Genomic DNA, 57,671 nt, shown 5'->3' with positions numbered 1-57,671 from the left:
CTCGATGACGTGGTAGTTGTCGTGGAAGCCCTGCGAGAACTGCATGATCCGCCGCTCCATCGTGATCCCGAGGAGGGTGTTGGCTGCGTTCACGATCATCACGTCGGCGACCTGATCCGGGTCCACCTCGTCCACCACCATCTCCGCACTCGAGAACGACTGATTCCCGTCCACGGTGACGACCGGGAGCGGGTACTTGCTGACCGTCCGGAACTCCGTCGGGAAGAACTCGCCGCCGCCCGAGACGCGGGGGCCGACGTGGACGACGCGGACGGGGAACGTCGAGCCCTCGGGGCCGGTCACGTTCTGCGCCCCGATCCACAGCGCCTTCGCCGCCTGCATGTCGGTGAAGCGATAGATCCCGGGCCAGCGCCAGCCGTCCTGCTGATCACGGACGAACCCGCATTCCTCGCACTCGCTGCCGATCTCGGAGTACCAGTTGTGGAAGGAGCCGGCCGAGAGCCACTTGTTCTGGAACTGGGCGCGGGCGTCGGGGGCGGCGCCCCAGAGCAGCACGGCGCAGAGAAGGACGCCGAAGGCGCGCTGCAGCGTGATGGGGACGGTCATAGGGCGTGGGGCACGGTGGGCAACGGGAGTAGGCATACGGCGGCTACAGTTTCAGGCGGATGCCGAAGAACACGTCCCGCGGGCCCAGGAACGTGAGGAAATTCTGGTTGGGCATATCGATGTACGCCTTGTCGTCGAGCACGCGGTTGACGAAGCTCTGGTCGGCCGGGGCGAAGGCGCCGTCCTGATACGTGAGGTACGTGCCCGTGCTCGCCTCGAAATAGAGCGCGTTCGCGGGCATGTCGGTCGTCAGGCTGATGCAGTCCTCGGCACGGACCTCGCACCGCATGGTCGGGACGTAAGCCACGTCGTCGGGGCGGACCGTACCGTAGTTGTCGTCGCCCACGATGTTGGGGTAGTCGTCCGACTCAGGGAGGTGGAGCGAGGCGAGATACGCATCGCGGTCCACGCCGTCGACGAACCCGGCTGCGGAGAACTGCCGCCGGTTCGTCAGATTGAAGATGTCCGCGAAGAAGGTCAGTTCGCGTCCGCGGAGGTCGAACGTGCGGGCGAAGCGGAGGTCCAGCCGCCACGGGTCCTTGACGTCGACGTTGTTGAGGACGCCGGGCCTGGTGCCGCCGCCGGCCCACGTCACGTCCCCCCCGTCCCGCCACTGCCCGACCATGCTCACGCGCCAGCCGGCGAGCGGGCGGAATCCGCTGTAGCGCGGGCCGAAGTCGTCGGGCGTGAAGAAGTCGAGGTTGAGGCGGGCGAAGGGCCGAGGTACCGGGCGGTTCTGCGCGTCGCGACGCGCCGCATTGTCGTTCTCGCGCGTCGTCTGTTCCGTCGTGTTCTCGTCGATCGTGTCGAAACCGAAGTACCCGTCGGAGTCCACCATGTAGGTGTAGTTGAAGAAGCCCTGCACCCAGCGCCCCCGGTCCCGCTTGACCGTGAACTCGAACCCGCGCGTGTCGGCGTAGCCGGTGGGCTCGCTCAGGAAGTACCTAGCCCGACCGTCCCGGCTGATGTACTCGACGCGCTGCGGCTCGAACGTGACGTCCTTGTAGTAGCCGGCGACGCGCACGAGGAACTGCTCGAAGAACGACTGCTCGTAGCCGAGCTCGTAAGCGACCGTCTTCGGCAGCGGGTTGTTCGGGTTCGGGACCGAGCTGATCCGCCCGCTCTCGGTTTCGTAGCCGAAGAGGAAGACGTTCGTCGGCTGCGGGAGCGAGCGGAAGTGGCCGTAGTTCACGAAGAGCTTGCTCACGGCCGTCACCGGGAACGACACGCCGAGGCGCGGGCTGAGCGTGACGATCCGCTTCGTCGGCTCCTGGGTGAGGAGGGTGTCGAGCCCGTCGATCGGGTTGCCCGCCTGCCCGCCGAACGCCGGATCGAACTGGCTGAAGTCGTAGAAATCGCCGCCGGCGTGGAAGTACTCCCCGCGCAGGCCGAGATTCGCGACCATCCCCTTGAACGTCAGCTTCCCCTGGCCGTAGAGCGCGCCGCGCGCCGGCGTCCGCTGCCACGCGAAGTTGGCGTTGGCCGAAGGCAGGAACTCGTCGAACCGGCCGTAGCGGATGTCCTGGTCGGTGATGTTGTATTCGAGCCCCGTCTTCACCTCGAAGGCCGGGGTGATCTGGCTCGTGAGGTCGAGTTGGAGGTTGTACGTCGTCACCTCGCTCGTGTCGCGCCCGTTGCTGAAGCCGACGCTCGTCCGCAGGTCCCCGATGGAGATGGCCTGTGTGCGCGGATCGAAGCCGAAGGGCGCTTCGTCGAACCCGACGCCGCCGAAGAACACGACGTCCGTGGTGTCGCGAGCGCGGCCGAGGAACGTCTCGTAGTTGAAGCCCAACCGGTTCAGCTTCGCCTGGTAGAACGTCGAGTTGTTGACGGCGTGCGTGAAGGTGAGCCCGACCTGGTTGTACTGGACGTTCGTGGGGTTCCAGTAGTCCGTCGCGAAGATGCGCGCGTCGATGAAGCCGACGCCCGACCCCGTCACTGGGCTGAGTTGGTCCGCGACGCCGCTCGCGGACTGGAAGATTCCGGTGCCGCCGGAGCGGCTCGCTGTGGTCCCTTCCTGATTGCCGAGACGCCCTTCGACGCTCAGCTTCATGCCGGAGGCGACGTTCGAGGTCACCTTGAGGTGCCCGGTCCGCTCCACGAAGCTGTCGGTGTTGAGCGGGATCAGGTACTGGTCGTTGGTCTGGCGGTACGATCCGTAAAAGCGGAGCCCGCCGAGTTGCTGGCTGATGCCGGGGACCGGCCCGCCGAGGCCGATGTCCACGTCGTAGTCCGGCTCCGTGATTTCGAGCGACTTCCGGTGCTGGTAGAGGAACGCTTGCTGGGCCGCCTCGGGCGTGAGGTCGTTCGTCGGATCGGGGTCGGAGAGCAACCCTTCGGCGAAGGCGATCCAGCCTTCGAAGCGGGGGTACTGCGCCTGCGTCGCGGCGTCCCACGCGTCGGTCCCGACGAAGGCCACCTCCGGGTCGACGTAGGGGCGGACCCAGTACGAGTCGAGGTCATTCGCGAGCGGGCCGAAGTTCTTCTGCGCCGCCGGGCTGTAGCGGAGGATCGCCGTCGCCTCGTAGCGGTCCTCGCGCCCCTCCTTCGTGACGACGTTGACGACGCCGGAGCGGACGTTGCCGTACTCGGCGTTGAACCCGCCCGTCTGCACCTGGATCTCTTCGACGGCCGAGACGGGCGTCTGCGTGAGCGGGCTGTTGTCGCGCTCGTTGCGGAGGAGGAAGCCGTTGACCATGAACGAGAGCTGGCTCGCCGGGCTGCCGCGCACGACGAACCCGTCTTGGATGCCCGGTTGCAGCGTGACGATCGACTCGATCGTCGGGGCGGGCAGGCTCTGGAGCTCGGCCGCGCTCACGTTGAGACGGCTGTTCGAGACGTCGGGCTGGACGACGGGCCGCTCGGCGCGGACGACGACTTCGTCGAGCCCGAGGGCTTCGTCCTGCAGGGCCACGTCGATCGTCGTCGTCTCCTCGATGTTGACGTCGACGTCCTCGACGATCTGCGTCGCGTAGCCGAGGAACGAGAAGCGGAGGGCGTACTGGCCGGGCCCGACGTTGAGAATGCTGTAGAAGCCGTCGCCGTCGGTCATCGCGCCGCGCGTGGTGCCGTCGATGACGACGTTTACGCCCGGAAGCGCTTCGCCCGACGCGGCATCGGTGACCTGGCCGGAGATCTTCCCGCTCTGCGCCCAGGCGGCCGGGGCGGTGAGGAGGAGGAGCAGGAATACGCGGAGTGTAGCAGTCTGCATAGGGATCCCCTCGCCGGGAGGAGTTGGTGGGCGGGTCATCACACGATACGCGCGGGGCCGAGACGCGGCGCGCGGTACACCTCCGGTCCCGAGCGGCTGGTCCCGACCGGGAATGTAGAAGGCGCCACGAACTATTGCAAAGGGTTTTTGCAGGCACGCCCCTTTCTATCCGCCCGGCCCCGTCGCTACGTCTTTAATAATCTACCCTCTCTAAAACCACTTCCTCGGGTAGCGGACGAAGGTTGTACGTCGACGCCATCGCCCGGCCGTACGCCCCCGCCGTCGCGACGAGCACGACGTCGCCTTCGGCGGTTACGGGCAGGCGGCGGGCGTGGCCGAGCACGTCGCCGCTCTCGCAGATCGGCCCGACGACTTCGGCCGTCCACGCCGGCTCCGCGTCGAGCCGCGAGAGGTTGACGATCTCGTGGTACGCCCCGTAGAGCGTCGGGCGGACGAGCGCGTTCATCCCTGCGTCGACGCCGACAAACCGGACGCCGGCCTTCTCTTTGAGCTGCGTGACGCGGGCGAGCAGCACGCCCGCCTCGGCGACGAGGAAGCGGCCGGGCTCCAGCCACAGCGCGAGGCCGGGGTGCGCCGCCTTGAACGCGGCGAGCGGTTCCGCCGCCGCCGCTACGTCGAAGACGGGCTCGGTGGGGAGCGTCGGCACGCCGAGCCCGCCGCCGAGGTCGAGCACGCGGACGTCGGGGAAGAGCGGGAGGTAGCCGGCGAGGGCGTCGGCGGTCTCGGCCCACGTCGCGGTGTCGGTGATGCCGCTGCCGAGGTGGGCGTGGAGCCCGACCACACGGAGCCCGAGGTCGGCGGCGCGCGCGGCGACCGCCTCCACCCCGTCGCCGCCGACGCCGAACTTCGAGCGCGTCCCCGCCGTGCGGACGTGGGCGTGGTGCCCTCGCCCCTCGCCGGGGTCCACGCGGACGAAGGCGGTGCGCCCGGCGAACACGTCCGGCCACGCGTCGAGCACGAAGGCGTTGTCGACGGTGACGGTCACGCCGAGGGCGAAGGCCCGCTCGTACTCGGCGCGCGGCGCGAAGTTGGGCGTGAACAGCACGCGCTCCGGGGCGTGGTCGGGGAAGAGGTCGAACACGCGCTCGACTTCGGCGAGGGATACGCACTCGAAGGCGACGCCCGCGTCCCGCAGCACGCGGAGCACGCCCGGATGCGGGTTCGCTTTGAGCGCGTAGAGCACGCGGTCGACGGGCTCCAGCGCGAGGAGCGTCCGCGCCGCCGACCGCATCGTCGCGGCGTCGTAGGCGTAGCGCGGCGTCCCGCGCTCCGCGAGCGCCAGCAGATCGCCCCGCCGCTCCCGCCACCAGACCCCGCGCCCCGGCACCTGCTCGCTCCGCCCCATCACGTCGCCGAGCGTCGGGCCGAAGACGGCGCCTTCGCTGACGGCTCCGAAGAGGGCGGCGTGGAGTTCGCGCGTGACCCGCTCCGCCTGCCCCGCGTCGACGACGACCGCGAGCCCGCCGTCCGACCGACCGACGAGGTGGACCGGGTGCCCATCGAGCACGTCTACGGCGGCGGCGACGTCGGGGAGCCCGGCGTCGAGCCTCCGCCCCACGAGCCGAACCGTAGCGCAGCCGTCCCGCACCACGACCTCGCCGAGGGCGCCGAGGTCCGCCAACAATGCTCCAGCGACCTCGCCATACGCGCCGGCGTCGCAGACGAGGGCGATGTGCGCGCCCGCCTGCACGCTGAGCGTTGCGGCTAGTCCGTGGCGCGCGAACGCGGCGAACACCTCCGCGAGGAATCGGGCCGACGGCGCGTGCTCCGGCGCTGCGACCGTCACGAGTGTCGTCTCCGGCTGCATGATGAGGGCGAGGACGCCGACCCCGACATCGGGCGCTGCGTGGGATACCGTCGTGCCCTCCGCTTCGGGACGGGCCGTCGAGCGGAAGCGAATCGGGAGGCGGGCCGCGCGGGCCGTCGAGAGCGCAGCGGGCGCGAGGTCGGACACGCCGGCAACAGCGAGGGCGAGGGCGTCGGCGTAGCCGAGGTGCCGAAGGAGCCGGGCAGACGGGACGAGGTCGGGATCGGCCGTGCAGAGGCCGGGCAGCGCGCCCCACACCTCCAGCCGCGCCGCGTCGAGCCGTGCGGCGAGCATCGCCGCGACGCTACCGTCCCCTTCGTCCGCGGTCCCCTCGCCGCCGATAACGTGGACGGCGGCATCCGTCCCCTTCCATCGCTCGATATCGAACGCCGCTCCAGCCCCGTGCCAGACGACCGCTTCGCCGAGCGCCTGCTCTAGCGCTCGCGCCTCCTCCTCTCCTGTCTGCATGGACCGCGCGGGGGAGGCGAGGCAGACGACTCCGTGCCCTTCGGCCCGCGCAGCTCGGACGGCTTCGGCCCGAACGTACAGATCATCGGCGTTGTGCTCTCGGAAGAGGAGGACGACCCACGAGGACGGGTGAGAACGCATCACAGGCGAGAGAGTGAGAGGACGGAGGCGGGTTCGACGCGGCGCACCGAAGGTAGGCAGGACGCCGACGCGGTGGACGACGAATCGGGCTTCCGAAATGAGCCGGCCGCATGCGATCTTGCGGAAACGCTACCCCCTCCCCCCGATGCGCCTCCTCGCCCTACTCGCCGCTCTGCTCGCTGCCTCGGCCGCTCCCCTCGCCCAATCCAAGCCCGTCGCCGACGCCGCGCTGCAGGCGGCCGTCGAACGCATGATCGACGGCTTCGACGGCACGGTCGGCGTCTACGTTCGCCACCTCCCGTCGGGCCGGACCGCGGCGGTCCGCGCCGACACCCTCTTCCCCACCGCGAGCATGGTCAAGGTGCCCATCCTCGTCGCCGTCTTCGACGGGATCGAGCGGAGCGCGCTGTCCTACGGCGACGACCTCGTCTTCCGCGATTCGCTCCGCTACAGCGAGGACGACCTCTTCGGCGAGCTTCGCGACGGGGCCACGGTCCCGCTCCACCAAGCCGTCGAGCTCATGCTCTCGGCGAGCGACAACACGGCGAGCCTCTGGCTGCAAACGCTCGCCGGCGGCGGCGAAGCCATCAACGCCTGGCTCGCCGCGCACGGCTTCGAGGGCACGCGCGTCAACAGCCGCACGCCGGGTCGTCGCCCCGACTGGGAGCGCTACGGCTGGGGCCAGACGACGCCGCGCGAGATCGCCGAGCTCGTCCGCCGCATCGTCGAAGGTGAGGCCGTGAGCCCCGCCGCCGACGAGGAGATGCACCGGCTCCTGACGCGGACGTTCTACGACGACGAGGCCGTGTCTGCCCTCCCGCCGAGCGTGCAGGCGGCGACGAAGCAGGGCGCCGTCTCGCAGTCCCGCAGCGAGGTGGTCTACGTCCACGCGCCCAGCGGGCCCTACGTGTTCTCCGTTATCACGAAGGACCAGAGCGACGAGCGCTACGAGCCTAAAAACGCGGGGTACGAACTCATCCGCCGCCTCTCGCGGCTCTTTTGGGAGACGTTCGAGCCCACTGCGACGTGGGCGCCGGCGCCGGGCGGCGAGCGCTTCCGCCTCTGAAACTGGCAACGCGCCGGGCATGCGATAGTCGACCGGCGTTATCCTGTGATCGCTCCCCGTCGGCACGGTGTTCAACGTTCCCAGGCTTTCGGCCTAATCCTTGACGACGGGAGGGGCAGCGGTCCGGGGCAGGGTCACGTCGACTCTGGAGGCGACCGCGCGTCCTACTCTACGCGGCATGAATGCAGACGGCAAAACGTCGACACCTGGGCGAGTCCTGTGGGCTCCGTCGAGCGATTCGCCCCGCCCCGCGGATCGGCCGCCCCCCGAACCGGGGCAGGTGACGCGGCGCCCGCCCGCCTTCGCCCCACCCCCCGTGCCGATCCCTCCCCGGAACGAGGTGGGGTTTTTTCGAGCATACGGGCCACTTTTCTACTTCGCCCTGCTCGTCTCCATTCCGGTGCTGGGCGCGCTCCTCCTCCTCACCTCGACGTCCGATCCGGCGTTCGTGCCCCTGAGCGATGACGAACGGGCTTCGCTGATGAGCGGCGCGCCCGCGCCCACCGCCTCGCTCGCGCCCGCCGCGTTGGAGGTACGGTCGGAACCGGGCGACGCGCTCGTTTACGTCGATGGAGCCTTCGAGGGCATCACTCCGTACCGGACCGAGACGATGGCGTCGGGGTGGCACGCGCTCGTCCTTCGCAAGCAGGGCTACGCGATCGGCGATACCCTCGTCTATGTGCAAGCCGGCGAGGCAACATCGCTGGCCTTCGCCCTCGCCCCCCTCGCTGTCGCCACCCCGACCAACACCGCCCCGACCGATACTGCTCCGAGCGACGCGGAGCGCATGCCTGAAACGGAACCCGACCCGCTGACCGGTACGGCGCAGATCGACACGGCGCCCGCCGGGGCCGAGGTCTACGTCGACGGTGCCCTCGCGGGGCGCTCCCCGCTGCAGCTCCGCGACCTCGAACCCGGCGCGCACGACGTCACGCTGGCTCTCGCGGGCCACGCCTCCCACACGCTACGCGTCGTCGTGGCTCCCGGCGGGCACGCCACCGCACGCGCCGACCTCGTCCCCCTCACCGGCACGCTCCGCGTCGTCGTCCGCCCGTGGGGGTCCGTCTACGTCGACGGCGTCCTCCACGCGCGCGACTCCGACCTCCGCCACGACCTCGTCGTCCCGGTCGGATCGCACCTCGTCCGGGCCGTCCACCCCGTGCTCGGCACGCAGGAATGGCGCGTGGAGGTCGAGGCCGACGGGCACACCGACGTCGAGTTCGACCTGAACTGATCCGATGACGCGGCTCCATACGCTTTCGCCTCACGCTGCCATGCGCACGCTCGCTTCCGCCTTCGCCGTCGGCCTCGCTCTCGTCCTCTCCGTCGCGGGCGTCATGGCGCAGCCGGAGCCGGACTGCGCTGTGCTCCTCTCACGCGCGCAGGATCACTACACGAGCCAGCGTTTCGATGACGCCGAGCAGGCCGTCCGCGCCTGTCTCGAACGCCCGGCCGTGGGCGACCCCGACGCGCTCGGAGCGTACCGGCTGCTGGCCCTCATCCACCTCCGCCAGGACGATCTCGCCGAGGCCAAGCGGGCCGTGATCCGGCTGCTCGGCGTCTCGTTCGACTACCGCCCCGACCCCGTCCTCGACCCGCCCACGTATGTCGCGCTCGTCGAGACGATCCGCGACCAGCTGCGCGTGGCCGACGTGCCACCGCCCCGCGACGCCACCGAAGCGCCGATGGCGGAGGCCCCGGCACTCCCCACGCAGCGCGCGTCAGCGAAGGAGGCTTACGTCGGTGTATCGCTGGGTGCGGGGAGCTACAGCGGCGAGCGCGGGGTCGACGGGGGATCGCTCGTCGAGGAGTTCCGGCTGAACGGCGGCTTCTCGTTCGCCCTCGACGGGAGCTACGCCTTCCACCGATCGCTCGCGGCCGTTGCCTCGTACCGCGCCGTCCGCCTCCCCCTCCTCCTGACGAACGACGTCCGCCCCGAGGACGTGCAGGTCCGCCCCGACGGGTCGAGCGCGTGGGTGCACGTGCTGGCCCTGATGGCGCGGGCGCGTATCGGGCGGGAGATGTCGGTCACACCGTACGTGCAGGCCGGCGCGAGCGGCTTCTTCAGCCGCCTCAACAGCGAAATGCGGGTGGGCGTCGGCCCTCAGGTGGGGGTCGGCCTCGACGTCACGCTCACGCCGGACCTCGTCGGCTTCGCCGAGGTGAACCTCGCCGCCTCGTTCCCCGGCGACGCCGTGGACCGCGTGAGTACGAGCGGCTCCAGCGACCTGCTCACGTTCCTGGGAGCGGGCCTGCGCTATCGCGTCCCGCTCCCGTAGCCTCAACCGCTGGCTACACGCTGACGGGATGCCCGGCCGCCGCGCGTTCGTGAACGGATCGGACAAGGGCGACGACGCGTGCCCGCTCCTCCTCCGTGAGCGAGGAGCCCGACGGGAGGCACAGCCCCCGCTCGAACAGGCGGTCGGCGACGGCCCCGCCGACGGCTTCGTACTCGGCATAGATCGGCTGCCGGTGCATCGGTTTCCACACGGGCCGCGCCTCGACGTTCTCGTCCTCCAGCGCGAGCCGGATGTGTTCGCGGTCTGCACCGAACGCGTCGGGGTCGATCGTGAGGCACGTGAGCCACCGCGTCGCGCGGCCCCAGTCCGCCTCCGGCATGAACGCGACGCCCGGCAGATCGCCGAGGTGCTTTTGGTAATAGGCAAAGTGATCGCGCCGGGCGTCCACGCGGTCGTCGAGCACGCGGAGCTGGCCGCGGCCGATGCCCGCGAGCACGTTCGAGAGCCGGTAGTTGAAGCCGACCTCGGAGTGCTCGTAGTGCGGGGCTGCGTCGCGCGCCTGCGTCGCCAGCTTGCGGGCGTGCGCGGCGAGGTCGGCATCGCCGGTGACGAGCATTCCGCCGCCGGAGGTCGTGATAATCTTGTTACCGTTGAACGAGAAAATCCCGCTCTGGCCGAAGGTCCCCGGCGCGCGGCCCTTGTACGTGGCGCCCAATGCCTCGGCCGCGTCCTCGATGAGCGTGACGCCGTAGCGCTCGCACAGCGCCACGAGCGGGTCGAGGTCGGCCGTCTGCCCGTAGAGGTGGACGGCGACGAGCGCGGTGGGCCGCGTCCCGGCCTGGTCGCGCGCGCGCAGCACGTCCTCGACGAGGTTCGGGTCGAGGTTCCACGACGCCGTCTCGCTGTCGATGAACGTCGGCCGACCGCCCTGGTAGAGGATGGGGTTCACGCTCGCGCAGAACGTCAGCGTCGAGACCAACACCTCATCGCCCTGCCCGACGCCCGCGAGGAGGAGGGCGAGGTGGAGCGCCGCCGTGCCCGACGAGAGCGCGACGGCGTGCTCGGCCCCGACGTGGGCCGCGAACTCGCGCTCGAACGCGTCGACGTGCGGCCCGATCGGGGCGACCCAGTTGGTAGCGAAAGCTTCGTGGACGAAGCGGAGCTCGTCCTCGCCGAGGTGCGGCGGAGAGAGATAAATACGTTCAGGCATAGCAGCGGATACAGTTCAGAAAGAGAGCGGGCAGGCGGGCACACCAACCGCGGTCACACCGGAGGGAAGGTCGCGGGTCACGACGCCGCCTGCCCCAACGGTCGTCCAGGCACCGACGCGCACGCCTGGCAGCGCCGCGCTCGCGATGCCCATGAATGCGCCCTCCTCCAGGGTCACGCCGCCGGCGAGGCGGACGCCCGGAGCGAGGTGGACGTAGTCGCCGAGTTCGTTGTCGTGATCGGCCGAAGCGCCGGTGTTGATAATCGTGTGCGCGCCGAGGCGCGCGTCGGGCTGCACGACAGCGCCGGCAAACACCACCGCGCCCTCGCCCAGCCGGACCGATTCGTGGACGACGGCGTGCGGGTGGACGACCGTCGCCCACCGGACGTCGGGGAGGGACTCGGCGATCCGCTTCCGCGTCGCGTTGTGCCCCACAGCAATAACAGCATCGTGCTCGCCGCCGGTCGCGCGCTCGACCGATCCGATGACGGGGACTCCGAGCAACGTCGAGCCATGCTTCGCCGCGTCGTCGTCGAGCACGCCCGCCACGGCAACGCCCGCCGCGCGGAGCGTCGCGATTACGACTTTGGCGTGGCCTCCGCCCCCGATTACGAGCACACTCATCGGGTGGAGCCCCCAGCCGGGACGTCGTCCCCCATGAACTCCGGCATCGTCGCGTGCTGCCCGGCGCTGATCCCCTCGCGGATGAACACCTTGCGGACGGTCTGCGCTAAGATCCAGAGGTCGAGCCGGAACGAAACGCGCTCCACGTACTCGATGTCGAGGGCGAACTTCTCCTCCCACCCCAGCGCGTTGCGGCCGCTCACCTGGGCGAGCCCTGTGATGCCGGGCCGGACGTCGTGGCGCCGAGCCTGCGCGGGCGTGTACCGGTCGAGGTAGCGCATGAGAAGCGGGCGCGGGCCGACGAGGCTCATCTCGCCCCGGAGCACGTTCCCCAGTTCGGGGAGTTCGTCGAGGCTGGCAGCGCGCAGGAACCGGCCGAACGACGTGAGACGCTCGGCGTCGGGCAGCAGGTGTCCGTCGGCGTCCCGTTCGTCTGTCATCGTGCGGAACTTGACCATCTCGAAGGGTTGCCCGCCGAGGCCGGGCCGCGTCTGCCGGAAGAGCACGGGGCTGCCGAGCCGCCACCGGATCGCGACGGCCAGCCCGACCAGCACGGGGGCGAGCACGACGAGCCCGACCCCTGCGGCCGCGCGGTCGAAGAGCGGCTTGCCCCAGCGTCGGTAAGCGGTAGAGGGGGACATGGTTGCGTGTTCACTCATAGGAAAGTGGCGGAGCTGGCCGGCCGATAAACATCACGCCGGCACCCGGGGTTCGGGCACCACCGCAGTACGCCCACGCTCACGCAGGCTATTCACGTATTCGGCGTAGAGCGCCTGCCAGATCCGCTCGGGGGCGAACGCCTCCCGCACGTGCTCCTGCGCCCGCCGGCCGTGACGTGCCCTCAACGCCGGATCCACGAGGTAGGCACGCAACGCCTCGGCCAGCCGCTCGGAGTCGCCCACGGGGACGAAGACGCCCGTCTGCCCGTCCACGACGACATCGACCGTGCCCGTCGCCCGTGCGCCGACGGTGGGCACGCCCGCGGCGGCCGCTTCGAGCGGGACGTTCGGCAACCCCTCTCGGTGCGAGGGAAAGGCCAGCACCTCCACGAGGTGGAAGTAGGGCGCGGTGTCCGGCACGAAGCCGGCCAGCACGATCGCGGGGTGGGAACGGATCCGCTCGGCCGTAGCCTCCGGCACCGGGTCCCCCGCCTCGAAGTCGCCGACGAGGAGGAGGCGCGCGTCGGGCACCGACACCCGAACGCGGTCGAAGGCGTCGACGAGTTCGACGAGCCCTTTGTCTCTCGTGAACCGGCCTACGAACCCGATCACCGGGGCGTCATCGGGTAGTCCCAGCTCGCGACGGAGCAGGCCGACCCTCGCGGGATCGACCTCGGCGAAGCGCGCCACATCCACCCCGTTGGACGAACCCGCCCCGAGCACGGCCACCTTGGCCCTCGGCGCGAGGCCGAGCTCGACGTAGCGGTCCGCCAGGCTCCGCCCGACCCCGAAGACGCGGTGGGCGCAGGCGGAGGCGATGCGCTCCATCGTAGCGAGCAGGAGGCGCTTGCCCCCCGTCTCCGTTTCCAGGCGGAGGCCGCGCTGCACGTAGATGCGCACGGGGACGCGGGCCGCCCAGGCGGCGAGCATCCCGAGCAGTCCGGCCTTCGGCGTACTCGCGTTCACGATGTCGGGCCGCCAGGCCCGCATCTCCCGATACAGGGCGACGAGCGCCTTGAGGTCCTGCAAGGGATCGATCTCACGCACGATCGGGACGGCGCCGGTCTCCACGCCTTCGCGCTCGGCGACGCGGTCGAGGTCGGACGGAGAGGATGCGAGTACGCGGACGTCGAACCCCGCCTCCCGCATCCAGGCGAGTTGCCCTTTGAGGAGGTGGACGGCGCTCATCCCGTGGGTAACGATATAGAGAAGGCGCGGGGTGCACATTCCTAGTTGCCCTCCCCCAAGTTTGAACAAGCCCGGAGAGGCAAAGGCACTGATTGTATTTCAATAATCTCACTTAGGATATACTCCCTCCCTGCCCTATCAATTAACTCCGTGTTTCTACGGGCACGAACCAGATCCATCTTCCCAAGCGTGCTGAGTAGCCAGACCCCCACACTTTTAGCACTATTTCGACTGAGCGCCCAGACTCTGTCTAGTACCCCGAACGTTTCGTTCGCGTCACGGATTATCGTCCCCCTGCCTATACGGTAGCTCAGGAGCAATTTTTCAATGGTAACGTTTCCATCCTCACGATAGAAATACAGTGGTTCCGTGATGAACCTGACATTCAAATCTCTCTTGGCGAAGGCACGCACCCAGAGGTTTGCGTCTTCTGACTTGGGCAGACTTTCGTCGTACGGGTTCCGTAGAAACCATTTTCGACGGCCTAGTACGGCGGCATGCACGATGCCAGATTTACCGCCCAGGAGCCGGTATGGCACGATCTGGTGCCCGTCAGGAACGCACCGAAATCCGACGGGCTCACCGTCGTCACGCAACGAGCATACACCGGTCGTAACTAGATCCGCCTGAGAGTCGGACAGGAGAACATGTAACTGCTTCTCCAGCCGATCTCGGGCCATCAGATCATCCGCATCCATCCGCGCCAGGTAATCAAAGCGAGCAAGGTGCGCGATCTCGTTGAGACGAGCGGCGAGGCGCTTGTTCTGGCCGTCCGAGTACACACGGACGCGCGGATCGTCAATGGAACGGGCTATTTCCAGCGAGCGATCGGTCGAGCCATCGTCCAGCAGGATGAGTTCCCAGTTCTTGTGGGTCTGCGCGAAGACAGACTTGATAGCATCGAGCAGGTAGTTCTCGGCGTTGTAGAATGGGATGCCGATTGACACCGCTGGAAGTTCTCTGACCGTCTTCACTTTGCTAGTACTCAACACGTAGAATGTCTTGATTCGTTTTGTAGGGCGCAAGGTCGCTAAATGTCCTCGTAGTCATCACAAAGAATGACATCATAAATACGATAAACATGAAGCCAAAAAAAGCGCGTTCTGAAGAACCTCTTACATTACGAAATATCATCGGCCAAAGCAGGATGGAAACGGGACTAAAATACAAATGAAATCGGAGGAGGCCAGAAGGATTGACGTCAGTCACGACCGCTGCTACCACCGGGACGAGACCGATCAGGTAGATATTGAACAACAAGGCATACTCTTCTTTAAAATTCCCTATCCGGTTCCTTAGCAAGAAGAAACCTATCCCCTGACTAACCAGAAACGACGCGAGGACTGCTCCGCCCCCTTTCCCCTTCTGAGCATACGAAGCGTATTTATCGCTCACCAATTCCGTTGCCAACTCTACAAAAGCCTCAAGGAGTACGATCAAGCCCAGTGTCGCTCCTGCCACAAGGAACAGCCTGGTAATGTCTAGGCGAGGCGAAATGAGATAGTATAAAGGCAGGGCAACGAGCGCAGTGTGGTGGAAAAGCGTAGCCATACCTACGATGAGCAGATAAGGAAGCACTCGTCGCTCTAGCAGGTAGGGCAACGCCGCGAAGCAGAGCGCGGCAGCGATCCCCTGCCGGGCGCCATTAAAGAAGAAGGTGTAGACGCCTAGACACACGAAGACGAAAATGGCAGTCTCATAACGCTGCACTGTCTTCCGGATAGTAGCCAAGTAACACCCGACCACAATCACAGCGATCAGAGTTAGCAGCACGGCGTATGAATCCGTTAGCTCTCTGATGGACCACGTCAAGAATGTGTACCCTACTTCTGTAGTACGTGTGATCGATGCGGCAACATCTGCCCTCAGGAATTGCCGCACATAAGTACCCGTATCGGTTCCGACACTTACATCCCGTAGCCCCGCGAACCCCACCAGAATGAGTCCCACAGTGCCTAGACTGATCCCGCGCAGCAACCTGTTGTTAGCGATACGACCCAGATAGGCTATCACCACGACGGCCAGCAGGACGAGGAGGTAAGGGATCATGAGTTTGCGTACATACAGGCGAGCCGGCGAGCGCCAGCGGCGGCGGAAAAGCCGTGCTCATTAAGAATTACCTCTCTAGCAACGGGGTCGAGGATCGGTTTGGAAACCGTTTTTACGATCCGGTCCGCCCATTGTGCTGGAGACACAGCTAAGTCGACGAACTCGACGAGTCCTAAACCCAGGTCTACCTCAGGAGATATTGACTTCGACACGACGGCCGGGAGCCCTGAGGCTTGGGACTCGACTAGAACGACTGGAAAACCCTCATGCAGCGAGGGCATCAACATCACATCGGCAGCCCCCATGAGTGCCGCGATATCCTCCCTGACTCCAAGCAGCCTGACATGATGCCCCAGGCCTCGCTCTCGGATCTCGCCTTCGACGCTCTCCTGCTGCTCCCCACTCCCTACGAACAGCATCTGAAAGTCCTGCCTTGCTTCCCGCAATGCGTCCGCGATGCGTAGGGAGAAGGCGTGGTTCTTGACAGATTGCAAGCGGCCGACCTGGATGATCGCCAAACAGCCCGGGTCGATCCCGAGCCCCTGCCGAACAGTAGAGCCTGACTCCTCGAGGAAGGCCCGAACGTCGATCGCGTTGGGGATGATCGTGACTTCTGATCGACCCGGAAATAGGTAGGATGCCGCTGCGCGCCCACACGCGACGTAGTCGGTAGGCACTCTGTTCAACAGGCGCCTAGAGAACACCTGGTACCTCCTCCCTACCGTCGACTGGCTGTTCGCATCGGCGGTGTTATGGGAATGCGCGATCCGAACCGGGACCCCTGCGAGTTGAGCAGCGAGCAGGTGAAGGCCGGTGCTGAACAGGGTGTGGGAATGCACAATGCGCCATTCGCCCCTACGCAACAAGCGCCAGAGACCTATAAACCGCGTTAGTGCGTTGCGACCGGGTATTCGGATGATTCTCCCACCCAACGCCTCGATCTCTTCGTCGTAGTCGCACCGGTCGCTCGTGAACGTAGCGAAGTCGAACTGGTAGCGACTCCGGTCGATGGACCGATACAGGTTCATCACCATCGTCTCGGCTCCCGCCCTGTCCATCCGGCCGACGATATGGAGTATCCGTTGAACCGCCATTACGCTATCACTCCAAGCTCGACATCCAAGAGTTCCTCTGAAGCATTGACCCGAGGCGTAGCTACGACATCCAGAGCTGCTGCTCTGTATTGGGAAAGGACCGTGGGGTTATTCATCAGCGAGATGATCTCTTGGTACAAGGCCTCAGCACTGATGGCGACGACGGATCCCGTCACACGATGACTGATCTGCTCTAGCGCCGCCTCGAAGGAAGTAGTTATGATGGGCTTCCCTAGCGCCCTAGCCTCTTGGATGGTCGAGCAACGTCCTTCGATCCTGGAAGTTTGTACGTAGATATCGCACGCTGCCATGTAGCCATACGGGTTGGCCTGCGGCCCAAGGAGCTTCACTTCCGCATCAAGACCCTGTTCTCTGATGCTGCTCCGAACGGCCGCTGTATAATCGAGATCATAATCGGGGCCGATGACCCACCACGTGAAACGGATCCCATCGCGCTTGAGGTGGGCAGCCGCTCCCACCAAGAGGTCGATCCCTTTCTCGTAGGACAGCCGCGCGACCGTGCACAGGGTGAACGAACCACTCCGGGCTGGCACCTCGATCTGTGCGAGGCGCCGGATACGCTCGGCGTCGATGATGTTGTGCCGCACTCTCACCTTGGATTTCAGGGTGGGAAACCGCTCGACTAGGGCTTCCATACCGCTCGCTGACACGCAGTTGATCACATCGAAACGCTCGTACGTCCGCTCCATCCCGCTCAGGCCGTGAGCGCCATACAGCGCGGGATGGGTGTGGCACCACATGATCCTCTTGCCCGCCACGACGCGGTCCGCGACGTACTGATTGCTGAAGCTGTCGAGCATGGCGTAGCCAACCGCGACATCATACTCGCCGGGCAAGGCTTCGACGCGGCTGGCCAGATACCGCATGCGTTTCCCAACATCGCCGCTAATCCGCGCGGTCGCCCAGTTCGCCACATTGCGAGCCGCTGCACCCCAGCGCCCTTGCCTCAGTAGCGTGGGAATAGCCCTCTTGAGGCCGGCGTAGGGGACGAGATCCCTGAAGGAGATCAGCTTAACGTGCTCTGGAACCATATCCTCCCCTTCACCCGAGGAATTGAGCAAGACGAGGGTGAGGTCATCGCGCGAGTAGTCGACATGCCGCAGCAAGTCGAGCAAACTGGTTGACACCCCCCCGATGGGGCGGATCCATTCAGCTACGATGACGACTTTTCTCATGTGCGACCCGACGCCCGAGGCATCCCGTTTGGTTCAACTCTGAAGGAGGGACTATCTGCCATTTCCTACAATCAACCCAACGCTACGTGCGTGGAGGACAGAGCGGAATCTCGCCTCTTATCGACGGCGCGCCTTGCTGGAGAAACCAGCCGTACCGTCTTGCGCATCGCCCGGATCGAGCCCAGCGCCAGCGGGCGGGGCAACGTGACGAGCAGCAGCAGCAGAGCCGTTTTCGCATCCAAGTCTGCTTTCTGCCGAAAGCCCGAGGTAGCCTGCAGGTGTTCCCGTATCTCGCTCAACGCCTCGCTCAGCAATTCGTCCGCGATGTTGTTCGCGATGAACCAGATGCTCCTGTAGACCTTGGCGGCCAATTGTCCGGCTGCTCCTGGCGCGCGCCCACCCCTTTCGAGGGCTTCGGCGATCATCCGCTGGGTGGCGAACTGGTCGAACAGCTTCGTCCCGCCCGAGCCCGTAATCGAAGTGCCACGCTGCCTGTAGTGGTAGAAAGGCTCCTTCAGGTGGAAGACCCGCTCCGCGTGGAGACCCAGTTCCCAGTGGAAGGGTCCATCTTCGTAGTAGTGGCCCACCGGAAAGCGGAGGCTACGCTCCTGGACCAGCGGGGCCCTGATGAACTTGAGCCAGGCGAACTGGGGTAACGCGAAGAAGCTCGCATCGCGAGCAGGGATCTCGCTGAGTGAAGCCCCGGCGTGCGCCCTCTGCCGGTGGACCTGGCTCCCATCTCGAAATGGAGCGAAGTCAAAAAGCACCAGATCCGCGTCGTTGTCCAGCGCGCACTCGACACACGATTCCACCAGATCTGGCTCGACGAAGTCGTCGGAATCTATGAACAGCAGGTAGTCTCCCCGGGCCGCCTCGATGCCCGTGTTGCGTGCAGCGGAAAGCCCGGCGTTCTGCGCATGCCGTAGGAGGCGCACGCGCCCGTCGACGGCATGCTTCTCAAGCGCCCGCAACGAGTCGTCGGTGGAGCAATCTTCCACGAGGAGGATCTCGAGGTTACGGTACGTCTGGCCCTTCACCGATTCCAAGCACGCATCGATGTACCCCTCTACATTGTAGACGGGAACGATGACCGAGACCAGGGGCTGCGTACGAGTTGTCATGGCCGTGTGAGGGCTTTCTGGAGTTCCGCGTAGTGGCTCACGTCCACCGGAGCCGCATTCGTCTCGGCCGGCGCTGAGGCAAGCAGGTTCTCCAGCCTCTCTTCTACAGACGCGAGTTGATCGGGACGCACAAGCTGGACGAGGGGATTGTCGCTGAGCCAGTCCTCATAAGTCTGCCGGATCTTGTGGTTCGAGTTCGGCAGCACCAGGCACGGTGTGCCTGCAACTACGGCCATGATCATACCGTGCAGGCGGTCGGTCACTACGAGTCGGGCCGAGCGGAACTGGTCAACTTTGTCCCGCAGCAGTCCACGGCAATGGTCCTCCCTCAGTCCGGAGCCGCCGGCGTGCGTATCCGTGATCTTCACCTCCAGGCCCGTACGCGCCAGGGCCGCGCCTAGCGCCTGGCGTTGTTCTTCGGTGACGGCTCGCTCTCGGTCCCCCCGCATGCAGAGCAGGATGCCGTCTCTGGGCGTGACGGCGTCCGCACCGAGGTCAGTGGCGGTCGCGCTGAGAACTACGTCCGGCGCGTATCCCACCCGGACCGAATCGTGTGCGGAGAACAGGTCACGCAGCTTATCCCGGCTGACCGCTTCGCGGGCGAAGACGTGCAGATCGCCGTGACCGGAGTAAATGTCCACGATCCGCTCGATGGCCTTCGCCGACTCCGGCGAGTCCTCCCAGTCGAGGGTTTGCGGGAAGCAGACGATCCGATTCCGGGGAAAGCTGCGGATTACCAGCTGGCGCAGCGCCTCGATCTCCGGATAGAGCGATCCCATGTTGCCGCCCCCGACGATGGTGACAAGGTCAGAGGGAGTGATTTGCTTCTTGATCGAGCGGAGGAGGGAGCGCGTCTTGCTGATCGGCACTACGACCACGTTGTATTGCCCTGCATGACTCTTCAAGAAGTGCTCTTGCGCCGCGGTAATGGCTATGTCGCCGATGTTGCCATAGTCAGCCGCGAGAAAAAGGAAAGCCCTCCTATCCCCCGACAGATCGAGGTCTTCCCTGACTACGATTGACCGGACCCGCTGTTTGAGCTTAAGTGGCACCCAGCCTTTAATAGAATCAATCATAGATCTCAAGGTGAGTTGCATTCGACTTCCTTAAATCCAAGACTCCATGCCCCACCTGAACGGTGCCGTAAAAAGCCTAGCATTACTTCGTGTTTATACAGGAGAGCCAATCCACCACAGGCACCTCATCTTCGAAGTAGGAACGCCATCCTTCAAACTCGGTGTGACCGGAGACGAAGATGAAATCCATTCCGAACTGCTTTGCTACTTCGAAGTCGTAGCGGCTGTCGCCCAGATAGACTGCCTCTCTCCCGAGCGGACGGGTGTGACCAATCTCCGTAAAGACCTCGCCCTTGGTACGAGGACTGCCATAGATTGCATCGAAGTAACTGGATAGGCCTCGCACCTGCAGTACATGCCGAACCTCTTCCTCCAAGCCTCCGGAGATCACGGCTCGGTATGTGCCCTCGGGCAGTCGGTCCAGGAACTCACGAAGGCCGGGCGTTTCGGGACAAACGAGGAGCCGCTCTTTAACGAGGCGCCCGTATTCTCGGATGCCCGCTTCGATCTCTTCCTCCGCGCCGCATCGGTCGAGAAGTTCTTCGTAGAGGTATCTGACTTTCACGAAGCGCGACACCCCACCTTGCTGACGGTGATGCGTCACTAGCGCGTCCGCTACGTCCTCACCGAATGGTAGCGCCAGAGCGTGGAAGGCTTCGGTCTTGACCGCGTTGGAGTCTAGCAGGACGCCGTCGCAGTCGAACAGCCAGGTCGAGTACGGACCAATCGTCATACGAGACCCCGTTCTTTCATCGCCCGCTCTACCACAACCACATCGCTGGGCACGTCTACGGCGAGCGAGCCGCCTGCCACCTTCACCATCTGGATGCCGACCCCAATTTCCAGGAATCGCAAGATCTCAATGTCCTCACTCCGCTCCAGCACAGACTTTCGTCCGAACGTTGCAAAGGCACACAGTTCGTATCGTGTGAAGGCGTAGATGCAGACCTGCTTCCAATACGCCTCTGGAGCATTGCGCTCGTCCTTAAACCCCGGCACCGCACGCCGCGACATGTAGAGCATTCGGCCCTCCTCGTTCGCTACGACTTTCGGGATGTTGACGTTGTGCGGATCCTCGTCGGGACCGAGTTGCGTCATCGCATTGGCGACCAGATTCGGCATCCGTCTCTTCGTCTCGATCACCTGTCTAATACTAGCAGGATTAAGCATCGGCTCGTCGCCCTGCACATTCACGTAGAGGTCAGCTTCTACCTGCTCGGTCGCCTCCGCGAGCCGGTCCGTGCCTGTGAGCGCATCCGACGAGGTCATGAGTGCCTGGTAGCCGAACTCCTCAACGACCGACCGGATGCGTGCGTCGTCCGTCAGAACGTAAGTGTGCTCCTGACCGACTGCCTCCGCCGTGAGACGAGCCACGTGCGCAACCATCGGTACCCCCAGTAAGGGCACGAGCGGCTTAGCGGGAAAGCGGCTTGACGCGTAGCGAGCCGGAATAAAAGCAACCGATCTCACTATTCCCCCCCCACTATCTTATGAGTTACAGCGAACGGAACGACATCTACTCCCATCACCGCCGCGCTTTTATACCAGCTACCAAGTTGCCCTTCGGTAAAGCTCCGAGGCCCTATCGTTACACATTCTAAAGAATCGCCATATAGAATCTTGAAGTTCACGACTGCAGCAGATGATATGCCTACAATACGCTTAGGCACTCCCCTATCCATAGGAAGAAGTTCCAGAGGAGCGGCGGGTCTTTGAATGCTTATACCTAAAGCAGAAACTGCTTCTAGAGTCTCCTCCTCTTCGGCAGGGTGGGGAAAGTAATGAGTAACGCCGTACCTAGCCACGGCAAGCGATACGATGGCAACATAATCTTCCAGACTTAACTGACGGCCTACCCCTCGCGGCTGACCCACAAACCACGACTGATCTGTCGCGCCCACCCCTTTTATCAACTCTCTCGTCACTGTATAGTTATTTTTGTGCCATATCTTTTCTGGCTCTATGTCATATGCTGTAAACCACAGGAGGTTCGTATGCCTCCGCGAAACTGATAGAGTAGTTACCCCTTCATCTACGGCGACAATCTCCATACTTGGCAATAGCCTAGCAAATCTTTGCTGAAACCTTCCCGGCCATAGAGTGGGAGCGACGATGTCAGTTCCTAATAGTACCCTAGGTTCAATGAGAAGGGCCTGTGCTGCCCAGATCCAGTTCTCCAACCTATAGACTGGCCCTCTTATAATACGAGGTGTAATTTCTGACCATCTCACCCTATCAATCCATTTCACTTTACATTTTGGGTGGTATACATCCATCACCCGTTTCATCTCCTCCTTCCTCTCTTTAAGGGGAGCCAAAATAATTAACCCCTTATTCCGAACTTTGAGATGTTCAAAAAACTCAATAATATTTAGGGCAGCCAACCCACTTTGGGCTATAGCTACGGCTCTATATCGACCCATACACTGTTGATTTGCAATACACTAAGCACATAAAAAAACCACTGGACATACGGAGCTTCAGACCATAGCGTATACACTAGTATTGGCAAGAGGATACTTTGTCGGGGTGAGTGAAACGGGGTCGAAGTTCATACTCGACTTTCTGAACACCTGTAATACCCACTCCATCTCTGCGTTACGGGGGTCTCCCGCCGGATATCCGTCGAATCCGGCCAGCAGAATGCGCGAGGCACGTCCAGATAAGCTCATCGCGAACGCGTAGGGTACCACGAGCGAGGTTGGTAACGTGCAGAAGGTCTCGGCATAGGAAAGCGTTCCCTCCTCAACCGTCATCCCATAGTCGAGCAGCTCCTTATTTCTCAGCCCAGCACGGACGTGCTCTGGTAGCATCGAAGCTGGGGTTACGAGTGGCTGCGGGAGCCGAGCGTGCGTGGGGCCGTCTGCTAGGAGCCGTACCGGGTGGCACGCTGCTCGCACGTCGATCAACTCCGCATCGATGCTGCTCTGCGTGTTGAGCGCTACAACAACTGGCCGCGCAGTACGGACGAATGTCTCGATTGCGAGTCGGTGCTTTTCCACACCGGGACCGGTTCCGAGGATCAGCACCTCACGCCCCTCCATCAGGTCGCGAGGCCGCCACGTCCCCCGTGGCTCACCCCGATAGAACTGACGAGAGTTCTCGAGCATGTCCACGCTGAACTTCTTTCCACCCTCTGCACTCAAGTGATCGATGACGGCCTGAAGATCCGCTGCCCCGTACCGGCTGTCGTCTAACATCTGCTGAATGTATGTAGGATGAATGCCGTACTTGCCCGCGAGGTAGTAGTACGCGTTTGTGCCCCAGCCGTACTCTTGTTGCATCGGGCGGAACACCCGGTCGATCAGGTTGAGCAGCGGTGTGATGTTACCCGCCCGGCCGCGGTAGGGGGCGAGTTCGAGCGCAAGGTATTCCGTCTTCGCGTTGCCCGGCCCGCGTCCCATTCCTGTCACCGTCCCGTCGATCCACGTGACGCCTTCTTGGATCGCGCGCATCGAATTGGCGAGCGCGTTCCCCATGTTGTCGTGCGTGTGAATGCCGAGCGCTCCCGTCCAGTGCGTCCTGAGCCGCTGGATGATGTGCGCAGTCCGGTCCGGATTGAGCCCCCCGAGACTGTCCGCGAAGTAGAGCACTTCCACGGCGCTCCCCTCGGCCAGAGCGGCGACCGCCTCGATCTCCTCATCCGTCCGGTCCGCAATCTGCATCAGGTTGATCCCGACGATGTATCCCCGGTCCTTAAGCCAGCGCCCCGCGTCCAGCGCCTGCTCGAACTCATGGATGTGGCACGCGAGCCGCACAAGCATCACCGGGGACTCCCCGGCGGAATCGAACAGCCGCTCTAGTGCCGCCTCAATCCCACCCGAATAGTTGACCACGTCGCTCGCGTTCAGCATCACCCCGAGCCTGAGACCGTCCGGCACCTGCAATTCATTGATGTAGCTATCGGTGGTGTACGCGAGGGCGCCCTTAAACCCGTCTGTGCTAGTAAAGCGGAATCCCAGTTCCACGTAGTCCACTTCCAGCGCAGTCATGGCTTGGAGGTATGACTCGACGAGGTCGCGGTCGAAGTCCCACGCGTTGTAATACCCGCCGTCGCGGAGAGTGCAGTCGAGCAGCTTTACATGCATGCGAGCGTGTGTAGCTAGATAGATCAAAAGCCTGTCGGCAGGTAGCGAAACGGGGTTCAGGCCGAGCCGACAGTAGAAAGATTCGCCATCGAACGAAACGCTGAACTGCTTAGCGCCAGGTCTTCATACGTGCCCTGATCCCGGACCTGGCCTTGGTCAAGCAGGTAGATGCGGTCACAGTCCGCGACTGTGCTGAGACGGTGCGCGATGAGGACGATGGTCTTCCGTCCTCCTAGCTCCCGCATCGCCTCCATCACCGCATTCTCCGTGGCACCGTCGAGCGCGCTTGTAGCCTCGTCCATCACGAGCACTTCGGGGTCGTGGTAGAGCGCTCGGGCGATCCCAATGCGCTGGCGCTGCCCGCCCGATAGCCTCACCCCGCGTTCGCCTACAACGGTGCCATACCCCTCTGGCAAGGACGTGATGAACTCGTGCAGGTGTGCGATCCGCGCCGCCCGCTCTACGCGCTCCAGCTCCATCTGCCCTTCAGGAACGCCGAAAGCGATGTTCTGTGCGATCGAATCGTCACAGAGAAAGATCTGCTGAGGCACATACCCTATTTGCTGTCGCCACGCCCCCAGGTTCGAAACCATCAACGGCGTGTCGTCTACGAAAATCCGCCCGACCTCGGGCGTGTAGAGCCCCAAGAGCAAGTCCACTAGCGTCGTCTTACCCGAGCCACTCACCCCTACCAGCCCGATCGTCTGATTGCGCGGAACCGAGAGCGATACACTTCGCAGCGCAGGGCGGTCGGCCTCTGGGTAGCGGAACGTCACGTCCTCGAACCGGATGGCCTCCTCGAACGGGAGTTCACCAGCGTCTGCGGCCATCGAAAGGGGGACGAACCGGTCGAGGTCGTTTGTAAGGTCGTCCAGTGCGGCGCGGTTAAACCGGATGGAGGCTACGCCGCTGAACAACTGCTGCAACTCCGGCAACAGCCGATAGCCCGCGAACGCATAGAGGCTGATCGTCGGAAGGATCTGCGCGAGCCCCTGCCCGGCCTGCAGGTAGTAGAGCACGATCATCACGATCCCCCCGAACGCGACGGTCTCGAAGAGGTATCGTGGGAGTTGGGTGAGGGTCGCGTTCGAGGCCACCGCTTTCGAGAAGGTCCATGAGGCCGGAGCGAAGCGCGACGTAAACGCCCCCTCCCGCCCCAGCACCTTCACGTCCTTGATCCCTCCGAACGCCTCCGCTGTCACCTTGAACCGCTCTTGGTTCGCAACCACACGCTCACGTCCTAGTTGGCGCTGCTTAGCCTTGACGAGTGTGTAGAGTCCTCCATAGGCCCCGCCCAGCACGAGCACGATTACGAGCGCCAGCATCGGGTCGAGCACGATCAGCAGCCCCACTAGTGCCAGCACCACGAGCGACCGGGCTGTGATGTTCAGCACCGGTGTCAACACGCCGGTAATGACTTGCTGCACTTCGGTGAGGATCGTCTTGCTAAACGCGGCACTGTTGCGTTCGACGAAGAAGCTGTACGGTTGCGCTAGGTAGCCCCGGAGCAGCCGGTTCGATAGCCGGTGATGCGTCCCCCATGAGAACCGCAGCATGCCCCACAGCGCGAGCGCGCTGAACGCGTTGCTCACCGCCAGCACAACTACTACGGCCACGCCCAGCGCTGCCAGGAACGCCGTCGTGGATGTAAACCCGAACGCCTCATAAGCTGCGCGGAGCCAGTCGTTGCTCTGCACCACGGACGGGTCCGCAACCACGCTCATGAATGGCGCGATGCTCCCCACGCCCACCATCTCTACTCCCGCCCGCACTACGAGCGCTACGGCGAGAATCGCAAGCTGCCCCCGCTCGCGGCGGTTGAACAGGCTGCTGAGCTGACGGAAGAGCGAGGGCAAAATATTGTGAGACAAATTGGTAAGGGAGGGCGCGAGGATACCCGCTCGTGGGTCCAGTATCGGTGCATTCGGCGCTCACTTCAACCCTTCGTCTCATCTTGACACGACAAGTGAGACACAGCCGACGCTCGACGCCTCCGTAGCTGCTTGTTGGTTTAGCGAAGCCGACTGCATACGCCTCCAACGAACCCATCCGTTTGCGCTACGCCGTGGCTTAAGCTTCGTCGGGCGTGGAGCTACGGAGCGGGGCGTTAAGCGGTTGTACCGAGCCGCTCCATCCGGTACTTGCCCGAGCGGACGCGCTCGCACCACGTCGCGTTGTCGAGGTACCACCGGACGGTCTTGCGCAGCCCCGTCTCGAACGTCTCGCGCGGCGTCCAGCCCAGCTCCCGCTCGATCTTCGAGGCGTCGATGGCGTAGCGCCAGTCGTGGCCAGGGCGGTCGGTGACGAAGGTGATGAGGTCGGCGTGGGGCGCGCCGTCAGGGTGGAGTTCGTCCATGAGCCCACAGATCGCGTGGACTACGTCGAGGTTCGTCTGCTCGTTGAGGCCGCCCACGTTGTACGTCTCCCCCGGCGTGCCCCGCTCCAGCACGGCCACGAGCGCCTCTACGTGGTCCTCCACGAAGAGCCAGTCGCGCACGTTCTTCCCCTCGCCGTAGACCGGGATCGGCTGCCCGTCGAGCGCCTTCAGGATCACGACCGGGACCAGCTTCTCGGGAAACTGGAATGGGCCGTAGTTATTCGAGCAGTTCGTGACGAGGACGGGGAGCCCGTAGGTCCGGTGCCACGCCCGGGCAAGGTGGTCGCTCCCGGCCTTCGACGCGGAATACGGCGACGACGGATCGTAGGGCGTCTCCTCCGTGAAGAGCCCTTCGTCGCCGAGGGCGCCGTACACCTCGTCGGTGGAGACGTGGAGGAATCGGAACGCCTCGCGCTCCGTCTCTCCCAGCTCTTTCCAATAAGCCCGCGCCGCGTCGAGCAGCGTGAACGTCCCGACGAGGTTCGTCTGCACGAACGCGGCGGGCCCGTCGATCGAGCGGTCCACGTGACTCTCGGCCGCGAGGTGCAGCACGCCGACCGGCCGATACGTCGCGAAGAGCCGCGCCACAGCGCCGGCGTCGCAGATGTCGACCTGCTCGAACGTGTAGCGCGGATCGTCCTCCACCGCCGCGAGAGATTCCAGGTTGCCCGCGTACGTCAGCTTGTCGACGTTGACGACGTGGTAGTCCGTGTGCCGGATGAGGTGGCGCACCAGCGCCGAGCCGATAAAGCCGGCCCCGCCGGTGACGAGGAGCGTGTTGGGGACTGCATGCATATCTGAATGACTGCCGCGCGTTGGCTCGTGGCTCAAGCGATACGGCCACGAGGTGACGCCGAACGATGCAGCAAACGCTTACGCCTTCTATCGTACGAAAAATAGGAGCCTCGCCGCAGCGAGTAGCCGCTACCTGCTGAGCGAGGAGGCTGGAATACAGAGGGAGCGGCGCCGGCCGAAGCCGGCGCGGACTATGCCGTAACCGGCCTGCCCTTGAGCGCCCGACGTGTGTCGACGACGAGGCGCGCCTTCTCCGCGATCGCGTCCCAATCGTAATCCGAGTGATCGGTGACGACGATCGTGCAGTCGGCCGAGGCGAGGGCAGCGTCGAGGTCGTCGACGGAGGTGAGTTCGTGGCCGTCCTCGCGGAAGCTCGGGACGTGGGGATCGTGGTAGACCACGTCGGCGCCCTTCGCTTGCAGGAGCGCGATGATGTCGAGGGCCGGGCTCTCGCGCATGTCCGAGATGTCCTTCTTGTACGCCACCCCGAGCACGAGCACGCGGCTGCCGTTGACGGCCTTGCCCGCGTCGTTGAGCGCGTCCTGCACGCGCTGCACCCAGAACGCCGGCATCCCCGTGTTCACCTCGCTCGCGAGGTCGATGAAGCGCGCCGTGTAGTTGAGCGTGCGGAGCTTCCACGAGAGGTAGAGCGGGTCGATCGGGATGCAGTGGCCGCCGAGGCCAGGGCCGGGCGTGAACTTCATGAACCCGAACGGCTTCGTCGCCGCCGCGTCGACGATCTCCCACGCGTCGAGCCCGAGCTTGTCGCACATCAGCAGCAGCTCATTCGCGAGGCCGATGTTGACGGAGCGGAACGTGTTCTCGAACAGCTTCACCATCTCGGCCGCCTCCGAGCTCGATACCGGGACGACGGTCTCAATGGCAGCCCCGTAGAGCGCGGCGCCGGCGCGGGAGCACGCGGGCGTGATGCCGCCCATCACCTTCGGCGTGTTCACCGTCGTCCAGTCCTCGCGGCCGGGATCGACGCGCTCGGGCGAGAAGCAGAGGAAGAAGTCCTCGCCCGCCTTGAGGCCGCGGTCTTCGAGCGCCGGCAGGATGATCTCCGTCGTCGTGCCGGGGTACGTCGTGCTCTCGAGGACGACGACCATGCCGGGGTGGACGAACTCGGCAATCTGCTCGGTGGCGGCGATGATGTACGAGATGTCGGGGTCGCCCGTCTTGCGGAGCGGCGTCGGGACGCAGATCGAGACGCCGTCGCAGCCGGCGAGCAGGCTAAAGTCGGTCGTCGCCGTGATCAGCCCCTGCTCGACGAGCGGGCCGAGCCGGCTGTCAGGGATGTCCTCGATGTGCGACGTGCCGGCGTTGAGGCCGTCGGCGACGCGCTGATTCACGTCGATGCCGACGACCTGAAACCCCGCCTCGGCGAAGACGACGGCAAGCGGGAGGCCGACGTAGCCGAGGCCGATGACGCCCACGCGGGCGGTCTTGTCGTCGATACGGGCGAGGAGGCCCTGGAGCGCTTCGGGCGTGTTAGCAGCGGACATAGTGCGGACTGCGAAAGTGGAGATCGAAGAGAAAAAAGAGAACGTAGCGTCAGCCGACCGACGAGGCGGAGGGCGACGGGCTGGAGGCATAGGTGGCGAGGTACCACGAGATCGCTTCGCGGAGCCCGTCGGCGGCGGCGTGCGTCGGCGCGTAGCCGATGCGTGCGCGTGCCTGACCAATGTCGGCGAGCGAGTGGCGAATATCTCCGGAGCGGAACGGGCCGTACTCGGCCTCGGGCAGCGTCAGGTCCGGCCGCTCCGCCTCGATGTTCTGGACGATGGCGGCGTAGAGTCCGTTGAGCGTCGTGCGATCGCCGTACGCGATGTTGTAGACCGTGCCGGTGGCGTCGCTCGGCGCGATACCGGCTCGAAGGTTGGCCTGCACGACGTTCGCGATGTAGCAGAAGTCCCGGCTCGTCTCGCCGTCGCCGAAGATCATCGGCCGGTCGCCGTCGAGAAGCTGGCCGATCCACTTCGGGATCACGGCAGCGTACGCACCGCTCGGGTCCTGCCGCCGCCCGAACACGTTGAAGTAGCGGAGGCCGATGACTTCGAGCCCGTAATGGTCCTGGAAGGTGCGGGCGTAGAGCTCGTCCGTCCGCTTCGACACGGCGTAGGGCGACAGCGGCGTGCCGACTTCGGCTTCCACCTTCGGCAACCCCGGATGGTCGCCGTACACGGACGACGACGAGGCGTACACGAAGCGGCCCACGCCCGCGTCGCGCGCGGCGACGAGCATATTCACGAAGCCGTCAACGTTGACGGCGTGCGTCGAAAGTGGGTCTTCGATGGAACGCGGCACCGACCCGAGCGCCGCCTGATGCAGCACGACGTCGGCACCTTCGCACGCCCGACGGCACGCGTCGAGGTCACGGATGTCACCTTCGATGAAGGTGAAGCGCGCGGTGGCTTCGGCCCCCACCCGCCCTATCACGTCGTCGAGGTTATGTCGGTAGCCCGTCGAGAAGTCGTCGAGCCCGACGACGTGGTGCCCCGCGCTCAGCAGCGCCTCCACCAGGTTCGAGCCGATGAACCCCGCGCACCCTGTAACCGTCCACGTGAGCGGCTCGGCAGGCAGGAAGGAACGGAGGGCGTCAGGGGGCACAGGAGGGGAACGTTTGGGGAGGTGGGCTTGAATTCGCCCGACCCGTCCCGGTTCAGATCTCGGGACACTGCGAAGCGATGATGCTGGCGAACAGGCCCGGTATCGGCCAGGCAGTCCGCATGATAAAGCGTCTGCGCGCCCATCCGAGTGCATCGGGTGCTCTTAACGGAATCATTGCACGCGCTCCACCCGACCTCAACCTCGCGGAACGCATTCGGACTCCAGTGGCAACACGAGCCGATTCACGCCGGCTTAGGGTGTACGAGCGCAAAGTATCTCTGCCCTTTCGTGTCGGTATCGCACCCGAGCACGGGGCCCATTCCTAACGCCTATTCCGGGAAAGCCTGATAGCTTCCCCTCCCACGCTTCCGTATCCTGCCGTGCAGCGGTTGCCCGCCTCCGCTCAAGCGGCGAGCATCGGACCTGGCAGCGCGCCGTAGACCAGGCGGGCACAAACGTAGAGAGGGCGCTCCCGAGCCTCGGGGGCGCCCTCTTCGTACGAAAGGGGGAAAGCGGCTTCGCTACGTGGGGAGCAAGGGGTGGGAGGCTCCCTTACTCACGGCGTCCCGCATCGGCTAAGCAAACCGATACCCTCACGCGGCTTACATCTTACTTGTATCGGTAGACGATCCGGCCCTTAGAGAGATCGTACGGCGACATCTCCACGTCGACACGGTCGCCGGGGAGGATGCGGATGAAGAACTTCCTCATCTTGCCGGAAAGCAGGCCGAGGATCTTGTGACCGTTCTCGAGCTCGACTCGAAACTGAGCGTTGGGAAGGGCATCGGTGACGACGCCTTCGAGTTGGATAGGCTGTTGCTTAGACATAGGCAGTGCGCCTCAGCGCATTGGTAACGGACATCGCGGCAGGCCGCGCGAAAATCACTCACGCGAATGGTCTGTATACGGCCGAACACTCCTCAAGGTCCGCTCACCGTGTGTAGACCTCGTGCAGGGATGCGCCGCGTCGGCCGTGGGCGAACTCAGGCTCCCTCGTCGTAGGAGCGAGCGACGGTGATGTGGAAGACCGGTTGGCGGACTTCCATCGTCACCATCACCTTGCCTTCGGCCTGCATCTCGCGGAGAACCTGGCCGAGCTCCGCTTGCAACTCGCGCGACATCCGTGCGGCTCCGGCCTCCGTCGCCGCGTCCTCCATCCGGCGCAAGTGAGGCTCCAGCCACGGCGCCTCGGCCGTGTCGAGCGCCAGCACCGGCTCCGACGGCGGGCGGAAGCTGCTGTATGCGATGTCGACGGTCGTCCCGTACATGTGCGTGCTCTCACCGCGGGCGGCGTTGGGATTGACGCGGCGGAGGCTGGCCTGGTCCTCAGCCGTCCGCAACACGGAGGTCACTTCGAGCCGGAGCGGTGGCACGCCCAGATCCGCTAGCCGTGCCTGAAACCGCTCGCCGATCTCAGTCAACAACCCTTCCACGTCGGGTGTAACGAGCGCCGTGGAGTAGTCGAGACCGCGGACGGTCCAGTAATGAGAGTTGTCCAGCCGCACCAGGCGGCCCTCGGCGAGCAGCCGCTCCCGAGCGTTCGCGCCGACCGGCTGCGGGACCCCGAGGCGACGGGCGACAGCGAGGTGGTCGTCGTTGCGGTAGCGGTCAAAGGTGCGGGTCTGGGCCGTCGTAAGAAGGGGGACGGGCCGGAGCGCGGACTCGATGGAATCGGCGTGCGCCAGGATCCGGTCGAGGTTCGTCGAAAGGACGCGCTCGCTCTCGGCAAGGGCCTCGGCTGCGTCCTGCCTCTCATCGGTCGCATCGGGCTGCGCGTCCACTTCGGAAGCTGCGGGAGCCGGGGTCGTCTCCAGTTCGCACCCATTGAAAACGAATGCGGCGACGAGGACGATGATCGGTGCGTATTTCACCATGAGAGCCAGCACGAGAGGGACGATAGAGGTAGTAGGACGCACCCCACTGTACGCCCGTCCCGCCAACGGTTTCCCACTACCGCGCTGTCCCCTCGCCGCTCCGACTTCGTCCTCTTCGCGAGCGAGACTCCTACTCAAGAATCCGGAGCACGAGGACGGCGAGCGCCGCGACGGACGTCGTGACGCTGAGCGCGTCGCGCCACGTGAAGCGCTGCTGCGTTTGCACGGAGAGGCTGACGAGGTCGCCGTCCTGCAAGTCCGGGAGCGGCGTGTCCAGCGCTGTCAGCGCGTCGAGCGTCGTCGTCAGCACGGCGGTGCGGCCGGCCGCCGCTTCGCGTAGGATCTCGACGTGCACGTTCCGCACCGATCGGTCGTCCGCTGACGGAATGGAAGGCCCACCCGCCAATGTCAGCACCTCGATCAGGTCCATGTCGCGCTCCACCTGATAGACGCCGGGCGACCGGACGGCCCCCCACACGCGGACGTCCATCGTCGGCTGCCCCGGGTTTGCGTAGCGATAGACCGCTACGCCCGAGTTCGTCGTGAGGGTCTGCGCCTCGGCGGAACCGGCGCCGAGCATCGTGAAGCAGAAGAGGAAGAGGGCGAGACGCATCGAGCGGCGGGACTGGAGGGGGAAGGCAGAATACAGCGGGCGCAGACTACGTCCGGCGTCACACCTCGACGGACGCCGGGGTGGACGGGGATTCCGCTCCGCTCGAGAGCGCGAAGCTGTCGGCGGCGCCGTACCCGTAGCCATACCCGTAGCCGTACCCGTAGCCTTTCGCTTCGCGGCCCGTGAACTTGTTGAGCACGCACCCGATCACGGGCACCCCGGACACTTCGAGGTGCTCGCGCGCGCGCTCCAGCGTCGTCCAGTCCGTCTCCTTCGCCACGGCCACGAGGACGGCCGCATCGCAGAGCGTTGCGACGAGCACGGGGTCCGTGACGGCGAGCGCGGGCGGCGTGTCGAAAATGACGATGTCGAAGGCCTGGCGCATCTCGCCCACGAGGTCGCGGAGGCGCCGCGAGCCGAGGAGCTCGGCGGGGCTCGGCACAGACTTCCCGGCGGGCAGCACGTAGAGGTTTTCCACCTCGTCGTCGAAGTGGTCCCACGTCACCTTCAGCCGGCGGCGGAACGCCTCCCAATCGGGCGGGCTGGAGCGGAAGAGGAGCTCGCTCAGCCCGTTCTGCCGCGGGATGTTGAGGTGGCTATGGACGGTCGGGCGGCGGAGGTCGGCGTCGACGAGGAGCGTGCGGTGGCCGGCCTGCGCCATCGAGATCGCGAGGTTCATCGCCGTGGTCGACTTGCCCTCGCCCGGGCCCGAGCTCGTCAGCAGGAGCACCTGCACGCGCTTGTCGGGGAGGCTGAACCGGATGCTCGTCCGGAGGTGGCGCACCGCTTCGGTCACCGGCGAGAGCGGGTGCAGCGCCGCCGCGAGCGTCGCCCGCACCTCGTGGGAGTCGATGCGGACGAGGTCTTTGCCGCCGAAATTCCGCTTGATGATGTCGGCCATGTCCGGCACCACGCCGAGCACGCTGAACCCGTGCTGGCGGAGGTCCTCCGGCGTACGGATGCGGTGGTCGAGCGTCCGCCGCATGAGCGCGAGCCCGACGCCGAGCACGAGACCGAACAGCATGCCGACGAGCATGTTGCGCAGCGGCTGCGGGCTGACCGGCTGCCACGGCACGTCCGCCCGACGGATGACCTCGACGTAGCCGAGCTCGGACTCCTCGGCCACCCGGGCCTCCTGCAGCTTCTCGACGAGGAAGAGGTACGTCCGCTCCGTGGACTGCCGCTGCCGCGAGAGCTGGGCGAGTTCGATCGTCTGCCGTGGGATGTCGCGCAGGCGCGATTCGTACGACTGGAGCTGGTTCTGCAGCACGGCGAGCCGCGCCTGAAGGCCCTGGATTCGGATCCGCTTCTCGACGACCTGCCGCTTGAGCTGGGTGACGTACGACAGCGCGGACCCGCCCGCCTCCGGCCCCATGCCGCCTACGGCAAGTACCTCCCGGACGTACTGCTGGGAGAGCGCGTCCACCTGCTGGCGCAAGCCCGCGATGCTCGTCGTGATCACACGGAGGTCCTCGTTCGCGCTCTCGTTGCCGCGCAGCGACGGGTCGACGGCGTAGTAGTCGCTGGCCTGGAGTTCGAGCTGGGCGATCCGCTCCTGCAGCACGCGGATCTCGTTCTCCACGCCCGAGGCGATCCGCCGGACGAGGCCGGGCTCGACCTCCTCCACCTGCTGCTCGAGCGAGCGCAACGCCGCCCGCTCGACTTCGATCTCGACCCGCGATTCCTCGATGGCCGCGTCGATCGCCGCGATCTGCGACACGGCGTTCTGGCCTTCCGAGTCCAGCGCCACGGCCCCTTCCCGCGTCATGAACTCGGTGAGGCGGTCTTCGACGCCGCTCAGTTCTTCGCTGCGCTTCTGCGCCTGCTCCTCGATGAACGCCCGAGAGCTGACGACGCTGGCGCGGCTCGTCTCCTGACTCCGATTCCGGTACTCCTCGGCGTAGAGATTCGCGATGAGCGCGGCCTCGGCCGGCGCCGTGCTCATCGCCGTGATCGTGATGAGGTCGGCGCGGTCGTTGATGGGAGCGAAGCGGACGCGGCCCGCCATAATCTGGCGGGCCGTCACGTTCACCGTCGGCGATACCCCCTCTACTCCCCCAGCGAGCGGCGTGCCTTCGGGGGCTTCCTCCAGAAGACGTGCCCCCACGCGCTCCGCCAGCGGCAGCGACTGCCGCAGGATCTCGACCTCGTTGTAGAGCGTCCGGTTCGACCCGCCCACCGAGAGGAGGTCTTCGAGCGAGGTCCCGCCCGAGGCCCGCCGGCCGTTCGTATCCACGAGCACGACGCTCGACGCCTGGTAGACCGGCTGCCGCGTGAACGTGTACGCCGCGACGGCCAGCACCACGAGCAGGAACACGGCGACGATCAGCCGCCACTCCTGGCGGAGCATCCGAAGCAGCTCCGCGAGGGTGAGCCCCTCCTCCTCCACAAGCGAGGGGTAGCCGGGGAGCGCGCCTCCGCTCAGGAGCGTATTCACGGGCTGAGCGCCGTGTCCGTTCGGTCCAACCCTGCCGTTCTCCATATCAGGGGTATTGAAACGCGCCGACTCGTTCGATTCACTCATAATATCAATTCCTACGCTCTAGCGTGCCTTCAAATGCGAGATCCCGTCTCCAAATCGACCGCGACGGCGAATAAAATGGCAGGGACAAAACACACATATTTAGGTTTCGATGTGCCGTGTCACGTGCGCTAAGATAAGGGGCTGCGACACCCATGCTCCGCGCCACTCCGAAGGTATCGGCCGTTCTCTTCGTTTTTATACATGAAGCTCTGGTGTACGTCCGGCCCGCCGCTCCCTTTCAACGACCAGGTATGCGTAATACGCCTCGCCCCACCGAACGGAGGGTTCGGCGGGGCGAGGCCTGGTGGGGTTAAAAGTATACGCTCAGTTCAACACCACGAACTTCTTCGTCTCGGCGAACCCATCCGCCGTCATGCGGACGAAGTAAACACCCCCGGAGAGTCCGAGCCCGGACACTGTCGCCGCGTAGCGGCCCGCTTCGCGCGCGCCCTCGAAGAGCGTCACGACCTCGCGGCCGAGCACGTCGTACACCGTCAGCCGAACATCTGAGGCATGCGGCAGCGCGTACCGGATCGTCGCGGTCGTGGCAAATGGGTTGGGATACGCGCCGTCGAGTGCGAACTCGCCCGGCGCGGTGCCCGTGTCCTCGCCCGCCGTCGTCGTAGCGCTCACGCTGATGACGAAGCGCGCCGAGGTGTTGGACTGGGCCGGGAGGAGGGTGCTCAGCGCCGTGCTACGCCGCGCCGCCGTCGGGCCGCCCACCTCGAAGGTGTAGCTGGACTGGTCGCGGAGGTTCACCTCATTCCCCGTGTCCGTGTCGAGCAGGGTGAGGCTCCAGCCGGCGGGGACTTCGTGAATCGTCGGCCACGTGAGGGTATACGTGCCCGGCTGCGTCGTAGCGACGCGGGCGTTGAACGTCTCGGTCGTGAGCGCGAGGCCGCGCGCGTCCATCGCCAGATCCTGCCCCGCCGCATCCATCAGGACGAGCGTGGCGTAGTCGGCAGAGAACGGGAACAGCATCGCCGCATCGGCGGGGTCGTAGCCCTCCTCCCCATCCGGGTAGAACACGAGGTACGTCTGCGTCGACCCGAGCCCCTCAGCCGAGCCCTCGCCCGCCAGCTCGAGGCGCACATGGGGCGACACCTCGTCCTCGCCGCCGAAGTCCCCCCGGCCGACGAGCAGCACCGACTCACCCGTGTCCATGATGTCGTAGGTGTAGTTGAGCGTCGTGCCCGGCGCGTTGGTCCGTACAACAAAGGACTGGAACGCGGCGACGTAGCGGCCCGCTCCCCGGCTCCCCGGCTCGGTGCCCGTTCCGGTGAGGGCATTGTAGATGCGGAACTCTTCCGTCACCGGGTCGAGCACGTAGAGCGTGGCGTTGATGCTGTCCGGGAAGAAGGTGCTGTTCCGGTACAACTCCCTGAAATCGATCGGGCCCGGGAACGGCTGCGGCACCCAGTTGAAGTCGTTGCTGCCGTCCCCGTCATCGTTATAGTGGAGGTCGAGCGAGTATTCATCGCGGAGGGTGCCCGTCACGTCCCATGTGCTCGGGATGTCGAAGTCGAACATGTAGAAAACGTACCCGCTGTCCGGGTCGAACTCGCTCGTGTAATCGGTGATGGCGAGGAAATGCTGGCTCGGGGCGTCGAACCGGTAGAGGTTCGGCTGCGCGTCGGGGAAGTCGCTTCCGATGCCGCCCTGCGTCTGGAAGTCGTCGTTGAGTTGGGCGAACGTGACGCCTTTCAACGGCGGGAAGATGCCCCGAAACGAGCCGGCCCCTTTGCCCCCCGCGTCGTCGACGTAGCGGCGCTCGGCGGTGAGCCTCCCCTCGATGGAACCGAAGAGCTCTTCCGTGTAGTGCGCCGGGCCGTTTTCCGTGGCGCGCAGCGTCACCGCGTCGTTTGTCATCAGACTTCCCAGCACCGAGAGGTCCGTGCCGATGCTGACGGCCCCCTCTCCCGTCACCACGGCGTCGCCGGCTACCGTCATCACCTCCGCGGCGAAGGCCGTCTCCACGATGAGAAACCCGTCGAACTCCCCGCTCCGCGCGGCGTCGGGGCCCCCATCAGGAGCGAAGCCCGGCTGAGGTCCTGCTTCGACGACGACGACATTGACCTCCACGGGTTCGGTAACAGACACAGTGAACTCGGCGAGCACTGCCGCCGCATCCCCGACACCGGGCACGCCCTCGGAGCAGTTCGTCCACGTAGCGGAGTCGCTCCAATCCCCACTCGCCTGCGTGTAGCAGTACGCGGATATGTCGACGCCGAAGGGGCTGACGAGATTGCCGTGGACGCCGTTCGTCCCCGGCGAGCCGTCGTCGCCGAGCACGGTGTCGTCGTTGTATCGGCCCTCGCGCGAGATCGACTCCGCCCAGTTCCCGAGTACCGAATTGTCGCCGCTGGGACTCCCGACGTACACCGTGGACACGCCCGGCGCGATCCACGAACTGGTGTACCGGACGATATCGACGATGCTCCCCGCCGGGTCCTGCAGGACGATGTCGTCGCTCCCGTTGTTCAGCGTAACGCCGGAGTAGTCGTAATCACACGACGCGATGCCGCCGTTGGCGTTGACGTTGCTGTTGAAGCACAGCACGACGAAGCCTCCTGGCTGGATCGTCACGCCATCAATGGTGTCCGAGTTGCCCGACGCATCGCTAATCGTGTATCCGTCGAGGCCGATTGGCCGCGTGGTGTTGTTGAAGAGCTCGATGTACTCGCCATTGGCGTCGGAGTCGGAACCTACTGGGTCCGCCATGAACTCCGAGATGAGGAGACGGTTGTCGACGAACGGCGCCTGGTCATCGTCCTCGATCGTGAGGACGAACGTGCTCGGCGAGCCCAAGGTCACATTGCCATCCACGTCGACGATGGTGAGGTCATAGGCGCACTGCTCTGTATCCTCCTCCGTCATGTCCTGTGTCGCCGTAAGCCGGACCGTGGCCGTCGGGTTGCTATCGCTGAGTTGGCGGGTCGTAGAGGTCGGCGTCACGTCGTCGTCCAAGCACATCGTCTCGACAGAAACCACGACGAAATCGTTGTTAGCGTCCACGAGTTCGACGACGAGGCTGTACATGCCGCCCTCCGTCACCGTCGCCGCATCTTCAGCGAAGCGGACCGTGGCGCCGCTCGGTTCCAAAGCGGCCGTCAACGTGATGTTGTCGACGCCGATCTGATCTCGGCTGCCCGACCCACCCACATCAGCAGAGGTGAACCGGACGTAAAAGAACCCTCCGTCTGCGATGTTCAGGTCGGTGATCGTCGTACTCCTCCCCGCGCTCTGCCACACCGGCGTGGCATCAGCGGCGGCGGGCGAAGCGTAATCGAGCGCGGGTATGCGTGCGTAACTCTCGTTGTTGGTCGAGACGCTGAGATTCCAACTACTCGACCGGCCCTGATCGTTGAACACCTTGACCTGATAGCTCAGGTCGATGGCCGTGATGGTCTGACCCGAAGCGTTCTCATATCGCACGGTGAACGTGCCTGGCGCGAAATCGGAGCTAGTTGGCTGCGCGAACAGCCAGGGCGCCTCATCGTCGCTCGGATTCCCGGCGTAAATCCCGCCGGAAGTCACACCGCCAGCGGCCGGCCCTCGCGCGAAGTCACCAGCCGTACGGGTATCGCCGTACCCGACATCCCCTTCGCTGAGTCCTTGCACCGTAAAGATGTACGAGTCGAGTTGTCCGGGTGCCGGGTCCGGCGCGAAGCCTGCTCCGGTGAACCCGTCGAAATCGATAACGATGGGCTCCCCATCGACGATGAGTTGCCCATCTTGAGCGTTCGTGACTTGGACAGTGCCTAGCCAGGTGAGTAACAGAATCGGTAACAGAATGCGTGGCATGATCGTAGTCAAAGTCAGGGTCTCGCACGGGGAGAGGTGCAGCACAGAGAGAATTCGGTCGCTTTATTCCGCGCCCCCTTCCGAACGGCGGCGGAGGCGGCGGACGGCGTAGCCGGTGCCGAGGAGCGCAAGCAGGGCGAGGCCGCCATCGACGGGAGCCGGGTTGATGTCTCGGCAGTTCGGGTTCGCATTCGGGCACTCGAAGGACTCGAGGGACCCCGGCGGCTGGGGGCGCTCCGCCTCTTGCGGGGCGGCCCACTCGGGCATCTCTTGCGCCGGAGCCGCCGCCGCCGTTGCGACGAGGAGGCCGACGACCAGGGCAAGGCGACGGAGGCAGACACGTACATGCATAGCTGATTCTCGGTGACGAATACTCGGTTCGGTACCGCAAGAGGTGAGGAGCAAGGAGTTAGTAATCGCCCCCACTCTTGCCACTACTGGCGACATGATTTACGCCACTAGATAAGCGCTTTGCTCATAAGGGTCAAGCACAATCTGCACTTCCGCCCCCCTGCGGTGTGAAAATGTATCCCCATCTTCTCTCTTTGCAAGGACTCGCGTCGCGCGGCAGTTTTTTCCTTCGCCGTTACTAACGACCTCCCTCCTCCCCGTGCGTCGTAGGCAGACCAAGCCGTTCCGCCCATGCTGGGGCTAGGGCGGCGAGCACGGCGAGCAGGCTCACGGCGCGCGCGGCGTACACCCGAAGGAACGTCTCGGCGGCGAACCCCGCGTCGGTCCACCCAACGCCGAGGGCGAACGCTGCCAGCGCCAGCCCGCCGACCGCGAGGTGGGCCAGCCACAGCCAGAACCAGTACGGCCGCCGAGGGAATACGGCGATCAGCACGAGGGCGGCCAGGAGGTAGTCCATGTTCGCTGGCGCTCGGTAGATTTTCTCTTCCCCGCCTGTCCGCGTCGCCGTAATCGTCCGCTCGTAGCTCGCGGCATCGAGCGCGTACCCGTCGGCCCGCTCCGTATCGATGGCTGCTACGAGGGGATAGGCGACGTGGACGACGAACGCGTTCCGAACCGCCCGCCACGCCGTCATATGCACGACGAGGAGCACGACGGCCATCACGAGTCCGAGGAGTACGCGCCGAGACCGCCCCGATGGCCGCTCCGTTCGTCCCATCGTCAGCCCACCGCGTGGCGCGGTGCTGGGCTCGCCGCGGCCGTGCGAGGCGGTGAACCTCCCACTGCCCCGACGCGGACCCACACCATCCACAGGACGAACACGACGCCGTAGAAAAAAGGCAGGATGCCCCACTCGTGTACGGCGTCGAAGTGCTCAGGACGGGCTCCGTGGAACCATGTCAGGAACGCGAGGCGCCCGGCGTTCGCGAGGTGGATGGCGAGGGCGCCGGCCGGCAGGAACAGCGCCCGCCGCAGTGCGCTCCCCGGAAACGCCAGCACGAAGCCCGCGAACAGCCCCACCGTCGTCAGCCCCGTGCAGTCGTCGGCGATGAAGAGGCCGCGGCCGGAGGCCAGGATTACCGTCCGCCCCTCCACAAACACGTCGACCCCGACGAGGCGCAGGGCGCCGCCGCTGAGCACGGCGAGGTTGCGCGAGACGACGGCGTCGAGGCGGCCGTCGGGGAGCAGCCACAGGTCGTAGACGGCGTACCACACGACGTAGACGGCGAGCATCTTCGCCAGGAACACGGCGATGGGGCGATAGGGAGTGAGGGAAGCACGCATGGCCTGAAGGTAGCGCACGAGCGGCGTCGGCGCTCGGCCCGTGCACGTGGGGTTTGGGGGACGAGATGACTCGGCACCCGCCGCGTGATGCCACTTCACTGTATGTTAACACTCGCTCCTAACCCCCGCCTGCCATCGGCCGGCACCGCGCCCCGAACCGGAACGCCCATGTCTCACGTCCGCACCGATGCGTCCCCCCTCCACGTCGCTATTGTCGGCGCCGGCCCCGCCGGGTTCTACGCCGCCGAATGCCTCCTCCGCCACGACGGCGTCGCCGTGGACCTCTTCGACCGGCTGCCGACGCCGTTCGGCCTCGTCCGCAGCGGGGTCGCGCCCGACCACCAGAAGATCAAAAACGTCACGCGCGTTTTCGAGAGGGTCGCCGACCACCCGCGCTTCCGGTTTTTCGGCAACGTCTGCTTCGGCGAGCACCTCACGCTCGCCGACGTCGCCGAGCACTACCACCAGGTCCTCTTCACGACGGGCGCGCAGACGGACCGCAGCCTCGGCATCCCCGGCGAGGACCTCCCGGGGAGCCACTCCGCCACCGAGTTCGTCGCGTGGTACAACGGCCACCCCGAGTTCCGCGACTGCGCCTTCGACCTGCGTTGCGAGCGCGCCGTCGTCGTCGGTGTGGGGAACGTGGCGGTGGACGTGGCGCGCATCCTCTGCCGCACGCCCGACGAGCTGGCGGCGACGGACATCGCCGACTACGCGCTCGACGCCCTCCGCGAGAGCCGCGTGCGCGAGGTCGTCCTGCTCGGGCGACGGGGGCCGTTGCAGGCGGCGTTCACCTATCCCGAGGTGAAGGAGTTGGGCGAGATGGAAGATGCCGACGTGCTCGCCCGCCCCGAGGAGGTCGCGCTCGACCCGCTGAGCGAGGCGGAGTTGGAAGCTGCACAGGACCGGCAGGCGACGAAACAGGTCGCACTCTTGCAGGACTACGCCGAGCGGTCGCCCTCGGGCAAGCGCCGCCGGATCGTCCTCCGCTTCCTCGTCTCCCCCACCGAGATCCTCGGCAACGACCGCGTCGAGGGCGTCCGCATCGTCCGCAACGAACTCGTGGACGACGGCTCGGACCGGCTGCGCCCGCGGCCGACCGGCGAGACCGAGGAGATCGAGGCCGGGCTCGTCTTCCGCTCCGTAGGCTACCGCGGCGTCGCCCTCACCGGCGTCCCCTTCGACGAGCGGCGCGGCATCGTGCCGAACGAAGGCGGGCGCGTCACCGACGCCGACGGCACGCCCATCCCCGGCCTCTATGTTGCCGGGTGGATCAAGCGCGGGCCGAGCGGGGTCATCGGGACGAACAAGCCCGACGCGCACGAGACGGCGAACGCGATGCTCGAAGACGCCGACCGCGGCGTCACGCTCGGCCCCGCCGCCCCGGACGCCGAAGCTGCCGAACGGCTCGTCCGCACCCGGCAGCCCGCCTGCTTCGACTACGCCGACTGGCGGCGGCTCGACGCGCACGAGGTCGCGCTCGGCGAGGCGGCGGGCCGGCCCCGCGTCAAGCTCACGAGCGTCGAGGACATGCTCGCGACGCTCCGTCGCACGCCGCGCGCGCCAGCTTGAACCGGATCACCGCTCGGCGGCTACTGCTCGATGCCGACGGCGTCGAACGCCGTGACCGCCTCCCCGTCCGTCACGTAGCGAACGCGGATCGGGTTGCAGCAGACCTCGCAGTCCTCGATGTAGGACTGCTCCGGGATCGAGAGGTCGAAGACCATCGAGATCGTCTCGCCGCAGTAGGGGCAGGAGAAAAAGTGTTCGTCGACGAGCACGGGAATCGGGGGTGAAGCCTTGCGTGGGTAGGCGCGATGTGCTACCGTGTACTCCGTCCGCCGCCCCTCCCGTTCCCGACGCCGACGCCGATGCCTCTCGCTACGTGCTTCCGCTTCTCCTCGCTGCTCGCTCTCCTGCTCGCGCTCGCCTCCAGCGTCGCGGCCCAATCGACGGCCCCCGTTTTCGATCCGCAGACCGGAGAGCCCATCCCGGTCGGGCTCGAAGCCCCGCCCGACACGCTGTTGCCCGTCGAGCCCGGCGAAACGCTCACGCTGCGGCAGCACCTCCCCTCCGGCTCGACGAAACTGGTTCGGGACATCTCTTTCGCAATCGGGGACGGCCAACTCCCGGCCTTCGTCTACCAAGATGGCAGCGCGCTCATCTCCGTCGAGCCCTTCGTGGCCTCCGACCCAAACGAGTGCCCCTGCGAAATCGGCCGGATCTCGCTCGATGCGCAGCCTGCCGACGCCGTCGTGGAGGGGGCGCTCCTCTACGTCGCCCTCCGCAAGAGCAAAGGCCTGCGGATCCTCTCCCTGTCCAGCTTCGACGGCCTGCAAGAAGTGGGACGGATCGAGGGACAGGACCTCCTTGCCGTAGCTGTCGGAGGGAATTATGCGTATGCCGGGCGCGGCTCCGGCGGCATCGTGGTGTACTACGTAGCCGATCCGGAGAACCCCGTCCAGCTTCGGACGCTGAGCGTGCCCGGCTCTTCGAACGGCGTCTTCGTGGCGGATACCACGCTGTTCGTCGCTACCGGCGCCGACGGTCTCCGCACGTTCGACCTCGCCAACCCTACGGTCCCAACGGCACTCGGCCATTTCGACACGGCCGGCGAGTTCTCCACCTACGTGGTCGTGCGCGACACCGTGGCGTGGCTGACGGGCGAATTCGGCCTGATCGCCCTCGATGTGACCGATCCGGTCACGCCGCGCGAGATCGGCCGCTTCGACCTGGGCGGGGAGACGACGTACGAGGTCGCCTTCGACGGGGACACGGCCTACCTCGCCGGGCTCGACGGGCTCCGCACGCTCGACGTCTCGGATCCGGCCGCGATCACGGAACTGGATTTCTTCCCCGCCAATCAGTCCCTGAGCGTCGACGTGTACGCGTCCGAGAACACGCCGAGCGCCGTCTACCTCGCCGAGCGCTTCAGAGGGCTGCACCTGCTCGACGGCGGGGAGTCCCCCGGTGAACTCCTCTTCTTCGAGAACGGCGGCTTCGCGCATAAGCCGTTCTTCGATGACGAGATCCTCTACGTCACCGACCTCGGCGGCCGCCTCCGCATCTTCGACGCGAGCGGCAGCGAGGCCGTTGAGATAGCCCGGATCGACGTGCCACCAAACACGCAAGAGGTCTTTGTGGAAGACGGCCTCGCCTACGTCACCGATGCCGGCGGCAGCGGGACCGGACTGACGATCCTCGACGTGAGCGACCCGGCGGATCCGCAGATCGTCGGCGGCTACGCAAGCGGGCCGGCGTTCGGGCTCGACGTCGAGAGCACGGGCGATACCGTGACGGTCTACCTCGCGAATGGCCTCGGCGGGCTCCACGTCCTCGACGTGAGCGATCCGGCGAGTGTCACGGAACTCGGCCGCTTCCCCGTTGGCGCGAGCGCCGTGGATGTAGCGACGATCGACCTGCGCCAATCCGGCTTGATCGCGTACGTCGTGAGCTTGGGCGAGGGGATAGTCGCGCTCGACGTGACCGACCCCGCGAACATCGTACAACTCGACGCTGAGCCGAGTTGGAGCTTTCTCAACGCTATCCACCTCGCAGAAGGCACCGGCGCGTATGTCGCTGACGGTCAGGAAGGGCTGCGCGCCGTCGCCCTCTTCCCGCCGACTAACCTCCGAACGCTCGAAACGCACAGCGTAGTCACGCAGGCCCGCGACGTCACGGCCACGGTCTTCGTAAATGTCGACGTGTTATTCGACGTCGCGTACGTCGCAGACGACTTCTTCGGTTTGCTTCGGTTCGACCATGGGTTCTTCGGCAACGGCAGCTTCGCCTCGTCCGACCGAGGCATCGGCGTAGCCACGAACCGCAAGTCTGATTATGATGACACGCAGAACCTCCTCGCGCTCACGGCGGGCGAGGCCGGCGTCTACCTCTTCGAACTCCCTCCCTTTCCCGTCGCGAATGAGGACGGCACGGCGGCTGAGGCACTCGCGCTCGCCGCGCCGTTCCCGAACCCGGTGCGCGGGTCCGCCACGCTCCGCTTCTCACTCCCCGACGCGGCCGACGTGACGCTCGCCATCTACGACGTGCTCGGCCGCCGCGTCGCGACGGCCGCCGATGGGCCGCGCACCGCCGGGGCACACGAGGTCACGTTCGAAGCCACCGGGTTGCCGAGCGGGGTCTACCTCGTCCGCCTCACGACGGGCGCTCGGCAAGCGACGCAGCGTTTCGTCATCGTCCGGTGAGCGGGTGCAATCCGGTGCCGTGGAGGCTAGGCGGCCCTTCACGCAACGTGTATATTAACAGGATCCACCCCGCCCCCGCTCCCTTTCCACGCTCCCCTCTCTCCATGCCTGCCTTTATGAAACGTCTCACGCTCCTGCTCGCCGTGGCGGCCCTGTGCTCGGTGGCGACGGACGCCGTCGCGCAAGAGTCGGCCCGCGTCCTCAGCTCCTGGGACGACCCCGTGAAGCTGTCCGACGGAACCGAAACCGTTTACCGCTACGACGTGGTCTACGACTACGATACGGGCATCGCGCTCCGCAACGCATACGACACGTCCGGCACCCTCGTCGAGACCGTCCAGGTCGCGCCGCCGGGGGCCCCGAGCGCCGAGGAGATCGAAGAGGCCCGCGCCATCATCCTCGCGGATGAGGCGATCGCTGGCGTCGCGGCCCGCTCGAACGCCACGGTCGAGGGCGGCTTCATCCTCTTCGCCGACCAGTACCCCGCCTGCGCCGCGCCCGCGCGCTGCCTCCAGTTCGACATCATGCCGCCGTCGAAGATGGAGTCCCTCCAGTTCGTCGTCGTGGACCTCCGGACGCGGACGATCATCGAGCGCGACCTCTTCCCCGACCTCTAGGCCCGCGTCATCGCCGCCTTCGCCCCCTCCGTTCGCTCGCTATCAGCCCTCCTGATTATGAAGCTCCTCCTCCTCCTCGCGCTGCTGGGCCTGTCGGTCGCCCCGGCTCTGGCGCAGTCCTGCGCACCCCGTAACAGCCAGGGCCCGACGGCCATCTCGTGGCCCGAGGGCTCCAGGGTAAGCCCGGTCTGGACGCTCACCTTCCTCCCGCCGTCCTCCAGCACCGGCACCGTCGCCTCCGGCCTCGAGATCCGCGACGTCTACTACAACGGGCACCTCGTGATGAAGCGGGGCCACGTCCCGATCCTCAACGTGAAGTACGAGACCGGCTGCAACTGCTACCGCGACTGGTCCTACTCCGACCAGCGCTTCGTCGCCGACAACCCCGTCGGCACGTGCTACGCGGAATCCACGCCCGGCACCGTCGCGACGATGTGCGACGTGACGCCGTCGAACTGCGTCGATAACAACGGCGACGGCGAGGTGGACAGCTGCTCCGACGTCGGCTCGTTCTCCGGCGTCGCCGTCGAGCGGTTCGACGACCGCCTCGTCCTCTCGACGCAGATGAGCGCGGGCTGGTACCGCTACACGATGCGGTGGGAGTTCCACGCCGACGGGACGATCCGCCCGCTCTTCGGCTTCACCTCCACGGGCAGCGCCTGCACGCAGAACCCCCGCCGCCACCACTCCTACTGGCGCTTCGACTTCGACATCGACGGCGGCGAGAGCGACTACGCCGTCGAGACCAGTGCCGTCGCCGAGGACGTGGTGTTCGAGACGGAGACGACGCGGCTCTGGAACGAACCCGCCGACGGCGTCGCGTGGAGCGTGCTCGACCTCGCCACCGAGCGCGGCTACCGCGTCGCGCCCAGCGAGGTGGACTACGACACCCCGGCGAACCCGAACACCGGCATCCCGGCCCTCGACAACTTCGCCCGCGAAGACTTCGTCGTGGCCCGCTACCAGCCCGGCGAGTACGACGACGGCGTCGGCTTCTCCGGCTCCAGCTGCGACGCGAAGTTCGAGGGCGGCGGCAACGCCAGCGTCACGATCGTCAACGGCGAGGACGTCTTCGACGAGGACATCGTGCTGTGGTACCGCTCCGGCGTGACGAAGGACGACATCGACCCCGGCACCTGCTACGCCTCCGGGCCGGTCCTCACCCCCATCGGCGATTGGAGCAACAACCCGCCCGTCGGCACCGAAGATGAGGGCGCCGCGCCGAGCGGATACACGCTCGACAAGGCATATCCGAACCCGTTCGACCAGACGACGACGCTCCGCTTCTCGGTCGAGGAGGCGCAGCGCGTGACGCTCACGCTCTACGACGCGCTCGGCCGCGAGGTCCGCACGCTCTTCGAGGGCACGCCGCCCGCCGGCGTCAAGCAGTCCGTCGTGCTCGACGGAGCGGCCCTCCCGAGCGGGGTCTACACCGTCCGGCTCGAAGGCGCCGCGTTCTCCGAGAGCACCCGCGTCGTGCTGCTTAAGTAAGCGGCCGTCGCCTCAACGCACGGGCGGCCCCGGAGCATCGCGCTCCGGGGCCGCTCTGTTTATTCGATACGCTGCCGGCGCTACCGGCCGAGTGTGAGCGGGCGGCTCATGCGGGCATCGGGCGTGCGGACTTCTACGAAGTAGACGCCCGCCGCGAGGCCGGACGCCTCGACGCGGGCGGTGTGATCTCCAGCGCCGCGCGCGCCGTCTTCCAGCACCCGCACCACGCGGCCGACGCCGTCGTAGAGCGTGACGGTCACGGGCCCCGCCTGCACCAGCGTGTACGCCACCTGCGCCGACTCGACGAAGGGGTTCGGGTACACCGACTCGATCCGGGCGGCGAGCGGTGCTGCGCCGTCCTCGTTCGCAACCGCCGCGCGCGGGACGGTCAACGTAGTCGTGTAGATGTAGTCGTCCGACAGGCTGCCGTCGCCGTTCGCCGCGTTGCCGGCGGCGTAGAACGTCACGGCGTCGGGCGCGTCCACGGGCGCCGTCCACGGGATCGTCCACGTCGAGAGCTCGTTGCCCGCCGAGGTGTGCGTGACGTAATCCTCGTTGCCCGAGGCGAGTTGCGTGAGGACGTTGTCGAAGCCGAGCGTGCCGACGTGCGTGCCGTCGGGTAGTTGGGCGGAGAGCTCGAAGCCCTGCCGGTTGCCCCCGCCGGCCGGCGGCGTCGTGTTCTCGACCGTGACGACGATGTCGATCGTCTCCCCGGGCAGGAACGACGCCGGGGCCTCGATGCTCACGGAGCCGTCCCCGGAGTTCAGCTCGAACGAGCCGTGGCAGACGACGCACGTGGGGTTGAACCCGCCGTCGGTGGTGGGTCCTCCGTTGAACGTGGCGGGCGCCCCGCTCGAAAACGAGAGGGCGAGGAGGGGGTAGAGCACGAGGCCGAGCGCGAGGAACACACCGGCGAAACCGTAGACGAAGCGCATGAGGGACGGGGCTGGTCGGGGCAGGTCGGGCGCGCCGCGCCCGTGGAACGAGGGGGAGGATACAGTACCGGAGCCGCCCCGTACAAGCCCGATCCCCGGGGTTAGCCGCGCCCGTGCCTCAGCTCGGGCGGGACGGCGGGCAGCCACCCCGCCTTGAGCACGCCCCACAGCCCGACGAGGATCGCCTCCGCCGCGTCGTGCCGAAGCGAGGTCGGGCGGGCGGCGTCGGACCACGCGATCACGCGCCGGGCGAGGGTGTCGGCCGCGGCCTTCGCGTCGGTGCCCGTCCGCTGCTCGCGCGGGTAGAGCAAGACGGAGCGCCACGTCCCGGCGTCGACGACGCGAACCTTCAGCCCCTGCCGCGCGCCCTCTTTCGCCCACAGCTCGGCGAGCGTCCCGCCGCCTTCGAGCACGAGGTATTCCAGCCCGTCGAGCCCGTTCAGCACGCCGTACGCCCCGCGTTTCAGCCGGGCGTTGCTGCCGAAGTGCTGCGAGCGGTACCACCGCAGCCGCCCGTCCGCCCCGTAGAGCGCGAGCCCCGTCCGCAGCCCGAGGTCCACGGCGAGAAGCGACGGTGGCGAGCCCTCCGACACGCTAGAGCTCGATCACGGACGCGGCGAGCACGTCGCCCTGCCCTCGGATCGCGGCGAGCGTCGCGTCGTTCGGGTCGCCGTCGAAGCGGATGCGGGCGCAGGCGGCCTCGGCCCCGGCGAAGATCAGGTTCTCCATCTCCTGCACGTTCCACCCCGCCTTGCTCACGGCGTCGAGCACGTGCGCGAGCACGCCGACGCGGTCGCGGTGGCGGACGGTGAGGAGGTGCGTGGCGGGCGACTGCTCGGCGAGGTTGACGCAGTTCGGGACGCGGCCCGTCTCGGCGTACGCCGTCACGACGCGGACGGCCTCGTTCCCGATCGCCTCCGTCGCCTGCTCCGTCGAGGCGCCGATGTGGTGGGTGACGTAGAAGTTGGCGTGGCCGAGGAGCGGGTGCTCGAACGTCCCTTCCTTCCCTGCGGGCTCGCCGGCGGGCACGTCCGTCGCGAAGCGGATGTTCTTCTCGTCCATCGCCCACTGCGCTGCCTCCTCGTCCACGACGGAGGCCCGCGAGGTGTTGATGAGGAAGGTATTGGGCTCCATCGCCTCGAAAAACGCGCGGTCGATGAGCCCCTCGGTCTGCGGGGTGGAGGCCACGTGGACGGAGATAATGTCGGCGACAGCGGCGACGGCGTGGGGCGTTTCCATCCGGGCCACGCCGAGCTCGGCGGCGGTCTCGTCGGTGAGCGAGCGGCTCCACGCGGCGACGCGCATGCCGAACGCCTTCGCGCGGGGGATCATCTCCTGCCCGATCGAGCCGAGCCCGATGAGCCCGAGCGTGCTGCCCTTGATGCCGAAGGCCTCGGAGAACGCGCCCTTGTTCCACCGCCCCTGCCGCGCCTCGGCCACGTTGTCCGGGATCTGCCGGTCGAGGCTGAGGATCAGCCCGAAGGCGAGCTCGGCCACGGCCGTCGCGTTCTTGCCGGGGCAGTTGGCGACGAAGATCCCCCGCTGCGACGCGCCCTCGACGTCGATGGTGTCGTACCCCGCGCCCGCACGGACGATGAGCTCGAGTTCGGGGTCGGCGTCGAAGTCGGCGGCAGTGACCTTCGTCGAGCGGACGACGAGCACCTGCGGCGCGTGCCGGGCGAGCGCTTCGGTCAGGGCAGTGCCCTTGAGCCCGGCCTCGACGGTGACGGCGTGGCCGGCTTCGCGAAGGCGTTCGATGCCGAGGTCGGAAAAGGAGTCGGCGATGAGGACGTTCATGGGGGTGGGTTAGAGGTTGGGGGTGGGAGGTTGAGGGTTGACGAGCACGTGCCCACCACCCCAAACCCACTACTCAAAACTGATGCACGAGGAGGCCGCTGCGGAGCTTGGGTTCGAACCACGTCGACTTCGGCGGCATGAGTTGCCCCGCATCGGAGACGGCGAGGAGCTGTTCGGGCTGCGTCGCGAACATCGAAATGGCGAACTGCGCGTTGCCTTCGTCCACGAGCCGCTCCAGCTCCTTCGTCCCCCGGATGCCGCCGACGAAGCCGATGTTCGGGTCCGTCCGCGGGTCCGTGATGCCGAGGAGCGGTTCGAGGACGTGCTCGCCGAGGCGGGCCACGTCGAGCGTGTCGGCGACGGTGTCGCGCTCGGTCTCTGGCAGGGCGAGGCCGTACCAGCGACCGCCGAGGTAGAGCGAGACGTGGCCGGGCGCGGCCGGCGCGGCGGGGGCCTGCTCGTTGAGTTCGAAGCGGTCGCGGAGTTGGTCGAGGAAGGCGTCGGGCCCGCCGGGGAGGTCGTAGATCACGCGGTTGTACGGGAGGATCGCCATCTCCTCGTACGGGAAGAGGACGGCCATGAACGCGCCGGCGTCGGGGCGGTCCGGCAGCTCTTTCGCGGCGCGGCTCGCGGCGGCCGAGCGGTGGTGCCCGTCGGCGACGTAGAGCTTCGCGACCTCGGCGAAGGCGTCGCGGACGGCGTCGGCGTCGGGCATCCGCCAGATTTCGTGGCGGACGCCGTCGGTGGCGGTGAAGCCGTAGAGCGGATCGCCCTGCATCGCGTCCTTCACGAGGTCGTTGACGCGTGCGGAGCCTCGGTACGTCAGCATCACGGGCTCGGCGTGGGCCTGCTGCGTGACGATGTGGCGCGTGCGGTCGTCCTCTTTGTCGGGCCGCGTCTTCTCGTGCTTGAGGATCGTGTCGTCGTCGTACTCGGCGACGGTGACGAGCCCGAAGATGCCGACCTGCGGGCGGCCGTCCATCACGAGGCGGTAGACGTAGAACGCGGGCTCGGCCTCGGTCACGAACACGTCGCTCTCGGCGAAGCGGCGGAGCGCCTCGGCCCCCTGCTCATAGACGCCGTCGTCGTGCTCGTCCGTTCCCTCGGGCAGGTCGATCTCCGGGCGGATGACGTGGAGGAACGAGAACGGCTTGCCCTCGGCGAGGCGCCGGGCCTCCTCCGTGTTGATGACGTCGTACGGGACGGAGGCGACGTCCAGCGCGTGGTCGGGGGCGGGACGCAGGGCGCGGAACGGGAGGACGGTAGCCATGAAGATGCGGGGCGTCGGAGGGGAGAGCGGCGAGGAGGAGAGGCCAAGCTAGCCCCCGCGCGGCAGACGTGTCCGGGCGGGGCGGGCAGTGGAAGATAAAGACGACGGACCGGGACGGTTCCAGCGCCGCCATCTCCCTCCGATCGGCGTGCGGCGGCACCGCTGCACCGCGGGGCACGGCAGACTCGTTACCTTCGTCCGCCCCGCCTCCCTTTGCCCCCTCCGCCGATGCCGTCCTCCTCCCCTCCCACCCTCTGCCTCGTCAGCGACGATGCCGCGATGGAAGCGGCCGTGCGGATCAGTTGTCCGCCTCCGTATCGGATCGAGGTGTTCGCGCCCCGCCCGCTCGTGAACGACCGGCACGAGCTGTCCGACCACGGACGCCGGATCGTCGAGGCGGCGGGCTCGGCCGAGGCCGTGCTCGCGGTGTGGGCGATGGATGACGCGCCGGCCTTCAACACGCTCTGCTACCACGTGCGCCGGGCGGCGAGCGCCCCCGTCATCGCCCTCACGCGCGGCGAGCCCGAAGCGGCCGTCGCCTCGATCGCCGCCGGGGCCGACGACGCCCTCTCGTTCCCGATCTCCCTCGCCCTGCTGCAGGCGAAGGTCCTCGCCTACCGCCGCCTCGTCGACGCCTGCAAGGAGGCGCGCCCGTCCGAGGGCGAGCAGCGCGCCGTCCGCCGCTTCGGCGACCTCCGCCTCGACCTCACCGCCCACCGCTTTTTCGTCCGCGATGACGAGGTGGAACTGACGCCGCGCGAGTTCGCCCTCCTCCGCTTCCTCGTGGACCACGCCGAAGCCCTCTGCACGCGGGACGAGATCCTCGACGCCGTCTGGGGCATCGACTTCAACACGGGCACCAACATGGTCGACGTGTACATGTACTTCCTCCGCCGCAAGCTGGAGGCGTACGACCTCAAGGACATGATCCAGACCGTCCGCGGACGCGGCTACCGCCTCGCCCTCCCCCCCGCCTCGCACGAGGACTGAGGCTCGCGTCAGCGGACTGAGCGGTCGTGTCGGGGGAAGGCACCGGGGCTGGCGGAGATCGGGAGGGTCGACCGGGGCGCGAGTGGGTCGGGCGGGGGCGCGGGCCGCAGGAAAGCCGGCTCCTCCAGCGCGCCGACGATGACGACGGGCGTGCCGACGCCCACGAGGTCGAACACGACCTCCACGTCGGCATCGGCGAGCGCGACAGCGCCATCGGTCCAGTCGGTGCCGAGCCCACCCGCTCCGTGGACCTCGACGGTCCCGCCGATGCGGGCGTCCGGCGCAAGCGTGCCCGCCGCGCGCTCGGCCTCAAAACGGCGCCGGTCCTCGGCGTTGGGGTAGTCGAGTTCGAGCGCGAGCGTGGTGTCGGCCGCGCCCACGGCGCGCTTGCGGCGAACGCGGTAGCGGCCCTCCGGCGTCGCCTCGTCCCCCTCGTGCCGCTTCGGCCCCATCCAGTTCGGTCCAAGCTCGACGGGGAACGTGTGCCGGACCTCGCCGCCGACGTAGACGAACAACCGCCGCGCCATCTTATCCACGACGAGCGCTGGCGCGTCGTGCTCGGTGGACCACGCGATGGCCTCTTGCTGCCACGCCTGCCACGCCGCGAGGTCGGCGAGGTAGAGGTCGAGCGTGGCGCTGACCTCGGCATAGGCCGCGTGCAGGCGCTGCGCCGCCCGCTCCACCTTGCCCGCCGCCGCGAGGAAATCGCCGCGCCGCACGGCCGCATCGGCATCACCGAGGAGGGTGCGGGCCGCCGCGATGTCGGCGTAGCGGAGGGAGTCGAACGGCATCTGCCGGGCCGTCGTGTGGACGACGAGGAACCGGTCGCGGACGACATCGGCCCCGGCCGTCGCCATCCACCGGAGCGAGTCGCGGGTGGCGACGGCGCGGAGGCGGGCCTGCTCCGCGGTCCGCGCCGCCTGCAGGGCCTGGGATTCCAGGGCATCGTACGCGCGGAGGGCGAAGAAGCGGCCGTTCTCCAGTTGCCACGCGGCGATCGCGGCGTCCCACTCCCGCTCGGCGGCGCGGTACGCCCGCGGCGCGTAGCGGGCCGCCTCGGCGTCGCGCGCCTGCCCGAGCGCGTGCTGCGCCGACACGAACGCCTGCACCGGCGGCTGGGGCGCCACGACGAGGAGGACGAGCCAGCCGGCCCCGACCAACAGCGCCGCTACGCTGAGGGCGATGAGGAGGCGGGGCGGTATCCGGTTCGGCATCGGGGCGGCGGGCTCGGGGGGCCAAAAGTAAACCGCCCCGGCTGCCACATGCGTGACGGCCGGGGCGGCGGTTTCACGTCACCGCGATCAGCTGATCGGGGCCACGGTCGTCGTCATCGCACCGTTGAGCTCTTCGATGAGGGCGTTCGCCTGCTCGAGGGCCGTCTTCGCGAGTTCGTGCGCGCGGGCGGTGTCGCCTGCGGCCTGCGCTGCCTTCGCTTCTTCAAGCGTCGACGCCGCCGTGCCGGCGCTCTCGCCGACCGTCACGAGCGCGAGCTCGCTGTCTTCGCCGGCCGGGACCTGCGCCATGATCGCCTGCGCCTGGGCGACGGCTTCGTCGGCCTGCAGGATCAGGGCGTCGGTCTCCGCCACCATCGCCACCTTACGCGTCTCGACCTCGGCCTGAGCCTGGGTCGCCGTCTCGGTGACGAACTGGAGGAGGGACTTGGAGCGGGCGTAGTTGCGGGAGAGCTGGGACTCCGCGTTCTGCGCTTCGATCTCGGCCTGAGCTGCGGCGAAGGAGTCCTGCGCGGCGACGTAGAGGTCGGCCACGTAGAGGTCGGCTTCGGCCTCGTCAGCGGCGGCGAGGGCGGTCTGCGCAGCGGTGAGGTCGTCTTGCGGCGGGGACTGGCAGCCGACGAGTGCGCCAGCGAGGACGAGCGTGCCGAGCGTGATGGAAAGGGTCTGCTTCATGGTAGGCGTACATGCGTACGCAAAAACTAACGCACTTGTAAAGTTACCGCACGTACACCCTAGGGTGTGACATGGGTTGACACCCTCATTAGGTATCTTGTTCTACATCAACGGGATACCTTGTGAAAGAGCTTTGCCTACGCGACTTCCTCACCCTCTTCGGCACGACCGAAGGGTGCCTCGACTTCATCCGGCGTCAACGTTGGCCGGACGGTATCCCGTGCCGGAAGTGTGAGCGCGTCACGAAGCATCATCTGATCGTGGAGCGGAAGTGCTACTCGTGTCAGGAGTGCGGTTCTCACGTACACCCCACGGTGGGGACGATCTTCGAGAAGTCCCGCGTATCCCTGCCCGATTGGTTCTTCGTGATCTGGCAGTTCTCAAAGACGCGGGCGGGGTTCTCGGCAAAGCAGATCGAACGCGAGATCGGCGTCTCGTATCCGACCGCCCTTCGGATGTGCAACCTCATCCGCTCTCGTTTCGGCGAGTCCCCTTCCCTGTCGGGTATCGTGGAAGCCGACGAGTGCTACATCGGCGGACGCCCGCGTATCCGGGGCGTCTCGAAGCGTGGGCGCGGCACGCGGAAGGTGCCCGTGATCGGGGCAGTCCAGCGCGGCGGGAAGATCGTCGTGAAGGCCGTTGACAACGTGCAGCGGGCAACGGTGCTGCCATTCCTTACTCAGCACATCGAAGAGGGTACGACGGTCTACACCGACGAACTCAACGTGTACGACGTGCTGCCCGATCATGGCTTCGAGCACGGGCGCGTGCTGCACAAGCAGCGGCAGTACGCCTATACGACCGACGACGGGCAGAACGTCCACACGAACCACTTAGAGGGGTTTTGGAGCTACCCGAAGAGCGCGATCCTTCGCATCCATCGGGGCGTGAGTCGGCGCAAGCTACAGGGGTACCTAGACGAGCACACGTTCCGGTACAACCACCGGAACAGCGAAGAGGGCATCTTCGGCGCGATGCTTACTCAGGTTGCTACTCCGGTTCCGACGCTTCGCCAAGCTGCGTAAGGAAGTCAGCGGCTCCCTTGTCGTCGCCCTCGTCTAGCATCCGTTGTATTGTCCGCTGTGCTGTTGGGGACAGATCGGTATCGGGGAACGGTAGCGCATCCTCTGCACTCTCGGCTGTGCTCGCTTTGATTACGTCTTTGAGCACGCTGTCTAGTGCTTCGCCTGCCTCCCGGTCGAGAACGGCGGCGCGCTCACGAAGCGACTTCACTTTCTCGACACGCTTCGTTATCGCGTGCAGTCTCGACTTGTCTTTCGGGAACGGGATCGGAATGCGCTTCACGTCGTCGAGGTCAACGTGATCTTGGTTCGTCCCGTACACGTTCCGCAACAGCAGTTCGTGGCCTAGATCGGAGCGAAGGAAGCGGTAGAGATAGGCGCGTTTTTCGGGGTCTTCGACCACGATCCGCGTCAAGTTGTTGCTACCGATTGAGCCCGCGTGTTCGGTCGTCGTGAGTCCAACCCTGCCAACAAGCGCCCCCTTCTTCGCCGTGCCCGCGTTGGCAATGACGATCCAATCCGTCTGTAGCGTCAGCTCCGTGAGCTGTCTCTCTTGGGTAGCGTTCGCCTTATTCCAGTCGAGGTATTTCGCGCTCTCGCCTCTCGCCTCGAAGAAAGCCTTCGGCGTGTAGTACCGGACGACGCCCTCGCCGCTGTCTACGCCCTTGTTAGCATAGGGCCGCTTAAAACGCTCCCCCTCGAAGACGGTGGCAAAGTCGCCGATCTGCTCAACCTCCCATTCATCGGAGCCTGCCATCTCTAGCACGGCAGACAACGCCGCTTCCGCCTTCGGAGCGTAGCGCGTGGGGTTGAACCGCATCTCAGGGGTTGACGTGATACGAGACAGCGGCACCGTCCATGCCGCCTCGTAATCCGGCTCCTCTCCCTTCTCGAACTGCGCCCAAGCGTGGGCGATCATGTCGAGGTCGTGGTCTAGCACCGGCACGCCGTCGGCGTCCACTTCGACCTTCCCGTTCTTGTCGCGCTTGTATACGTCCCGCCCCTCTGAGTCTTGGCCGATGCTCTGGTTTATCGCCATGAAGACGGGGTAATCCTCGTCGTGCTCGAAGCCTACGTGCCCCTTCTTCTCGACGAGCAGAACGGATGCCTTCGTGCCGTTGAACGGCTTGAACGTGTTGGGGTGCGCGTGGATCACCCCAAGCAGCCGGGCGTGCCTCAGCACGTACTGACGGGCAGCTAGCGCCTTCACGTTGTCGAGCGCACCCCGCGCGATGACGATGCCGAGCTTGCCGCCCGGCTCTAGCCAGTCGATGCACCGCTCCAAGAACAGGAGTTCGGGCGGGACCCCTCCCGTCACTATCCGGCTTGTCTTGCGTAGCCAATGCCCGTCGCCGCGTTCCCACTCGTGACCGACCTCGAACTGCGTTAGAATCTCCGTGTCTTTAACCCGGAGTTCGGGGTTGTCGCCGAACGGCGGATTGGCGAAGATTCGGGTTGGGCGCAGATTGTACCGGCCCGCGTCCGGGCGCAATTTGAACTCTGGGGGGAGCTTGACGGGGCTCTGTAGCGTGTTCCCTCGCACGATCCCGCCGTGCCCGTCCCCGTTAAGGATCATGTTCGTCTTCGCCACCTTCACGAGGTGCGGAGCAACGTCGATCCCGAAGACACGCTTGGACGCCTTTAGAAACTTCGCGTGCTGTGCGACCTGTGACGGCGTGGTTTGGGCGATGTGATGCCGTACACGGCGCAGGCAGGCCACTAGGAAGCCGCCCGGCCCGCACGCCGGGTCGAGGATCACGTCCTTATCAGTGGGGGCCAACATCTCGACCATCGCACCGACGAGCAAGCGGTTCGTGAACCACTGCCCTTTCTCCCCTTTGAGGTGATCGGCCATGTATACCTCGAAGGCCGTCCCTATCACATCATACACCTGTTCGTCGTCGTAGTCAGCGACGAAGCGGTAGGGTTGCAGTTCGCCGACGACGGTTGCGAGGGGGGCCGGATCAATCCCGATCTCGTCTCTCTCGTTATACACTTCCGGGTGTGACTCGACGACCGCCGCGAAGAGGTTCGCTACTCTCTGGGCCACAGCCGCCCGCCCTTCCTCAGATTCGGCCTCTTCGGGCGTGCAGCGGAACGCACACAGGGAGTCCGGCCCTTCCGCTTCCATCTCGTCTTGGTACTTCGCTAGGATCACCTTCACCATGTCCATAGCGAGCATCTCGCTCCCGCTCCCCGCCTTGTAAATGGCGTTGTGGCACCTGTCGAAAACCTGTTTGAGGTTCCGGGGCGGTCGCAACTGACCGTGTGTGTAGTGCCCCACCGAATCCCACGATTCCCCATAGCGAGGGATGTTCGTCCAATCGCGTAGGTGGTTCTGCGGCTTCCACATCCGCCGCCAGTAGGTAGCCTCCGCACCGTTCGTCCAAACGGCCCCGGCTGTCGAGGTGAAGAAGACGTAGGAGGCCAGTTGATTCTGCCCGATAGTCTTGTCCGGGGCTTTCGTCTCGACAATCAACGCGATCTCCCCTTGCCTCCGGTGGGCACGCGCTTCCGGCGTGAGGTACACGGCGATGTCTGCCTCCTTCGTGTGCGTTGACCCCGTGCTGATCGGGACCGAGAGGGCAATGAGTTCCTTCGGGTATCCGTACTCTTCGACGAGCGTTCGGACGTACTCCTGTCTCACCCGTTCCTCCGGCGTATCGGGCCGCGTCTTCTCAGCGTCTAGGAAATCGACGAGGCGACCGGCTGCGTTGAGCCGGATTGCAGAAGACGGGGGCGCGGCGGTAAGCTCGCCCTCGAAGAGAGGGGCGGCGGCGGGAGTGTGTCGAGGCATAGAGAGAGGGGGGGCAAGGGGTGTGCCGAGAATATCGGCCTTCACGCTTCCTTCGACAACCTCGCCCCGCCGATTTCATCGAACCCCAACTTTTCACCGTCAGGGGCTACGTGCGCTAACTTTACAGGTGCGAAAACTAAAGGGGTGAGGATCCCGGCTGAGGCCGAGGGACTGCGTGATGAACAGCCCCTAAATTCGTGACATCGCCCCCCCCTTCGCATCAACGAGAGATTAAAGTTGGGGACGGCCGGGGCTGGGACATGAAACGCCCCTTAAATGCCTAGCCCGCTTCACGACCCGATCTGCCGCTGTCCACGCAGGGCGCGCGCCGCGAGCACCGCCAGCGTCAGCGCCAGCAGCGGCAGGACGAAATAGAGCATAGCCGCACCGTACTCGTCGAGCGCCGCGTGGTCCGCCGCATCGAGGATGAGATAGACCGTGTACGCGACGTAGCAGCCGAGGAACACCGCCCCCTCCCACCGCTCGATGGCGTAGCCCGTGAAGAAGATCGGCAGCGCCGCC

General features: G+C 66.1%; 47 protein-coding genes (1 of these 47 running past the window's edge). 9 read left to right on the top strand and 38 right to left on the bottom strand.

The window, feature by feature from the left end; genetic code table 11:
- The 3 genes from ABJF88_17295 to lysA form a co-directional block, all read right to left on the bottom strand.
- Positions 1 to 567: the 5' end (the start) of a hypothetical protein gene (locus ABJF88_17295; protein ID MEP0548694.1), read on the bottom strand. It extends 1,599 nt beyond the left edge of the window; the window shows 567 of its 2,166 coding nt (coding positions 1-567); the start codon lies at positions 565 to 567; its stop codon lies beyond the left edge, outside the window.
- Positions 568 to 610: 43 nt separating this feature from the next.
- Complete coding sequence (locus ABJF88_17290) at positions 611 to 3,778, bottom strand: carboxypeptidase-like regulatory domain-containing protein (protein ID MEP0548693.1); 3,168 nt, start codon at positions 3,776 to 3,778, stop codon at positions 611 to 613.
- A gap of 193 nt (positions 3,779 to 3,971) precedes the next feature.
- Positions 3,972 to 6,215: a diaminopimelate decarboxylase gene (gene lysA, locus ABJF88_17285; protein ID MEP0548692.1), complete on the bottom strand. Its 2,244-nt coding sequence runs from the start codon at positions 6,213 to 6,215 to the stop codon at positions 3,972 to 3,974.
- A 145-nt stretch (positions 6,216 to 6,360) separates the two neighbouring features.
- Here lysA and ABJF88_17280 point away from each other — a divergent pair, with 145 nt between their 5' ends.
- The 3 genes from ABJF88_17280 (at position 6,361) to ABJF88_17270 (ending at position 9,560) form a co-directional block, all read left to right on the top strand.
- On the top strand, positions 6,361 to 7,281 hold the full coding sequence (locus tag ABJF88_17280; protein ID MEP0548691.1) for a serine hydrolase: 921 nt from the start codon (positions 6,361 to 6,363) through the stop codon (positions 7,279 to 7,281).
- Positions 7,282 to 7,597: 316 nt separating this feature from the next.
- A complete protein-coding gene (locus tag ABJF88_17275) occupies positions 7,598 to 8,515 on the top strand; it encodes a PEGA domain-containing protein (protein MEP0548690.1) in 918 nt (305 codons plus the stop codon).
- A 40-nt stretch (positions 8,516 to 8,555) separates the two neighbouring features.
- A complete protein-coding gene (locus tag ABJF88_17270) occupies positions 8,556 to 9,560 on the top strand; it encodes a tetratricopeptide repeat protein (protein MEP0548689.1) in 1,005 nt (334 codons plus the stop codon).
- Positions 9,561 to 9,573: 13 nt separating this feature from the next.
- Here ABJF88_17270 and ABJF88_17265 read toward each other — a convergent pair whose 3' ends face one another.
- The 26 genes from ABJF88_17265 to ABJF88_17140 form a co-directional block, all read right to left on the bottom strand.
- Positions 9,574 to 10,731, bottom strand: a complete 1,158-nt coding sequence (locus ABJF88_17265; GenBank protein MEP0548688.1) for an aminotransferase class I/II-fold pyridoxal phosphate-dependent enzyme — start codon at positions 10,729 to 10,731, stop codon at positions 9,574 to 9,576.
- A 15-nt stretch (positions 10,732 to 10,746) separates the two neighbouring features.
- The gene (locus ABJF88_17260; GenBank protein ID MEP0548687.1) at positions 10,747 to 11,355 is read right to left on the bottom strand and encodes an acetyltransferase; all 609 of its coding nucleotides are present in this window, start codon (positions 11,353 to 11,355) and stop codon (positions 10,747 to 10,749) included.
- On the bottom strand, positions 11,352 to 11,996 hold the full coding sequence (locus tag ABJF88_17255; GenBank protein MEP0548686.1) for a sugar transferase: 645 nt from the start codon (positions 11,994 to 11,996) through the stop codon (positions 11,352 to 11,354). The genes ABJF88_17260 and ABJF88_17255 overlap by 4 nt, the downstream gene beginning before the upstream one ends.
- A 51-nt stretch (positions 11,997 to 12,047) precedes the next feature.
- Positions 12,048 to 13,202 (bottom strand): glycosyltransferase family 4 protein, encoded by a 1,155-nt coding sequence (locus ABJF88_17250; protein MEP0548685.1) that lies wholly within the window; start codon positions 13,200 to 13,202, stop codon positions 12,048 to 12,050.
- A 41-nt stretch (positions 13,203 to 13,243) separates the two neighbouring features.
- Positions 13,244 to 14,191, bottom strand: coding sequence for a glycosyltransferase family A protein (locus ABJF88_17245; GenBank protein ID MEP0548684.1), 948 nt, complete (start codon positions 14,189 to 14,191; stop codon positions 13,244 to 13,246).
- On the bottom strand, positions 14,181 to 15,251 hold the full coding sequence (locus tag ABJF88_17240; protein MEP0548683.1) for an EpsG family protein: 1,071 nt from the start codon (positions 15,249 to 15,251) through the stop codon (positions 14,181 to 14,183). Before ABJF88_17240 ends, ABJF88_17245 begins: the two co-directional genes overlap by 11 nt.
- Positions 15,248 to 16,309: a glycosyltransferase family 1 protein gene (locus ABJF88_17235; protein MEP0548682.1), complete on the bottom strand. Its 1,062-nt coding sequence runs from the start codon at positions 16,307 to 16,309 to the stop codon at positions 15,248 to 15,250. Before ABJF88_17235 ends, ABJF88_17240 begins: the two co-directional genes overlap by 4 nt.
- Before the next feature lie 35 nt (positions 16,310 to 16,344).
- Entirely contained in the window at positions 16,345 to 17,541 is a 1,197-nt protein-coding gene (locus tag ABJF88_17230) for a glycosyltransferase (GenBank protein MEP0548681.1), read from the bottom strand.
- 71 nt (positions 17,542 to 17,612) lie between these two features.
- On the bottom strand, positions 17,613 to 18,662 hold the full coding sequence (locus ABJF88_17225) for a glycosyltransferase family 2 protein (protein ID MEP0548680.1): 1,050 nt from the start codon (positions 18,660 to 18,662) through the stop codon (positions 17,613 to 17,615).
- Positions 18,659 to 19,738: a polysaccharide pyruvyl transferase family protein gene (locus ABJF88_17220; GenBank protein MEP0548679.1), complete on the bottom strand. Its 1,080-nt coding sequence runs from the start codon at positions 19,736 to 19,738 to the stop codon at positions 18,659 to 18,661. Before ABJF88_17220 ends, ABJF88_17225 begins: the two co-directional genes overlap by 4 nt.
- An 82-nt stretch (positions 19,739 to 19,820) precedes the next feature.
- Positions 19,821 to 20,471: an HAD hydrolase-like protein gene (locus tag ABJF88_17215; GenBank protein MEP0548678.1), complete on the bottom strand. Its 651-nt coding sequence runs from the start codon at positions 20,469 to 20,471 to the stop codon at positions 19,821 to 19,823.
- Positions 20,468 to 21,208 carry a 3-deoxy-manno-octulosonate cytidylyltransferase gene (locus ABJF88_17210; protein MEP0548677.1) on the bottom strand — a complete coding sequence of 247 codons (741 nt, stop codon included), beginning with the start codon at positions 21,206 to 21,208 and terminating at the stop codon, positions 20,468 to 20,470. The genes ABJF88_17215 and ABJF88_17210 overlap by 4 nt, the downstream gene beginning before the upstream one ends.
- Complete coding sequence (locus ABJF88_17205) at positions 21,208 to 22,122, bottom strand: hypothetical protein (GenBank protein MEP0548676.1); 915 nt, start codon at positions 22,120 to 22,122, stop codon at positions 21,208 to 21,210. Before ABJF88_17205 ends, ABJF88_17210 begins: the two co-directional genes overlap by 1 nt.
- 96 nt (positions 22,123 to 22,218) lie before the next feature.
- The gene (locus tag ABJF88_17200) at positions 22,219 to 23,826 is read right to left on the bottom strand and encodes an aldolase catalytic domain-containing protein (GenBank protein ID MEP0548675.1); all 1,608 of its coding nucleotides are present in this window, start codon (positions 23,824 to 23,826) and stop codon (positions 22,219 to 22,221) included.
- A 56-nt stretch (positions 23,827 to 23,882) separates the two neighbouring features.
- On the bottom strand, positions 23,883 to 25,682 hold the full coding sequence (locus ABJF88_17195; protein MEP0548674.1) for an ABC transporter ATP-binding protein: 1,800 nt from the start codon (positions 25,680 to 25,682) through the stop codon (positions 23,883 to 23,885).
- Positions 25,683 to 25,933: 251 nt separating this feature from the next.
- Entirely contained in the window at positions 25,934 to 26,998 is a 1,065-nt protein-coding gene (gene rfbB / locus ABJF88_17190; protein MEP0548673.1) for a dTDP-glucose 4,6-dehydratase, read from the bottom strand.
- Between the two features lie 191 nt (positions 26,999 to 27,189).
- The gene (locus ABJF88_17185; protein MEP0548672.1) at positions 27,190 to 28,503 is read right to left on the bottom strand and encodes a nucleotide sugar dehydrogenase; all 1,314 of its coding nucleotides are present in this window, start codon (positions 28,501 to 28,503) and stop codon (positions 27,190 to 27,192) included.
- Between the two features lie 49 nt (positions 28,504 to 28,552).
- Positions 28,553 to 29,608, bottom strand: coding sequence for an SDR family oxidoreductase (locus tag ABJF88_17180; GenBank protein ID MEP0548671.1), 1,056 nt, complete (start codon positions 29,606 to 29,608; stop codon positions 28,553 to 28,555).
- A gap of 609 nt (positions 29,609 to 30,217) precedes the next feature.
- Positions 30,218 to 30,436 carry a translation initiation factor IF-1 gene (gene infA / locus ABJF88_17175; GenBank protein MEP0548670.1) on the bottom strand — a complete coding sequence of 73 codons (219 nt, stop codon included), beginning with the start codon at positions 30,434 to 30,436 and terminating at the stop codon, positions 30,218 to 30,220.
- Positions 30,437 to 30,591: 155 nt separating this feature from the next.
- The gene (locus ABJF88_17170; protein MEP0548669.1) at positions 30,592 to 31,482 is read right to left on the bottom strand and encodes a DUF5715 family protein; all 891 of its coding nucleotides are present in this window, start codon (positions 31,480 to 31,482) and stop codon (positions 30,592 to 30,594) included.
- A 130-nt stretch (positions 31,483 to 31,612) separates the two neighbouring features.
- Positions 31,613 to 32,095, bottom strand: a complete 483-nt coding sequence (locus ABJF88_17165; protein ID MEP0548668.1) for an SLBB domain-containing protein — start codon at positions 32,093 to 32,095, stop codon at positions 31,613 to 31,615.
- Between the two features lie 58 nt (positions 32,096 to 32,153).
- A complete protein-coding gene (locus tag ABJF88_17160; protein ID MEP0548667.1) occupies positions 32,154 to 34,532 on the bottom strand; it encodes a polysaccharide biosynthesis tyrosine autokinase in 2,379 nt (792 codons plus the stop codon).
- Between the two features lie 411 nt (positions 34,533 to 34,943).
- Positions 34,944 to 38,423, bottom strand: a complete 3,480-nt coding sequence (locus tag ABJF88_17155; protein MEP0548666.1) for a lamin tail domain-containing protein — start codon at positions 38,421 to 38,423, stop codon at positions 34,944 to 34,946.
- Between the two features lie 63 nt (positions 38,424 to 38,486).
- Positions 38,487 to 38,774, bottom strand: coding sequence for a hypothetical protein (locus ABJF88_17150; GenBank protein MEP0548665.1), 288 nt, complete (start codon positions 38,772 to 38,774; stop codon positions 38,487 to 38,489).
- A gap of 238 nt (positions 38,775 to 39,012) precedes the next feature.
- A complete protein-coding gene (locus tag ABJF88_17145; protein MEP0548664.1) occupies positions 39,013 to 39,495 on the bottom strand; it encodes a hypothetical protein in 483 nt (160 codons plus the stop codon).
- 59 nt (positions 39,496 to 39,554) lie between these two features.
- Complete coding sequence (locus ABJF88_17140; GenBank protein ID MEP0548663.1) at positions 39,555 to 40,118, bottom strand: archaeosortase/exosortase family protein; 564 nt, start codon at positions 40,116 to 40,118, stop codon at positions 39,555 to 39,557.
- A gap of 168 nt (positions 40,119 to 40,286) precedes the next feature.
- Here ABJF88_17140 and ABJF88_17135 point away from each other — a divergent pair, with 168 nt between their 5' ends.
- Positions 40,287 to 41,690, top strand: a complete 1,404-nt coding sequence (locus ABJF88_17135; protein MEP0548662.1) for an FAD-dependent oxidoreductase — start codon at positions 40,287 to 40,289, stop codon at positions 41,688 to 41,690.
- Positions 41,691 to 41,710: 20 nt separating this feature from the next.
- Here the strand turns inward: ABJF88_17135 and ABJF88_17130 are convergent, their stop codons facing one another.
- Complete coding sequence (locus tag ABJF88_17130) at positions 41,711 to 41,899, bottom strand: CPXCG motif-containing cysteine-rich protein (protein ID MEP0548661.1); 189 nt, start codon at positions 41,897 to 41,899, stop codon at positions 41,711 to 41,713.
- Between the two features lie 90 nt (positions 41,900 to 41,989).
- On the opposite strand from ABJF88_17130, the gene ABJF88_17125 reads away from it, so the two are divergent.
- The 3 genes from ABJF88_17125 (at position 41,990) to ABJF88_17115 (ending at position 46,431) form a co-directional block, all read left to right on the top strand.
- Complete coding sequence (locus tag ABJF88_17125) at positions 41,990 to 44,323, top strand: T9SS type A sorting domain-containing protein (protein MEP0548660.1); 2,334 nt, start codon at positions 41,990 to 41,992, stop codon at positions 44,321 to 44,323.
- Between the two features lie 116 nt (positions 44,324 to 44,439).
- Complete coding sequence (locus ABJF88_17120; GenBank protein MEP0548659.1) at positions 44,440 to 44,940, top strand: hypothetical protein; 501 nt, start codon at positions 44,440 to 44,442, stop codon at positions 44,938 to 44,940.
- A 57-nt stretch (positions 44,941 to 44,997) separates the two neighbouring features.
- Positions 44,998 to 46,431 carry a T9SS type A sorting domain-containing protein gene (locus ABJF88_17115; GenBank protein ID MEP0548658.1) on the top strand — a complete coding sequence of 478 codons (1,434 nt, stop codon included), beginning with the start codon at positions 44,998 to 45,000 and terminating at the stop codon, positions 46,429 to 46,431.
- Positions 46,432 to 46,511: 80 nt separating this feature from the next.
- Here the strand turns inward: ABJF88_17115 and ABJF88_17110 are convergent, their stop codons facing one another.
- The 4 genes from ABJF88_17110 to ABJF88_17095 form a co-directional block, all read right to left on the bottom strand.
- Positions 46,512 to 47,366, bottom strand: coding sequence for a choice-of-anchor V domain-containing protein (locus ABJF88_17110; protein ID MEP0548657.1), 855 nt, complete (start codon positions 47,364 to 47,366; stop codon positions 46,512 to 46,514).
- Between the two features lie 101 nt (positions 47,367 to 47,467).
- The gene (locus ABJF88_17105) at positions 47,468 to 47,959 is read right to left on the bottom strand and encodes a hypothetical protein (protein MEP0548656.1); all 492 of its coding nucleotides are present in this window, start codon (positions 47,957 to 47,959) and stop codon (positions 47,468 to 47,470) included.
- A gap of 1 nt (position 47,960) precedes the next feature.
- Positions 47,961 to 49,163, bottom strand: coding sequence for an NAD(P)-dependent oxidoreductase (locus ABJF88_17100; protein MEP0548655.1), 1,203 nt, complete (start codon positions 49,161 to 49,163; stop codon positions 47,961 to 47,963).
- Between the two features lie 73 nt (positions 49,164 to 49,236).
- Complete coding sequence (locus ABJF88_17095; GenBank protein MEP0548654.1) at positions 49,237 to 50,433, bottom strand: DUF1015 family protein; 1,197 nt, start codon at positions 50,431 to 50,433, stop codon at positions 49,237 to 49,239.
- Between the two features lie 228 nt (positions 50,434 to 50,661).
- Between ABJF88_17095 and ABJF88_17090 the strand changes: the two genes are divergently transcribed.
- The gene (locus tag ABJF88_17090) at positions 50,662 to 51,423 is read left to right on the top strand and encodes a response regulator transcription factor (protein ID MEP0548653.1); all 762 of its coding nucleotides are present in this window, start codon (positions 50,662 to 50,664) and stop codon (positions 51,421 to 51,423) included.
- Positions 51,424 to 51,431: 8 nt separating this feature from the next.
- Here ABJF88_17090 and ABJF88_17085 read toward each other — a convergent pair whose 3' ends face one another.
- Both ABJF88_17085 and ABJF88_17080 read right to left on the bottom strand, forming a co-directional pair.
- Positions 51,432 to 52,637 (bottom strand): L,D-transpeptidase, encoded by a 1,206-nt coding sequence (locus ABJF88_17085; protein MEP0548652.1) that lies wholly within the window; start codon positions 52,635 to 52,637, stop codon positions 51,432 to 51,434.
- An 87-nt stretch (positions 52,638 to 52,724) separates the two neighbouring features.
- Entirely contained in the window at positions 52,725 to 53,330 is a 606-nt protein-coding gene (locus tag ABJF88_17080) for a DUF4398 domain-containing protein (protein MEP0548651.1), read from the bottom strand.
- A 122-nt stretch (positions 53,331 to 53,452) separates the two neighbouring features.
- Here ABJF88_17080 and ABJF88_17075 point away from each other — a divergent pair, with 122 nt between their 5' ends.
- Positions 53,453 to 54,355, top strand: a complete 903-nt coding sequence (locus ABJF88_17075; protein MEP0548650.1) for an IS1595 family transposase — start codon at positions 53,453 to 53,455, stop codon at positions 54,353 to 54,355.
- Here ABJF88_17075 and ABJF88_17070 read toward each other — a convergent pair.
- Both ABJF88_17070 and ABJF88_17065 read right to left on the bottom strand, forming a co-directional pair.
- A complete protein-coding gene (locus tag ABJF88_17070; GenBank protein MEP0548649.1) occupies positions 54,321 to 57,149 on the bottom strand; it encodes an N-6 DNA methylase in 2,829 nt (942 codons plus the stop codon). The two genes, ABJF88_17075 and ABJF88_17070, sit on opposite strands and share 35 nt — an antisense overlap.
- A 290-nt stretch (positions 57,150 to 57,439) precedes the next feature.
- Positions 57,440 to 57,671 (bottom strand): sodium:calcium antiporter (locus tag ABJF88_17065; GenBank protein MEP0548648.1); only part of this gene is annotated, 232 nt, incomplete at its 5' end.

Source organism: Rhodothermales bacterium, from assembly GCA_039944855.1.
GTDB lineage: Bacteria > Bacteroidota > Rhodothermia > Rhodothermales > JANQRZ01 > JBBSMX01.
This window is presented reverse-complemented; position numbering and strand designations above follow the sequence as displayed.

Bases quoted from the DNA above. Each gene is read 5' to 3' on its own strand.
- ABJF88_17290 (MEP0548693.1), bottom strand. From the start codon at position 3,778: ATGCAGACTGCTACACTCCGCGTATTCCTGCTCCTCCTCCTCACCGCC.
- lysA (MEP0548692.1), bottom strand. From the start codon at position 6,215: ATGCGTTCTCACCCGTCCTCGTGGGTCGTCCTCCTCTTCCGAGAGCAC.
- ABJF88_17280 (MEP0548691.1), top strand. From the start codon at position 6,361: ATGCGCCTCCTCGCCCTACTCGCCGCTCTGCTCGCTGCCTCGGCCGCT.
- ABJF88_17270 (MEP0548689.1), top strand. From the start codon at position 8,556: ATGCGCACGCTCGCTTCCGCCTTCGCCGTCGGCCTCGCTCTCGTCCTC.
- ABJF88_17265 (MEP0548688.1), bottom strand. From the start codon at position 10,731: ATGCCTGAACGTATTTATCTCTCTCCGCCGCACCTCGGCGAGGACGAG.
- ABJF88_17260 (MEP0548687.1), bottom strand. From the start codon at position 11,355: ATGAGTGTGCTCGTAATCGGGGGCGGAGGCCACGCCAAAGTCGTAATC.
- ABJF88_17255 (MEP0548686.1), bottom strand. From the start codon at position 11,996: ATGTCCCCCTCTACCGCTTACCGACGCTGGGGCAAGCCGCTCTTCGAC.
- ABJF88_17250 (MEP0548685.1), bottom strand. From the start codon at position 13,202: ATGAGCGCCGTCCACCTCCTCAAAGGGCAACTCGCCTGGATGCGGGAG.
- ABJF88_17240 (MEP0548683.1), bottom strand. From the start codon at position 15,251: ATGATCCCTTACCTCCTCGTCCTGCTGGCCGTCGTGGTGATAGCCTAT.
- ABJF88_17235 (MEP0548682.1), bottom strand. From the start codon at position 16,309: ATGGACAGGGCGGGAGCCGAGACGATGGTGATGAACCTGTATCGGTCC.
- ABJF88_17230 (MEP0548681.1), bottom strand. From the start codon at position 17,541: ATGAGAAAAGTCGTCATCGTAGCTGAATGGATCCGCCCCATCGGGGGG.
- ABJF88_17225 (MEP0548680.1), bottom strand. From the start codon at position 18,662: ATGACAACTCGTACGCAGCCCCTGGTCTCGGTCATCGTTCCCGTCTAC.
- ABJF88_17220 (MEP0548679.1), bottom strand. From the start codon at position 19,738: ATGATTGATTCTATTAAAGGCTGGGTGCCACTTAAGCTCAAACAGCGG.
- ABJF88_17215 (MEP0548678.1), bottom strand. From the start codon at position 20,471: ATGACGATTGGTCCGTACTCGACCTGGCTGTTCGACTGCGACGGCGTC.
- ABJF88_17200 (MEP0548675.1), bottom strand. From the start codon at position 23,826: ATGCATGTAAAGCTGCTCGACTGCACTCTCCGCGACGGCGGGTATTAC.
- rfbB (MEP0548673.1), bottom strand. From the start codon at position 26,998: ATGCATGCAGTCCCCAACACGCTCCTCGTCACCGGCGGGGCCGGCTTT.
- ABJF88_17185 (MEP0548672.1), bottom strand. From the start codon at position 28,503: ATGTCCGCTGCTAACACGCCCGAAGCGCTCCAGGGCCTCCTCGCCCGT.
- infA (MEP0548670.1), bottom strand. From the start codon at position 30,436: ATGTCTAAGCAACAGCCTATCCAACTCGAAGGCGTCGTCACCGATGCC.
- ABJF88_17170 (MEP0548669.1), bottom strand. From the start codon at position 31,482: ATGGTGAAATACGCACCGATCATCGTCCTCGTCGCCGCATTCGTTTTC.
- ABJF88_17165 (MEP0548668.1), bottom strand. From the start codon at position 32,095: ATGCGTCTCGCCCTCTTCCTCTTCTGCTTCACGATGCTCGGCGCCGGT.
- ABJF88_17155 (MEP0548666.1), bottom strand. From the start codon at position 38,423: ATGCCACGCATTCTGTTACCGATTCTGTTACTCACCTGGCTAGGCACT.
- ABJF88_17150 (MEP0548665.1), bottom strand. From the start codon at position 38,774: ATGCATGTACGTGTCTGCCTCCGTCGCCTTGCCCTGGTCGTCGGCCTC.
- ABJF88_17145 (MEP0548664.1), bottom strand. From the start codon at position 39,495: ATGGCCGTCGTGCTCCTCGTCGTGCATATGACGGCGTGGCGGGCGGTT.
- ABJF88_17140 (MEP0548663.1), bottom strand. From the start codon at position 40,118: ATGCGTGCTTCCCTCACTCCCTATCGCCCCATCGCCGTGTTCCTGGCG.
- ABJF88_17135 (MEP0548662.1), top strand. From the start codon at position 40,287: ATGTCTCACGTCCGCACCGATGCGTCCCCCCTCCACGTCGCTATTGTC.
- ABJF88_17125 (MEP0548660.1), top strand. From the start codon at position 41,990: ATGCCTCTCGCTACGTGCTTCCGCTTCTCCTCGCTGCTCGCTCTCCTG.
- ABJF88_17120 (MEP0548659.1), top strand. From the start codon at position 44,440: ATGAAACGTCTCACGCTCCTGCTCGCCGTGGCGGCCCTGTGCTCGGTG.
- ABJF88_17115 (MEP0548658.1), top strand. From the start codon at position 44,998: ATGAAGCTCCTCCTCCTCCTCGCGCTGCTGGGCCTGTCGGTCGCCCCG.
- ABJF88_17110 (MEP0548657.1), bottom strand. From the start codon at position 47,366: ATGCGCTTCGTCTACGGTTTCGCCGGTGTGTTCCTCGCGCTCGGCCTC.
- ABJF88_17100 (MEP0548655.1), bottom strand. From the start codon at position 49,163: ATGAACGTCCTCATCGCCGACTCCTTTTCCGACCTCGGCATCGAACGC.
- ABJF88_17095 (MEP0548654.1), bottom strand. From the start codon at position 50,433: ATGGCTACCGTCCTCCCGTTCCGCGCCCTGCGTCCCGCCCCCGACCAC.
- ABJF88_17090 (MEP0548653.1), top strand. From the start codon at position 50,662: ATGCCGTCCTCCTCCCCTCCCACCCTCTGCCTCGTCAGCGACGATGCC.
- ABJF88_17085 (MEP0548652.1), bottom strand. From the start codon at position 52,637: ATGCCGAACCGGATACCGCCCCGCCTCCTCATCGCCCTCAGCGTAGCG.
- ABJF88_17080 (MEP0548651.1), bottom strand. From the start codon at position 53,330: ATGAAGCAGACCCTTTCCATCACGCTCGGCACGCTCGTCCTCGCTGGC.
- ABJF88_17070 (MEP0548649.1), bottom strand. From the start codon at position 57,149: ATGCCTCGACACACTCCCGCCGCCGCCCCTCTCTTCGAGGGCGAGCTT.